The sequence below is a fragment of the Micromonospora sp. NPDC003197 genome (assembly GCF_053590565.1).
In genome coordinates this window covers 1-56235 of the sequence record NZ_JBSFTE010000025.1, presented here as the reverse complement: position 1 = coordinate 56235, position 56235 = coordinate 1, and the positions used below count along the sequence as shown (strand labels likewise).

Below are 56235 nucleotides of genomic sequence, written 5' to 3'. Positions count from 1 at the left end.
TGACCGCATCCCTCCTGGCTTGTGTGTTAGGAAGGGCCCCTTCCTATCGCTTTTTGTATAGGAAGGGGCCCTTCCTAACACACGCTGCGGCGGTAAGGGGTGCGGCGGCGTGCTTCACTGGCCGCGTGGAGCTGTCCATCGAAGCCGGCGACGTGTCCCTACCTGCCACCCTGGATGCGCCTCCGGTCGGGCCGACGCGCGGTGCGGTGGTCGTCCTGCACGGCTCCGCCAGACCACAGCGTTCGTACTTTCTTTATGAGCACCTGGCCCGGGAGCTTCCGCGAGCCGGCGTTGCGGTGCTGCGGTTCGACCGCCGCCCGCGCGAACACGGCGACGTGCCGTTCGCCGTCCAGGCCGACGACGCCGTGGCGGCCATCGCCCAGTTGCGTCGCCTGATGGGTGACGTCCCGGTAGGCCTGTGGGGCTGGAGCCAGGGCAGTTGGCCCGCGTCGGAGGTCGCGGCCCGCCGGCCCGAACTGGTCGCCTTCCTGGTGCTGGTCGCCACCAGCGGCGTGAGCCCAGCGGCCCAGATGCGGTACGGGACGGCGCAGCAGTTGCTCCAGCGTGGCTACGGCGACACCGACCTTGCCGAGTTGGCCTGCCTACGTGAGGCGCTTGAAGGCGCTGTCCGCGGTCACATCGACCGCGCGACCGCCCAGGCGGTCATCGACCGGTACGTCGACAGGCCGTGGTTCCCGCTTTCGTACGTTCCGCGTGATCTGCGCGGCCACCCTGGTACATGGGAGGACATGGACTACGACCCGCAGCCGGTCATCGCGCAGGTGAACTGTCCGACGCTGCTGTTCTACGGCGAGTCTGACGAGTGGACCCCAGCAGAGGAGAGTATCGCCGTGTGGCGGCGGGTTGCCGGTACCAACGACTTGACCGTCCACCGCCTCACCGGCTGCACCCACAGCCCCACCCACAGCGGTGCCGGGACCCTAGAATCTGTCAGCCCCGACTACGCCAGCACGCTGCTCGACTGGCTGGGCCGGCGAATCAGCCAGGGACGCGAATAACGCGACCTGCTGTATTGGGAATCCGGCCAGTACCAGGGGATATCCTCCCGCGATCAGCCACGGTCAACATTGCGCGCGCGGTGAAAATCTCGTCCCACCAGCAAGATCAATTGCTGTGCCGGTCGAACCTGTCCAGCCCGCAAAGCCCTTCATCGACCGCCTTTCTTGGAGGCGGGTAATTTGCGACACTCGTGACAGCTCTACATCAGACTGTTTGAAGGGGAACCGTGCAGCCCTCATCACCGACTGATCCGCCCCCGACACCGCCGGCAGGTCCGACTGATCCGCCCCTGACGCCGCCGACTGATCCGCCCCCGACCTCACCAGCAGATCCGACGCCGATGTCGCCGCCAAGCGCTCGGCATGGGGGCCTGAAGTGGTACTACTTCGTCATTGCCGGCGTCCTCGCAGTGTGCTTGATCTGCTCATGTGCAGGTGGCGTCGCCTACTTCGTGTTCGGCGACCGTTCGGGGGGTGGGGTCGGGCTGGACCTGCCCGGGGTAGGAGACAGCTCAGACCCGACCGCCGGCTGCGATGAGGCACTCCGGGGAGGCCCATCCGACAACTCTGGCGAGGCTGGCGACCCGGCGAACCATCGCAAGTGGGCAGCTCACTACCGGGAGGCTGCGGAAAAGGCCAACAACGCCGACATTCGATCGGCGATCCTCGAAGAGGCAGCGGCCTTTGACAAGTACGCGAACGCCGTGGAAGAGATCAACGCCAAGAAGGCCGCGGGAACCGACGACGTGGACGACGTCCTCGCTCTTACCAGGGGACTGCGGGAGAGGATCGCCGCTCACCGGAAGGTGATGCTCGCCTGTCAGGCCGCCGGATACAACTAGCTCCAGCGGGCGTAGGTCTTCTGTGCAGTGACCTGTGAGGTTGGTGGCGCAGCGGGGTCCTGCTGCATTGACCACCTTTCGAGCGAGCTGACGGAGCTTGCGATACTCGTTGACACCTGTTACGGCGACAGTCCGAAGGGGAATCTGTGCAGCCGATACCACCAGCTTCGCCGCCACCGCCAAGCTCTCGTAGCGGGGGGATGACGTGGGTTTTCATCGTCATTGCCGGCATCATCGCCTTATGCCTGTTCTGCTCCTGTGTCGGGGGCGTCGCTTACTTTATGTTCGGCGATCGTCTGGGGGGAGCGCTCGGGCTGCGTGCAGATCCGACCGCTGGCTGTGAAGAGGCGCTCCTGGGTGCCCCAAAATATGACGCTGAGCAGGCCGGAGACCCCGCGACTCACCGCGCGCAGGCAGCTCACTACCGCGAAGCCGCGAACAAGGCCACGGACCCTGTCATTGAATCGGCGATCCGCGAATTGGCAAGGGTTGTCGACATGTACGCCCTTGCTGTAGCGGCATACAACACCAAGAAGAGTGCGGGGACCGTGACCACTGCCGACCTTGATGTCCTCTCCGGGGAAGTCGATAAGAAGGCAGAGGCTTACGGGAAGGTGCTGAACCTCTGCCGGGAAGCCGGATTCAAATAGCAGCAGGGTCTCGCCGTCGTCGGTATACCGCTACTTTGGCATCAAGGAAGGCATGGGAGCCGTTACGCATGATCCGGTAGCCGCACCGTCCACGGTAGGAGCTTGTTGGGATTGCGTACCGCCCAGATGTGCCTGATCCGGTTCCCCGCGACCTCGAACGCGTACACCGACACGGTGACGCCGTCCTGCTGAGCGATCAGGCCGCGAAGCCCGCAAGCCGGGTTCCGCTGTCTGGTTCAAGGGCGGTACGCGCCCCGTGGCTGCTTGACCTGGCGGCCGATGATGACCTGGTGAAGCTGCGGCAGGCGTACAGCGATCGCGTTTACTTCTTCTTCCTCGGGCTGCTGATGCTCTTCGGAGCGGTCGCTGCCGCGTACATGGCAGCGACCCGGCATCTCGACTGGTTCAACCTGCTCCTCCTCGGAGGGCTCGTGCTGGCTGGTCTGGCGATGGCACGCCCACTGATGCGACGCGCGATGCTGCCGTTTCGGGTTGATGTCGACTCGCGGGGCTGGTCGATTCGGACGCCGAAGCTCAACCAGGACCTGCGGTGGGACGAGATAGCTGCGGTTGTTCTCGCCGATGCCCCTGAAGAAGTGCAGCAACGACCAGTGCCACTGAGGTCGAGACTGCTGCTGGTGCCAGCCGCCGGGGTGAGTCTGGGGGTGCCGCTCACGGAGGAGAGCCCGGTGGACGGGCGGGCAGCGGTGGAGTTGTTCAGGCTCAGCGATGTGGACTACAGCGAGACTCGCCTGGTACGACAGTTGGCGGTGCTGGCCGGTGAGCGCTTCCACAACTCCTGTTCGTACCTGACCTGGCCAGGGGACGGGATTTCGCTGCGCCGATTCCCCGACGAGCCCGACCACGCCCGGCTGATGTTTTGGCTGGACTGGCGAGGGTTACTGCTGTTTGTCGGCTGGTATCTGTTCGTGCTCGTTCCTTCGTTGCTGCTCGTCGGCATAGCAGCGCAGCGCAATGAATTGCTGGGTGTGGGTGTCTTGATCGCGGGGGCGAGCCTGGTCGTCGCCGTCGCCCGTAGGGCCTGGCACTTTTTCGGCGACTGCCGGGTGCTGGCCGAGCAGGAAATAGCCGTGATCGATGGATCAGATCTAGTGACCGGCTTTGGCCTCGTGCAGCGCCGGACCAGCCTGCACGCCGGATCGGTCAACGTGCTGAGACCGGGCACGCTGAAGGGCCACGGCAAAGCGTGGCTACTTGCCGAACCAGGGGACGACGGGAGCGAGGTCCCGGAGCTGCTGCTCAGCGATCCGCGTACTGGCCAGCTCCGCACCGAGGAAGATCTTCGCGCGTTGGCAGCGGTGCTGGGTGCCTCCTCCCACGAGAGCGACCGCGCCGCAGGCCGGCAACTGGAAGAACTGGCGGCGCGGGCGCCGGTGGTGGAGACGTCGCCCAGCGCCGACGAGTGGAACGACCCACCCGCCGTCACTTATGTGTACGACCTGTGGAGTGCGGTGCAAGGGCTGGGTCGGGCGGTGGTGTTGTTGGGCCTGCCAGTTGCTGTCGCCACTGTGGGCGGCTGGGCGGAGGACGAGGGCGCTGCCTTTGTGGGGATCGTTTTGATCATTGCTGCTGTATGCCTGGGCGCTGTGTGGCTTATGTACGCTCTATATCGCATTCTCGAATTTCTCGGTGCACTACTTGGAGTGGCGAGCCGGGCCACGAGGCTGTCGTCTTGACCGGACGGTAGATCATGTTTCGATGAAGTTGCGCCGGTCGTACTCTGATCGAGTTTCGTTCCTGATGTTCGGGATGCTGATGCTTTCCGGGGCGGTTGCTGCTGCATACAAGGCGGCGACCGAGAGCCGTGGCTGGTCTGGCTGGCTCTTCTACGGGGTGCTTGGGCTGCTTTGCCTGGCGATCGCCTACCCGCGGGTGCGACGCGCGATACTGCCCTTCCGAGTCGATGTCGACTCGCAGGGCTGGTCGATTCGGACGCCGAAGCTCAACCGCCATCTGCGGTGGGACGAGATAACCGCAGTTGTTCTTGTCGAGTCCCCCTCAGTGCCGCGTCAGCGCGTGGCGTTGGGGCCGAGGCTGCTGCTGGTGCCAGCCGCCGGGGTGAGCCTGGGGGTTCCGCTCACCGAGGAGAGCCCGGTGGACGGGCAGGCAGCCGTGGAGCTGTTCCGGCTCAACGAGGTGGACTGGGACGGGCCCCGGCTCGTACGACAGTTGACGGTGCTGGCCGGCGAGCGCTTCCATAACCTCGGCTCGCACTTGACCTGGCCGACGGGAGCGATTCCGCTGCGCCGATTCCCGGACGAGCCCGACCGCACCCGGCTGAAGCGCTGGCTGGACCGGCAAGAGTATCTGTTGTTCGTCGGGTGGTACCTGCTCGTTCTCGTACCGTCGTTGCTGCTTGTCGGCGTAGCCGCGCAGCGTCATGAATTGTTTGGCGTCGGCGTCTTGATAGCGGGTGCGGGAGCGGTCATCACCATCACCTGGAAGATTTGGCGTATCTTTGGCGACCGTCGAGGGCTAGCCGAGCGGGAAGCAGCGCTCGATGGGCCACATCTGGTGGTTGGTAATGGTTCCCCGCATTACCAGATTGGTTTGCAATACGGGACGGTCAACGTTCTGTCACCGGGGTCGCGTAGGGGCTACGGCAAAGCGTGGCTACTTACCCACCCCGGGCCCAAGGGGCGGGCAATCGCGGATCTGCTGCTCAGCGATCCGCGTACCGGACGGCTCCGGGACAGGGAAACTCTTCGTACGTTGGCGACTGTACTGGGTGCCTCCTCCCACGAGAGCGACCGCGCCGCAGGCCAGCAAGTGGAGGAACTGGCGGCACAGGCGGCACAGACACCGCTACCGGCACCGGCAACTGAGGCGTTGCCCAGTAGCACCATCGGATCAGATGAGCTGCCTGCCTCCGCTGCCGTACCTGACCTGTGGCAAGCGGTGGAAGGCATGGGCCGGGCGGTGGCCTTTCTGGCTGTGGTGGCGGCCGTCGAGATCGCGGGCGGCAGGTTCGGCGAGAGTGCGGCCCTCGTGGGGACTGTCTCGCGCCTCTTCGCAGTGTGCCTGTTCGGCGTGTGGATCGCGTACGCGTTTTACCGCACGGTTGGATTTCTCAGCGCGCTACTTGCGATTGCGGTACGGGCACGCCGCTGATCCAGTCGAGCCGCACCCGCAACTGTCCGAAATGTGCGGCTGGTGGGGCGGGCTGGTGCAAGATGCGGCATGCGCCGGGGCGAGGTATGCGAAATTGCGTTCAAAGATCTAAAGTTCTCGAGATGACCGACCCCAGTCTCAGTCCTGATCCAGCGCCGGCTCCTCATTCAGCGTCGGCACCTGATCCTGCACCGGTACCGGGCCCGGCTCCGGTGCCTGATCCGGGGCCGCGTACCTCCACTGCGGCCGTCGTGAGCCTGATCGCCGGCATTTTCAGCGCGGTAGGCGGCTGCCTGCTCTGTGGGCTTCCGCCGATCGTGGCCATCGTTACCGGGCATGTCGGCATCGCCCACACCCGTCGCGATCAGACCAGCGGATACGGGATGGCGCTCGCCGGAATGATCCTGGGGTACGTGTTGATACTCCCCACCCTCTTGATGCTCTTCACCGGCATGTTCACGATGGTCGACTCTGGGCCGCTGTACTTCATAGAGGACTTCTTCGACGACTTCTTCGACTTTTTCTGATCGTCGGATCTCGGCTCTCGCGGGTAGCCGAGATGGTCGTCAGCTATTCGCAGCGGTCTTCGGCACCCCGACCGAAGGGTTCGCAACAGTCGGGGCGGTGCTCGTACACTCGCAGGTCTTTGCCTCGAGCACTGCCCCAGTCGTTGGTCCGCTGATAGAGGCAGGCCCGCCACACCGCGGTTTCGCCGGTAGCGGACACGACCTGACCGCTACCGGGACCGCCGCGCAGGAGGACCTCCACGCAGCCGACGGTACGCCCGCACGAGCAGTGGAGCACCTGTTGGGCGCGATCGGTGGCGGCTCAGCAGCAGAAGGTACGGCGGGTCGTACTGCTCAGCCGTCAACGATCACGAATGAGAGGGCTACTCCGGGTGCGATTCGTTGCGGGTGATGTTGCGGTGCCGGCTGCGTAGCTTGAACGGCATCAGGGCACTTTCAATCTTGGTTGCCGTCGTCATCTTGGATTCGCCCTCGCGGCGCTCTTCGAACCGGATCGGCACCTCAAGGATGGTGTGTCCGAGTTTGGTGGCGAGGTAGTGCATCTCGACCTGGAAGCTGTAGCCGTTGGACTGCACCCGGTCCAGGCCGATGTCCCGTAGCGCGTCGGCCGACCAGATCTTGAAGCCGGCGGTCAGGTCCCGGATGCGTACCCGCAGCAGGGTGTGCACGTAGAGGTTGGCCCAGCCGCTGAGCATGCGGCGGTAGAGCGGCCACGCCTCGTCGAGTTGTCCGCCGGGCACGTAGCGAGAGCCAATCACCACGCTGGCCTGGGTGGAGAGCAGCGCGCCGAGCATGCCGGGCAGCGCCGCTGGCGGGTGGGACAGGTCGGCGTCCATCTGCGCCACGTACTCCGCGCCGCCTTCCAGGGCGCGGGTGATGCCGTCGACGTACGCCCGGCCGAGCCCTTCCTTGCCGGCCCGGTGTACGACCTGGATGCGCTCGGGGTGCTCGGCGGCGAGCTTGTCCGCCACGTCTCCGGTGCCGTCCGGCGAGTTGTCGTCGGCGATCAGGATGCTCAGGCCCGGCAGGGGGAGAGCGAGGAGGCGATCGACCAGCACAGGCAGGTTGTCAGCCTCGTTGTAGGTGGGTACGACGACGGTTAGGCGTGCGTCCCGCCACGGAGAGGGCAACTGTACGGGTTCGATCATCGGGGCATCCTCGGTTTGCCAATAGCGGTCAACGGCAAGGGTAGTCAATGCAGTGCGGGGCCCTTTACTGTGGTCGGCCAAGATCATGATGATTCGGCCGATATCACCTGATAATTCGGGACAAAATGCCGAAGTCGTACGGGTGGCGGCCTGACGCCGGGCGGGTGCAGCCCAGGTTTACCCCTCCTGCTCCTGGGAATTTGCCCGCGTGCAAAACGACCGGGTTGATCCTCGCGAGGGTAGGCCGGGTGCGGTAGGCGCCCGCCTCGGTGCGATGCGACCCGGCTCCGGTTCCGCCCCGTTCGAGGGGGTGGCCCGGTTCGTGTCTTCAGCACTGTTCGAGGCCGTTCTCTTCGACCGCGACGGGACTCTGATCCACGACGTCCCGTACAACGGAGACCCGGACCGGGTGCGACCGGTCTCCGGTGCCCGCGAAGCCCTCGACCGGCTCCGCGCCGCCGGCCTGCGGATCGGAGTGGTGACCAACCAGTCCGGTGTGGCCCGGGGGCGGTTCACCATCGAGGACCTGGCCCGAGTCAACGCCCGCGTCGAAGAACTACTCGGCCCGTTCGACACCTGGCAGGTCTGTCCACACGCCGCACCGGCCCCCGGAGAAGTCGGCTGTCGCTGCCGCAAACCCGCCCCGGGCCTGGTGCGGGCGGCAGCACGCGAGTTGGGCACGACGCCCGGCAGGTGCGTGGTCGTCGGGGACATCGGTGCCGACATGACCGCCGCCGGGGCAGCCGGTGCCGCCGGCATCCTGGTGCCCACCCCGGTCACCCGCACCGAGGAGGTGGCCGCCGCGCCGGCCGTCGCCGGTGACCTGGCCAGTGCGGTCGACCTGATCCTGCGCCGGCACCGATTGACCAGCGCTGCCCGCAGCGCGGGCACCGGCCGGAAACGACCGCGATGCGTCCTGGTGGCCCGCCCGGACTCGGCCGGTGACGTCCTGGTCACCGGCCCTGCCATCCGTGCCGTCGCGGCCGGAGCCGACCGGGTGGTGATGCTCTGCGGCCCCCGCGGGCGGGCCGCCGCCGAACTACTGCCCGGGGTGGACGAACTCATCGAGTGGCCGCTGCCCTGGATCGACCCGCAACCGGAGCCGATCGACCGGGCCATGGTGGACCGGATGGTCGATCAGCTCACCCAGGTCGGTGCCGAGGAGGCGGTGCTCTTCACCTCCTTCCACCAGTCCGCGTTGCCGCTCGCGCTGGTGCTGCGCCTGGCCGGGGTGGGGCGCATCGCCGCGATCAGCGACGACTATCCCGGCTCGCTGCTGGACGTACGGCATCGGGTGCCGCTGGGCATCCCGGAGGTCGAGCGGGCCCTCTCCCTAGCCGCCGCCGCTGGTTTCCCGCTGCCCCCCGACGACGAACCGGTGCTACGGCTGCGCGCCGACTGCCTCACCGTCGACTGCGTAGCCTCCCCACCAGGTAGCGATGAGGTGGCCGAACCCGGGTACGTCGTTGTGCATCCCGGATCATCGGTCGAGGCACGGGCCTGCCCACCGGAACTCTGCGAACAGATCGTCGCCGCGCTCACCGCCGCCGGCCATCGGGTCGTGGTCACCGGCGGGCCGGGCGAGGGCGAACTCGCCACCCGGGTCGCAGGCCGGCACGGTGTCGACCTCGGCGGGCAGACCTCGCTCACCGGACTCGCCGCGATCATCGCCCGCGCCGGCTGCCTGGTGGTCGGCAACACCGGCCCGGCCCACCTGGCCGCCGCCGTCGGCACCCCGGTGGTCAGCCTCTTCGCCCCCACCGTCTCGTACGGACAGTGGGGCCCCTACCGGGTCCCGGCGGTACGCCTCGGCGACGCCGCCGCCGCCTGCCGGCACACCCGGGCCACCACCTGCCCGGTGCCCGGACACCCGTGCCTGTCCACCGTCGAGCCGGACAGTGTCGTGGAGGCGGTTCGGCTGCTCGGGGAGAGGTCGCCATGAACATTCTGCTCTGGCACGTGCACGGCTCCTGGACCACCGCCTTCGTGCACGGCAAACACCGCTACCTCGTACCGGTCACCCCGGACCGGGGGCCGTACGGGTTGGGGCGAGCCCGCACCTACACCTGGCCGGACACCGTCGAGGAGGTGTCCGCAGAGGAACTGGCCGACCAGGAGGTGGACCTGGTCGTGCTGCAACGACCCGAGGAGTACGAGCTGGCCTGCGTCTGGCTGGGCCGCCGGATCGGGCGGGACGTGCCGGCGATCTACGTGGAGCACAACACACCGAAGGGAGACGTCCCCAACACCCGGCATCCGATGGCCGACCGGGACGACCTGCTCATCGCCCACGTCACCCACTTCAACTCGCTGTGCTGGGACACCGGCGGCACCCGTACGACGGTTGTCGAGCACGGCATCGTCGCGCCCTCGGTGCAGTACACCGGCGAACTGGACCGGCTCGCGGTCGTGGTCAACGAACCGGTACGCCGCTGGCGGGTCACCGGCACCGACCTACTGCCCCAGTTCGCCGAGATCGCCCCACTGGATGTCTTCGGCATGGGCGTCACCGGACTGGGCGAACACCTGGGTCTCCCCCCGGACCGGATGACCACCTACGACGACCTGCCGCAGGCCCGGATGCAGGCCGAACTCGGCCGGCGGCGGGCGTACCTGCACCTGTGCCGCTGGACGTCCCTCGGGCTCAGCCTCATCGAGGCGATGACCATCGGCATGCCCGTGGTGGTACTCGCCGCCACCGAGGCGGTCGCGGCCGTACCGCCCCGGGCCGGGGTGCTCTCCACCCGGATGGACACCCTGCTGGACGCCGCCCGCCGGCTGATCGACGACCCGGCGGTCGCCCACCGGGTCGGGGCCGGCGCCCGCGAGGTCGCCCGTACCCGGTACGGCCTGGATCGGTTCCTGGCGGACTGGGACCGGCTGCTGGAGGAGGAGCTATGCGCCTAGCGATGATCTCGGAGCACGCCAGCCCGCTCGCCGTACTCGGCGGGGAGGACGCCGGTGGCCAGAACACGCACGTCGCCGAGCTGTCCACCGCGCTGGCCGCCGCCGGCCACGACGTACGGGTCTACACCCGACGCGACAGCGCCGACCTGCCCGGCACGGTGCGCATGCTCGACGGGGTCTCCGTGGTGCACGTACCGGCCGGGCCAGCGGAGCCGATCGCCAAGGACGAACTGCTGCCGTACATGGACGAGTTCGGCCGATGGCTGGCCGCACAGTGGCAGGGCGACAACTGGGTACCGGAGGTGGCACACGCCCACTTCTGGATGAGCGGGCTCGCCGCCCTGACCGCCAGCGAACTGACCGGGGTGCCGGTGGTGCAGACGTACCACGCCCTGGGCACGGTCAAGCGGCGGCACCAGGGCGCGATGGACACCAGCCCGGCGAATCGGGTCAGCTACGAACGCGACCTGGGTCGTGCCGTCGACCGGGTCGTCGCGCAGAGCCAGGACGAGGTACGCGAGCTGATCCGGATGGGGGTGCCCTGGTCCCGGATGACGGTGATCCCCTCCGGGGTCAACGAACAGAACTTCTCGCCCGTCGGGGCGGTGGCCTACCGGGGCGACCGGCCCCGGATCCTCTCCGTCGGCCGGCTGGTCGAACGCAAGGGATTCCAGGACCTGATCAGCGCGATGCGGCTGGTGCCGGAGGCCGAGTGCGTGATCGTCGGCGGTCCGCCTCCCGAGCAGCTCGCTGTCGATCCACAGGCCCGCCGACTGCGGGCACTGGCCGAGACGTACCGGGTGGCCGACCGGGTGTGCCTCGTCGGTGCGGTACCCCGCGAGGAGATGGCGCAGTGGTACCGCTCGGCCGATGTACTGGTCGCCGCCCCCTGGTACGAGCCGTTTGGCCTGACCCCACTGGAGGCGATGGCGTGCGGCGTACCGGTGGTCGGCACCGCCGTCGGCGGACTCATCGACACGATCGTCGACGGGCTTACCGGTGACCTGGTGCCGCCCCGGGATTCCCGGGCGCTCGGTCTGGCACTGCGGAACCTCCTCGACGACCAGGTACGCCGGCTCGGCTATGGCACCGCCGCCCTGGACCGGATTCGGGAGCACTACTCCTGGCGACGCGCCGCCGACCAGCTCACCGCCGTCTACACCGCGGTCAGTGGCGTACGCCGGCCGAGTCGGGTGGTGGCCTGATGACCGAAGCCATCGGCAGGGACGTGCTGGCCGGGGACACCGGCCGGGAGCCGGTCGCCCCAGTGCTGCCGCAGACCGTGGGGGACGCGTTGCGGCCAGGCGATGCGGTGCGACCGGGGGATACGTTGCGACCGGGCGATGCGCTGCGACCGGGCGATGCGCTGCGACCGGGCGATGCGCTGCGGGCCGGTGCCGCCGGCATCCTGGACAGTCACCTTGCCGGCCTGGCGGCGGCGTTGCTGCCGTACCGCGAGGCGGCGGACAAGCTGGGCCGGTGGGGCGACGTGCTGACCCGGCGGCTGGTCGCCGGGGGGCGGCTGCTGGTCGCCGGCAACGGTGGCAGCGCGGCCGAGGCCCAGCACCTGGTCACCGAACTCGTCGGGAAGCTGCGCGACGACCGTCAGCCGCTGTCGGCGATCGCCCTCTGCGCCGACACCTCGGCGGTCACCGCGATCAGCAACGACTACGGGTACGAGAACATGTTCGCTCGGCAGGTACGCGCCCACGGCCGCCCGGACGACATCCTGCTGCTGCTCTCCACCAGCGGCCGCAGCGCCAACCTGGTGCGCGCCGCGCACGCTGGCCGGGAGGCGGGACTGCGCTGCTGGGCGCTGACCGGTCCCGGGCCCAACCCGTTGGCCGAGGCCTGCGCCGAGGTGGTGGCCGTACCCTCGTCCGACCCGCAGGTGGTGCAGGAACTGCACCTGGTCTCCGCACACGTGCTGTGCGAGTACGTCGACGCCGCCCTACCGGGTGTCCTCGCCGATCAAGCCGAAGCGGATCGGGCCGAGGCGGCTCGTGTCGAGTCGGGCCGTGTCGAGTCAGCTCGTGTCGAGCCGGGCCGTGTTGAGCCGGGCCGTGTCGAGTCAGCGGAGGTCGAACCGGCCCGGGGAGCTGTCTGGTGACCGCCCGGCTGGTCGTCCTCGGTGACACGCTGCTCGACCGGGACGTCGAGGGCATGGTCAATCGGCTCTGCCCGGACTCGCCGGTACCGGTCCTGGACGAGAGCAACCACGTCGACCGCCCCGGCGGTGCCGGCCTGGCCGCGCTCTTCGCCGTCGACCAGGGATTCGAGGTGGTCCTGGTCACCGCGCTCGCCGACGATGCCGGTGGGGCCCGGCTCAGCGCCCTGCTCACCGCCGCCGGGGTGCAGGTCTACGCGTTGCCCCTGCCCGGCTCCACCCCGGAGAAGATCCGGCTGCGGACCCAGGGCCGAATGCTGCTGCGCTACGACCGGGGCGGCCCGGCCGGATCGCCCGGCGAACCCACCGACGCGGTACTGGAGGTGCTGGCCGAGGCGGCGGCGATCCTGGTCAGCGACTACGGCCGGGGCGTGGCACGGCAGCCGAGCCTGCGGTCCGCGCTGGCCGCGACCCGGGCCCCGGTGGTGTGGGACCCGCACCCGCGCGGCCCGGGGGCGGTGCCGGGCGTGTGGCTCGCCACGCCGAACGAGACCGAGGCCCGGGAACTGTCCGGCACCGCCACCAGCGGACCCCGACTGGACGTCGCCGCTCGCGGCGCACAGGGACTACGGCAGCGCTGGCGGGCCCGCGCGGTCGCGGTGACCCTGGGCGGCGAGGGCGCACTGCTCTGCCATGCCGGCGAGACACCGCTGGTGGTGCCCGCCCCCGCCAGCGCCGACGGTGACACCTGCGGGGCCGGTGACCGGTTCGCCGCCGCCGCGACCGTTGCGCTGGCCCGGGGCGCGCTGGTCTCCGAGGCGGTGCAGCACGGGGTGGCCGAGGCGTCCCGCTACGTGGCCGGCGGGGGAGTGGCGGCGGCCGTACCGGCCCCGGTGGCGGTGACCCCGCCGGCCCCGGAGGTGGCGGTGGCGGTACCGGTCAGCGGGCGCGGGGAGCGGATCGGGGTGGCGGCAGCCGGTGCGATGGTCGCCCGGGTACGGGCAGCCGGCGGAACGGTGGTGGCGACCGGCGGTTGCTTCGACCTGCTGCACGCCGGGCACGTGGCCACCCTGGAGGCCGCCCGCCGACTGGGCGACTGCCTGATCGTCTGCCTCAACTCCGACGCCAGCGTGGCGAACCTCAAGGGACCGGACCGGCCGCTGGTCCGGCAGGCCGACCGAAGTCGGCTGCTGGCCGCGCTCGGCTGTGTCGACGCGGTCGTGGTCTTCGACGAGTCCACCCCGCACGCCGCCCTCTCCTGGCTGCGACCCGACATCTGGGTCAAGGGCGGCGACTACGACACCGGTGGTGGGGACGAACCCCGGCTGCCGGAGGCGGAACTCCTGCATCGTTGGGGCGGACAGACCGTGGTGGTGCCCTACCTGGACGGCCGGTCCACCACCAGCATGATCGACGCGGCCCGGTCGGCCGGCCGCCAGCCGGTGGGGGAGAGCCGATGACGAACGACGGACTGGGCACCGGCCCGGCCGGGGCGGAACCGGGCACCGGCCCGGCCGTCCTGGTCACCGGCGGATCGAGTGGACTGGGCGCGGCCGTGGTCGCCGGAGTCGTCAAGGCCGGCGGACGGCCGTACGTGCTGGATCGGCAGGCCCCCGAGGACGGAGCGTCCTGGGTGGAGTGCGACCTGGCCGACACCCGGGCCGCCGAGGCGGCCACCCGGGAACTCGCCGAGCGGGCCGGTGGGCTGGACGCCGTGGTCACCGCCGCCGGCATGGACGTACCGGGGCGGCTGGTGGACGTACCGGCCGAAACCTGGGAACGGGTGGTGACCGTGGACCTGCTGGCCACCGCCGCAGTCATCCGAGCGGCCCTGCCCTACCTGGAACGCTCACACGGCCGGATCGTCACCGTCGCCTCGACGCTGGGCGTGAAGGCCGTCGGCGACGCGACCGCGTACTGCGCCGCGAAGTTCGGGGTGGTCGGCTTCACCCGGGCACTCGCCGCCGAACTCGCCGGCTCCGTCGGGGTCACGCTGCTGGTGCCGGGAGGCATGCGTACGGCGTTCTTCGACGAACGTGAGGAGAAGTACCGCCCCGGTGCCGATGCTTCACTCAACGACCCGGCCCACGTCGCCTCGGCGGTGCTGTTCGCGCTCGGCCAGCCGGCCGGCTGCGCCGTACGGGAGATGGTCGTCTGCGCCGAGACGGAGACCTCGTACCCGTGATCCTGGTGCTGCGGGCGCTCGGCGTCGGTGACCTCGCCACGGCGGTGCCGGCGCTGCGCGGGCTGCGCGCCGCGTTCCCTGACCGGACCTTGGCGTTGGCCGCCCCGGACTGGCTGGCCCCGCTGGTCGAGCTGATCGGCGGTATCGACCAGGTCGTTCCGACCGATGGCCTGACCAGCCGCGAGTGGGGGCTCGAGCCGCCGCACTGGGCGGTGAACCTGCATGGGCAGGGGCCGCAGTCGCACGAGCTGCTGCTGACCGCGCGTCCGCAGCGAATGGTCGCCTTCGCCTGCGCCCCGGCCGAACACCACGACGGTCCGGCGTGGGACACCGACGAGCACGAGGTACATCGCTGGTGCCGCCTGCTGGCCTGGTACGACATCGCCGCCGACCCGACCGACCTGGGGTTGCGTAGACCCCGCCCGGATCGGGTACCGGTGGGGGTGACGGTCGTGCATCCAGGGGCCAAGGTGATGGGTAAACGGTGGGCACCGGGCCGGTTCGCGACGGTGGCCCGGGAGCTGACCCGACTGGGGCATCGGGTGGTGGTGACCGGGTCGGCGGCCGAACGGGACCTGGCCGAGCGGGTCGCCCGCCAGGCCGGCCTGCCCGGGGCCAGTGTGCTCGCCGGGCGGGGCGACCTGGGAGAGCTGGCCGCCCTGGTGGCGCACGGCCGGCTCGTGGTCAGCGCCGACACCGGGGTGGCACACCTGGCCACCGCGTACGGGACGCCCTCGGTGGTGCTCTTCGGCCCGGTCTCGCCCCGCCAGTGGGGGCCGCCGCCGGACCGCCCGTGGCACCGCACACTGTGGAGCGAAGAACTGACCGGGTCAGTCGATCTCGGCTCGGTCGCGGATCGGCGTGCGGATCGGCGTGCAGATCAGCGTGCAGATCGGCGTGCAGATCAGCGTGCGGACTGGCAGCGGATACGGCCGGCGTTGGCCGCGATCAACATCGACCAGGTGCTGGCGGCGGTGGACGAAGCCGATCGGGCGGGGCAGGCACGCGGTGCGGTTACGGCGAAGTGACCTCGGCAAACCCGGCTACGGGCGGCGACGGCGAGGCCGTGGCACGACCTACTTCGACCAGGCCGGGCAGCCGATCCGTGACCGAGCCGAGATCGACCGACTGAACGCGCTGGCCATCCCGCCGGCCTGGCGAGACGTCTGGATTTCGCCGCAACCGGGTGGGCACATCCAGGCCACCGGCACCGACGCCGCCGGACGCAAACAGTACCTCTACCACCCGCTGTGGCGACGCAAACAGGACGAGGCCAAGTTCGACCACGTGCTGGAGGTCGCCACCCGACTGCCGAAGCTACGCGACCGGGTGGAGAACGATCTGGCCGGTCGAGGGCTGAGTCAGCAGCGGGTGCTGGCCACGGTGACGAAGCTGCTGGACATGGGGACCTTCCGGGTCGGCAGTGACCAGTACGCGGCCGGCGACGACGCCACCTTTGGCGTGGCCACGCTACGCCCCGAGCACGCCCGGTCCCGCCGAGGGCGGATGGTGTTCGAGTTTCCGGCCAAGGGCGGCATCGAACAGGTCTGCGAAGTGGTCGACCCGGACCTGTGCGCTGTCCTGCGTGACCTGCGCTCCCGTCGTCGTACGGCGGAACGGCTCTTCGGCTACTGGGACGGGCGAGCCTGGCACGACGTACGCAGTGACGACGTCAACGACTACCTGCGGGCGGCCAGCGGGGGCGAGATGACGGCCAAGGATTTCCGTACCTGGCATGCCACCGTGCTGGCCAGCACGCAGCTCGCCGTAGCCGGACCGCAGCCGTCGGCGACCCGGCGTAAACGGGTCGTGGCCGGGGTGATGCGGGAGGTGGCCGAGCTGCTGGGCAACACCCCGACCGTGGCCCGGACCTCCTATGTCGACCCTCGGGTGGTCGACCTCTACCACGATGGCGTGCTGGCCCGGGTCGACGCGGACGCACCCCGGGAGGTGGCGGAGAACGCCGTTCTTGACCTGATCGCGCCGGAGAAGGAGTGACCTTTCCGGCGAGGTGTCGGCTCGGTCAGGTCAGGGCGCTTGTACGGGATACGGTCCCGGAGCGTACGGCATGGAACTGGCCTGGACCGGCGCGGCGTCCCGCCGCTCGACCTGGGCGAACCCGGCCGCGTAGCGGTTCTCCTGCGGCCAACCGCCCGCCTCGTGGAACACACGCATCGCGGTGGCCACCACCTGATCCAGTGGCTCGTGCGCCTCGATCTCCACGGTGACTCCGGGGGTGTCCACCCTGACCTTCGTCGCGGTCTGCGGAGTGGTGATGGCCACCGTGGCGGTCGGCTCGGTCACGGCGCTGGTCTCAGCTGCGGCGCTGGTTCCGGTCGCGGCGCTGGTCTCAGACGTAGCGCTGGTTTCGGTCGCGGCAGCGTCGGTGCTCTCAGAGGGGGTGGTCTCGGCGGAGGTCGATTCGGCGGAGGTCGATTCGGGGGCAGGGGTCTGGCTCGTCACGGCGACCATTGTCGGCGCACGCTGCCACCCCTGCCTACCCGGTTAGGCGACCCGTCCGGCTAGTCGTTGAGCACGCTGGACAGTTCGTCCCGGAACCGCCGCTCCGACTCGGTGACGATGTCACCGCCGAGGCCGAGTATCCCGCCGGTGCTGGCGGCGGTGACCACCTGTTCGGCGATCTCGACGAGCCAGTGCTTGTACGCCCCGGCATCACCCTCGTCGACCTTCTTGGCCAGCAGGGCCGAGGCGGCGCGGGCGCGCTCCAGCACGTCCGTGATCACCGCCTCCGGGTTGATCGGTTCGATCACCGGTAGTTCCTCGCCCGCCTCCGGGTCGCCCACCCGGGACACCAGCTCCCCGGCGATGGCAGCGACCAGCGGGCTGGCCGACTCCCGGCCCCCGGCCATCGCCTCCAGGCCCACGGCGTTCTCCGCCCTGGTGCGTCGAGTGCCGTCCGACTCGGCGGCGCTGGCCGCGGTGAGCACCGCGTGCGGCAGGCCGACCAGCAGCCCCCACTCGTCATCGGAGAATCCGAACGTGCTGGACACCGGTTGGGTGGTCACGGCAATGCCCTCCCGCTTTCATGGCAGCGCGTGTCGCGCCAGGACGTTTTGTCACAGTAACCCTAGTGCGGTAGGGCCAAACGTCCCCACTCGCCGATCAGCCATGGCTCGTGTCGGCAGACCCTCTCCGGCACTTCTTCGGGGACCTCGCGAATTTGCTCGGGAACCTCCCGTACCCGTCCGGGCAACAACAGGCAGGGCGGCACCTACGCCCTGCCGGCCGGCCCCGCAGGCGAGCTGCCTTCGGTGGGAGCCAGCCGGCCCCGCGACGTGAGGATAAGGATGAGAAGACGGAGCAGACGTTCCCCGCTGGCGAGCAGGTCCGCCGCGTTGGCTGCGGTGCTCGTCGCCGCTGGTCTCGTGATCGCGCCCGCCGGTGCCGGGTCGGCCACGGCACCGGCGACGCAGATCGCCAACGGGGGTGGGGGAACGTGGGTGACCCTGATCACCGGCGATCGGGTGTTGGTGCGCAACGCCGGTGGTCGGACCAACCTGATGATCGACGCAGCCCCCCGGCTTGGCCTGACCCAGTTCCATGAGTTCACCCAGCATGGCGACCGGTACGTCCTACCCCATGACGCCGCCGGCCTGGTCCAGGACGGGGTGCTGGATCGGGAGTTGTTCAACGTCGCCGGGTTGATCCGGCAGGGCTACGACGATGCCCGCGCGACGGAGATCCCGCTGCTGGTGCAGTACGCCAAGACCACGAACGTCGCGCGGGCCGCCGCGCCGGCCGGTACGGAGCTACGGCGGTCGTTGCCGGGTGTGGCGATGGCGGCCCTCGACGAGAAGAAGGCCACCGCGCCCCGGTTCTGGGGCCAGGTGCGTTCGGGTGAACGTGGGTTCACCGGGGGCATCCAGCGGGTGTGGCTCAACGGCAAGGTCCAGGCGAACCTGGATCAGAGCGTGCCGAAGATCGGGGCTCCGGTCGCCTGGGGCCGTGGCCAGACGGGTACCGGGGTGACGGTGGCGGTGCTGGACAGCGGCATCGACCTGGACCACCCGGATTTCGCCGGGAAGGTCGCCACCTCGAAGGATTTCTCCGGCACGGGCAGCGTCGAGGACGGGAATGGCCACGGCACGCACGTCGCGTCGATCATCGCTGGTTCGGGTGCGGCCGCTGACGGTAGCTACCAGGGGGTGGCACCCGGTGCCGGACTCGCAGTAGGGAAGGTGCTCGACGACTCCGGATCGGGAAATTTCGATGCCGTTCTCGCTGGGATGCAGTGGGCGGCGGTGGAGGTCGGTGCCCGGGTCGTCAACATGAGTCTGGGCAACAGACCCAGCGACGGCACGGACCCGATGTCCGTGGCGCTCAACGAGCTGACCCGCGACCACGGAACGTTGTTCGTCGTTGCCGCCGGCAACTTCGGTGGCGACGAGACGGTGTCCACACCGGCGTCGGCCGATGCCGCGCTAGCGGTGGGCAGTGTGAGCACCAGTGACGTGCCCAGTCGTTTCTCAAGTCGGGGTCCGCGCTATGGGGACGGGGCGGTAAAGCCGGATCTGGCCGCGCCCGGTGAGGACATCGCTGCTGCCCGTCCGGCGGGAGTTCCTGCGGCTGGTGACCCGGTGGGGGACGCGTACCAGCGGATGAGCGGGACCTCGATGGCCGCGCCGCACGTGGCGGGTTCGGCCGCGCTGCTGGCACAGCAGCATCCCAACTGGAAGGCGGCGGAACTCAAGGCGGCGCTGATGAGCACCGCCGCCGAAGTTCCGGGCGCTGATCCGTACGCGGTCGGCACGGGCCGGGTGGACGTGGCCCGGGCTACCGGTCAGCCCGTCACCGCGACCGGCAGCGCATCGGCGTTCTTTGCCTGGTCGCAGCAGGGCACGTCGAAGCGGCAGACGATCATGTGGCGCAACTCCGGTACGACGCCGGTGACGCTGACCCTGTCCACAGCCTTGACCGGGCGGGACGGGCAGCCGGCTCCGGCCGGGCTGGTGACGTTGCCGGTCGACACCGTGACCGTTCCGGCCGGCGGCGAAGCGCCGGTGGAGATCACGATGACCGGGCAGAACGGTGTGACGGGCCATTACAGCGGCATACTCACCGGTCGCAGTGCGGACGGGACGGTGACGACGCGTACGGCGTTGTCGGTCTACCTGGAGGAGGAGCGGTACGACCTGACGGTCAACCTCGTCGCTCGCGACGGCGCCCAGGCGCCACAGGTCGACTATGAGAACGTGATAGTCATCGACCTGGACGACCCCCGAAACGCCTTCATGGGCCGCGCTGGGGAGACGTTCCGGGTGACGCGTGGCCGGTACACGATTCGCGGCACGATCGAAACCCCCCGCGCCGGCCAAGAGCCATCGTTCAGCAACATCACTCACCCTGAGTTGACCGTCGATCGTGACATCGTGCAGACCCTGGACGCCAGGGACGGCAAGCCGGTGGCCATCACCTCCGATGACCCGGCTGCTCGCGGCGGCACGCAGAACATCAGCGCCATCAGTGCCATCAGCGGCTGCGACGGGTGCACGTGGACCACCTCCATGAGCGGCGATCCACGGTTCCACGAGTGGTACGCGGCGACCGTGCCGGGCACCAGTTCGGCGAGCTTCAGCTTCGGACTGTCGCGCCGCGCACACGAGCCCATCGTGGAACTGTCTGCCGGTACCGACCAGCCGTTCGAGATCCCGGTCGACTGGCTGGACGGTCTGACGCAGCCGGCAGCGCAGGAGACGCTCGCCGCGGTGCACGGTGGCAGCGGTACACCGGAGGAACTGGCCAGAATCGACGCCAAGGGCAAGCTGGTGCTGGTCGAAGTGTCAGGCGACACCACCTTTGCGGAGATCTGGGCGAGAATCACCGCCATCAGGGCGGCCGGCGCGAAGCTGGTACTGGTCGTCCTCGCGCAGGTGCTGTCCGAAAAACCGCCGGCCACCCCGCCGGCACTACCGACGCTGTACGGCACGGGACCCACGGCGGCGCGCTTCGCCGCGCTGGTCAAGGCGGGCCAGGTGCAGACGTCGTACGCCAGCCGGCCGTTCCCGAAGCAGCGCTACGAACTGGTGTATCGGGTGCCGGCGAAGCTGGACACGGCCCAGGTGCACCGACCGCGGACCCAGGATCTGGTGGCGGTGCGGACGGCATACCACGACAACGGAAGCAACGTCGGGCACTCGGTAGCGGCGTACGAGAACTCTCTGGGCTCGGCCGGCTCCGGGCGATCGCTGCCGGTACAGGCCGGGCAGGAGCGCACCGAGTACTTCACTCCCGGCACCTGGGAATTCAACTGGTCGGTGCAGGACCTGCAAGCGTCCGAGGTACGGGTACTGAAGGCCGGGGAGAGCCAACGAATCGTCTGGAACAAGGCCGTGGCCGGCCCGGCGTTCCCTGCCCGAGAGCGGCAACCGTGGGCGTGGCGGGAGGGGAACGCGTTCGACATGATGCTGCCGATGTACGGCGACTCGGCCGGGCGACCGCGGCTGCCGATACCCGATGTCGACACCGGCTCGATCAGCCTCTACCGAGATGGGCAACTGGTCGACACCAGTCCGTCGCCGGACTACGCGCGCTTCGACGTGCCCGACTCGTCAGGGGCGTACCGGCTGACGGCCGAGGCCAGCCGGACGGCCGAGTGGTGGAAGTTGTGGACGAAGGTGACTGCGGCGTGGACGTTCAAGTCCTCCGCTGCTGACGACGCGAAAGCCCTGCCCCTGCTCACGGTGCGGCTCGACCCCACCGTGGACCTGTGCAACCGGGCCCCGGGTGGGTTGTTCACCTTCCCCGCCTACGTGACCCGGCAGGGCGCCGACCAGGTGAAGGTCACCTCACTCACCGTGGACGTCTCCTACGACGACGGGAGTACCTGGCGGTCGGCCATCGTCACGCGGGCCGGAAACCACTGGATCGTGGGCGTCGTGCATCCCAGCACCGGATATGCCTCACTGCGCATCAAGGCAGCCGACGCGGACGGTAACACCGTCGAGCAGAGCGTGCTTCGGGCGTACGCCATCGGCCAGGGCCAGTAGCGAATGCGGGGCACGACAGAGATGAACCTCGCAACAGACAACAGGGGCCCGGTGACCACGTCCGTGACGGACTGCTCAGCCGCGAATCTATTGACGGACCGCTCGAACGGGACTCTGTTGACGGACCGCTCAGACGCGACTCTGGTGACAGGGCCGCCCGAGCGGTTCGGCGAACTGTTCGAGCGGTACTCGGATCAGCTGTTCGACTACTGCGCCCGCCGCGTCGGTCGGCAGCTGGCCGAGGATCTCGTCGCCGAGACGTTCGTGGTGGCATTCGCCCACCGCGACCGGTACGACGTCACCGTCCCGAACGCGCGCCCGTGGCTGCTCGGCATCCTGACCAACCTGCTCCGCAAACACCATCGGAGCGAGGCCAGAGGCTGGCGGGCGTTCGCCCGTGCCGGACAGGATCCGCTTGATGGCGCGCGGCAGGTCGCCGAGTCGTTCGCCGATCAGGTCGGCGACCGGGTGGACGCACTCGCGGCCACCCAGTCGTTGGCGAAGGCGCTCGCGGCCATGCCCCGCGCGCAGCGGGACGTACTCCTGCTGCACGTGTGGGCCGGCTTGGACTACCCGGACCTCGCGGCCGCGCTGGCGCTGTCGCCGGGCACCGTCCGATCCCGGCTGCACCGCGCCAAGGCCAAGCTCCGGTCAGCCCTACCCAGCCACTACGTCCCCTCCACCTGAGCATCCGCCGGGTGCTCGTACCGTGATGGAGAAAATCATGAACAGACAAAAGTCGACCGATCCGGATGACTCCGGACTGCGGTTGCTCGCTGGCCTTCGAGAAGGCCAGACCGGGGCTTCCCCGGATGCCAGGGATCGCATGCGGCACGCCGTACTCAATGGGACGCTGCACCGTGACGCTACTGCCCGGCCGGTCGCGGTCGTCCGTGGCCGTCGGCCCCTGGTGCACCTGGCAGCGACGCTGGCACTGACCGGCCTGGCCGGTGGTGTCGTGGTGGTGACGGGTGTGCTCGACCTGGGCGACGCGCGCCCGGCAGCGACCTCGCCCGGGGGCGGCTCGAACAATTCCCGCATCGGCCCGGACACCAGCGCGGTCCTGGTGTTGGAACTCGTCGCGCAACAGGCGGCCCTCGCCCCGGCCGTTGCCATCCGTTCGGGGCAGTACGTCTACCTGCGAACCGAGTCGAGTAACACCGGCAGCTACAGCGGCGGACCGTGGGGCAGCATGGCAGAGGTGCGGCTGCGCTACGAGGGGTGGAGCGAGAGCTGGCTGGATCCGCAGGGCATGTACCTGGTGAAACTGCGCGGAGAGCACACCACCGTCCGGCCGCTCACCCCGCAGGACCGGGCGATTGCCGAGCAGGCGGGACTGCTCAAGGGCCAGCCGGAGCGGTACGAGCGGGCCAACAAGGAGTACGCCGCCGGGAAGGCCGAACTGAAGGCGAAGGGGCCGAGCCTCGCCGAGCGGCGGTTGACCTCCGAGTACCTTGCCAGCCTGCCCACCAATCCCGATGAACTGCTGGCAGTGCTGCGCTCGGCAGCCACGAGTCGGGCCGAAAAGGACCCGGCCGGTGAGCCGTCGGTGGACGCCTACGCCTTCGGCCTGGTCGCCGACCTGTTCCAGAACTACGACCCGATCATTCCGCCCCAACTCAAGGCCGCGCTCTACCGGGCCGTCGCCAAACTGCCCGGCATCGAACGCGTCGAGGGCGAGGTGAAGCTCGGTGCCTACTCAGGTATCGCCCTCACGTATCCGATGAAGGGGAAGGAGCGGACGGAAATCGTTCTCGACCCGGTCAGCTTCCGGTTCGTCGGCACCCGTTCCAACGTCGGGCAGGTCGACGAGACCTGGACCCGGGTCATCGAGTCCCGCCCCGTCGATGCGGTCGGTAAGGCGTGAGTACCGCCTGTTGAGTGTTAGGAAGGGCCCCTTGTTATCGCTTTCTGCATAGGAAGGGGCCCTTCCTGACAGCGCCCGAGGTGGGTTCCACGATTACCGGCACCGACCATTTGCCGCCGAGTCGATCCGGCACTCCCGGATCCCGCAGTGCCGGCCAGAAATCCCTTGTTCGCCGCAGAAAGAATTGACGCAACATGGCCGGCTCTAACGGCAGCAGGTCGGCAGTCGGCAGTGATTATCTTTTTCCTGCCGAGCGAGTCTCGGGACGCGTTACGAACTTCTGTCGATGTGACGAGCGGACGGATCGTTGGCTGAATCTGCAACAACGATTGTCTGTCGGCGTCTGCTATCTGGTGGAGTATTCGCTGGGTAGTCGACGCGACGGCATCGGTCGACTCCTTCCGGGGTGACCGATCTTGGGGTGATTTGACCTCTCCTGTTGAGTGATCCTATGACTTTTGTTGATTAACTCTCATTGGTTCGAAGCGGACATGGAATGCTGAGAAATGACGGCGTACCCACTCGCGTTCGCCCCGGTCGCCGTGTGCTGACCAGATCGGTGGCGGTGCGTAATGAATCCGCTGACTGTGCGAGTGCGTCAACGAACAGTCTTCATATTTCCCTTGATCGGGTTTACGCTCTGGGCCAGTCCGGAGATGGATCACAATGGAGGTGCTTCATGAAGAAGATGACCATCCGTCGTAAGAGCGCACTACGTCTGGTGTCCGGTGCCCGTCGGCTCTGGATCGAGTGGTGCTGGTAACTCCCGGCACGGCGGGCGTCCCCGGGCGCCCGCCCCTGGGGCGTACGGCCCGTCGGTGCGGCGATCGGGCTCGGACGTGACCGGCGAGCCGTCCACCTACGACTGTCACCGCGACCATGGCCCGTACGCCGGGGTCGCCGCCTTTCTCGGCCAGCTCGCCGCCGACCGTCCCCGCCTGGCATCCCGCCACCAGGTCGAGCTGTACGCCATCGCACCCTGGCTGGACCCGTCCTCCCGCCCCGCTGCCGAGGAGGAGCCGATCCGGTTCCACCCGGCCCGGCGCACCGCCTACCTGGCCTACGGCGCAGCCGAGTTCGTGGCGGTCTGGGCAGAGACGCTTCGGCAGCCGGTCACGGTACGGTTCGACCACGTCGACAGCGCTGACGAGACCACCAGCGAGCTGCTGGCGACACTGACCCGGCGGATCGAGTCGCCGCTGGTGCGCCTGGAGCTGCGCGACGGTGGCCCCGACCCGTCGACACCGGTCGACCCGACGCTGGAGACACTGCGTACGGCGTTGGGCGACAGCCTGGCCCGGGGTTTCTACCACCACGCCGCCCGGACCGGCCGGCGCGGGCGCGGCATGGTGAGCCCGGACGGCGACCTGCGGCACTGGTGGGCGTTCACCACTGGCCTGGCCACCGCCCTGGTGGCGCTGGAGCACGCTGCCGAAGCGCTGGCCCTCTACGACGAGACGCGTACCGTCACCGACGATCCGAAGATCACCATGTCGGCCGCGTACGCCACGGCCATGCTCTACGCCCGGCACCTGCCGCCAGCCGAGCAGGACCCGGCGCAGGCGCGGCACTGGCTGGAACAGGCGGTCGCGCTCGCCACCGGACTGGCCGATCCGCGACAGCGGACACTCTCCACGGTCTTCTACGAGCAGGGTCTGGCGCTGCTGGACAGCCGTGCGGAGGAGCCCGGTCGCGCGCTACGGCTGATCGACGACGGGCTGGCCCGGCTGACGGCGGTGCTCGCTCCCGGTGAGCGTCGGCAGGACCTGGCCCGGCTGCGCCACAACCGGGCCCAGGTGTACCTGGCGCTGGGAGATCCAGCGCAGGCCCTGGCCGAACTCGACACCGTCATAGCCGACGATCCGGACAACTGTGAGTACTACGTGGATCGGGCCGCCCTGTATCGGGCAGCGGGCCGGACCCAGGCTGCGATCCGGGACTACGACACGGCCATCCGGCTGGGACCGCACCTGCCCGAGGCGTACTACAACCGGGCCGTACTCCAGCAGGAGCGGGGCCGGGTCGCACGGGCGCAGGAGGATCTGGAGCGCGTACTCGCCATCGATCCGGGGCACCTCGACGCCCGGATCGCACTGGTCAACCTGCACCTGGAACGTGGTGCGCTGGACGCGGCCGAGGCTGGTGCGCGGGCCGGGCTGGAGCAGACTCCGCAAGAACCGGCGCTGCTGTGCACCCTCGGACTGATCCGCTCCGAGCGCGGCGGCCTCGCCGAAGCCGACGAGTTGCTGACCCGGGCCCTGGCCCAGGATGCAGAGCTGGTCGAGGCCTGGACGAATAGGGCCGCGGTCCGGTTCGACCGGGGGGACGCGGCCGCCGCTGTGGCCGACCTCGACCGGGCGATCGCGCTGTCGCCGGCACCCGAGCCTCGCTACAACCGGGGTACGGCGTTGATGCGGTTGGGACGGTGGGACGAGGCGGCCCGCGACTTCACCGATGCACTCGCCCAGCCCGGCCTGGACCGGGCGCTGCGTCGCGACCTGCGTACGGAACTGGCCCGCTGCCGCCGCGCCACGACCATTTGACGTTAGGAAGGGCCCCTTCTTATCGCTTTTTGCCTAAGAAGGGGCCCTTCCTAACAAGCAAGCAGATCAGGGGTGCTGCGAAGGCGTACCGTGGCCCAGCGCGCGGGTGCGGAGGAACGCGCCGAGTCCGGCTACCGCCGCCGTGCCGGCCAGCGTGCCGAGCGCGACCAGGATCGCGCCGATGATCCACAGTCCGTCGGCGTCCGGGCCGGTGGCGGCGTCGACGGCGAAGCAGACGGTGAACACCACCGGTAGCGCGATGGTGGCCACCCAGGGGCGACCCCGGCGGCCGGCGACGAACGCGAGCAGGCCGAGCAGGAGTACGGCGACAATGACCTGCCACGCCTCATACGGGCCGGACTCGGACATGGTCTTTGGGTCGAGGTCCTTGTGCTGGTCCCAGGCGAAGAGCGCGCCGTAGACGACCGCCGTGCCCACCGCGACGAGAGCCCCCCAGAGCAGGGCGGAGTCTGGCTTCTGGTGGGCGTTGTGTTCTTCAGTCACACCCACGACCCTCTCCCGACCGGCTCCCACAGGCAATGAGTACCCCTACCCAGTCCGTAGTGGAGCAGAGCGGTGGCGGTGCGGCGGTCAGCGTAGCCGGGGCAGGACCTCCCGAGCGTAGAGATCGAACAGGCCCTGGTAGTGCGGGCCGATGTTGGCGACGTAGATTTCGTCGAAGCCCGCCCTGGCGTACTGGTCGATCATTTCCAGGTGGCCGGCCGGATCCTTGCCGCAGACGAAGACCTCTTCCATCGTTTCTGGCTTGACCAGCTGCGACGCCTGCTCGAAATGGCGCGGGGAGGGCAGCACCTGGGACAGTTCCCCCGGCACTCCGCCGTTGGGCCAGCGCTTGTACGCGATCCGCACCCCCTCGTCCACGCTGTCGGCGTACGCGGCCTTGAACCCGGCCTGGCACGGCTTGTCGCCGCCCCCGCCGTCGCGGAACCGCTTCACCAGATCGGCGTCCGGAATGGTGCAGAGGTAGCCGTCGCCGATGCGGGCGGCCAGATCCGTCGACTTGGGGCCGAAGCCGGAGACGTAGATCGGGGGCGGAGTCTCTGGTCGGGTGTAGATCCGGGCCTGTTCGACCGTGTAGTGCCGGCCCCGGTGGTTGACGAAGCGGCCCTTCCACAGTGTGCGGATCACCTCGACGGCCTCTTCGAGCATCTCGAGCCGTACGTTGGTGTTGGGCCAGGCGTCGCCGAGGATGTGCTCGTTGAGTGCCTCCCCGGTACCGATGCCGAGGACGAACCGCCCCTCGTGCAGTACGGCGCTGGTGGCCGCCGCCTGGGCGATGATCGCCGGGTGGATCCGCGTCGTCGGACAGGTGACCGCAGTGGTGACCGGGAGCCGGCACACCTGACTGAGCGCGCCGATCATCGACCAGACGAACGGGCTCTGTCCCTGGCTGTCGGTCCACGGGTGGTAGTGGTCGGAGATCCACAGCGCCTGGAAACCGGCCTTCTCGGCACCGCGTGCTTGTTCCAGCAACTCGGCGGGGGTGAATTCCTCGCTGGACAGGAAATAGCCGATCCGCATCTGGTCCTCCTCGCAGGCGCGGGGCGCGATGTTGTGTGCCCGGGCGCGGTGTCCGATACCGGACGTGATACCCGGATCGGGGCCGCTGATGCCTTACCTGGGAGGCTGGTGCGCGTGGCCTGGGAGCTGGTTGCGGAGTCAGCGACCTCCTCGGCCGAACATGGAACGGATCGCCGCGAGCAGGAGCAGTGTTCCGAGTACGGCCCCGAGCAGTTGTACGCCGGGCACGTCGTACCAGCTGACTTCCTCGGCGGCCAGGACGATCTGTCGCATCCTGGCACTCTCGCACGGGTCCCCAGCGCGGCGCGAGGGTGCCGGTGCGGCGAAGTTGAGGGCGGTAGCCCGGCTGGGCCGCGATGTGACGATTTGTTCCGGTGGGAGCGCGCCAACAGTAATAGGAAAGTTTATTGACTATTGTTGGTGTCGATGTGACCATGGCACCAGCCCGCCTCGACCGTGGTGGGGGAGAGATCCTGCGGATCACGGGGGAACGACACCGGATGAGTACTTCGTTGGACGCCCTGAGGAGCCTGGCCGGCACGGTTCTACAGCCCGGGTTCGAAGGCACGACCCCGCCAGCCTGGGTACGGCGCTGGCTCGGGGAAGGGCTGGGCGGAGTCGTACTCTTCGCCCGCAACGTGGACTCTCCGGAGCAGGTCACCGCCCTCACTACGGCGCTGCGGGCGGAACGCCCCGATCTTCTCATCGCGATCGACGAGGAGGCGGGCGACGTCACCCGGTTCGAGTCTCGGCACGGCAGCTCCCGGCCAGGCAACCTGGCCCTCGGTGCCATCGACGATCCGGAGCTCACCGAGGAGGTCGCCCGGGACCTCGGTGCCGAACTGGCCGAGGCGGGGATCACCCTCAACTACGCCCCGGACGCCGACGTCAACTCCAACCCCGACAACCCGGTCATCGGTGTCCGGTCCTTCGGTGCCGACCCACAGTTGGTGGCCCGGCACACCGCCGCGTGGATCCGGGGGCTCCAGGCCGCCGGGGTCGCCGCGTGCGCCAAACACTTCCCCGGGCACGGGGACACCAACGTCGACTCGCATGCGGACGTGCCGCACATCGATGCCACCTGGGAACAACTCGTGGCCTGCGAGCTGGCCCCGTTTCGGGCCGCGATCGCGGCGGGGGTGCAGGCCGTGATGACCGGCCACCTGTTGGTGCCCGCCCTCGATCCCCGTCGCCCAGCGACCCTGAGCCGGCGCATCCTGACCGGACTGCTCCGCGACGAACTGGGCTTCCAGGGGGCGGTGATCACCGACGGCATCGAGATGCGGGCGATCACCCACCGGTACGGCTTCGAGGCGGCAGCCGTACACGCGCTCGCCGCCGGTGCCGACGCCATCTGCGTCGGTGGGGAACACTCCGACGAGGGTTCCGCCCAGCGGCTACGCGACGCGATCGTGGCGGCGGTGGTCAACGGCACGCTGCCCGAGGAGCGGCTCGCCGAGGCCGCCAAACGCATCGAGCAGCTGGCCGCCTGGACCATGCAGGCCCGCTCTGCCCGCCCGAAGTGGACCGGTGCCGGCCCGAACGGCTCGGCGATCGGCGCGGCGGCCGCCAGTCGGGCCATACAGGTGACCGTCTCGCCGCAGCGCAACGGCGTCCTGCCGCAGCTCGACGGCGTCCTGCCGCTGACCGGGCCGGCACACGTGGTGGAGTTCTCGCCCCCGACCAACATCGCCATGGGGGCCGAGACGCCGTGGGGAGTGGGTGCCCCGCTCGCCGTACTGCTGCCGGGCACCACGACCGTCCGGTTCGCCGCCGATGACCTGCCACCGGGCGGCGAGCCGCCTGCCGGCCTGGTCGCCGACGCAGGGGACCGGCCGCTCGTACTGGTGGTTCGCGACCTGCACCGGCACGACTGGATGGCGGCAGCGGTGAGCCGGGCGCTGGCCGCCCGGCCGGACGCGGTCGTGGTCGAACTCGGCGTTCCCGCACGCATCGTCGGTGACGTGCATCTGGCCACCTACGGTGCAACCCGGGCCAGCGGCTGGGCCGCGGCAAACATCCTCGCCGGCCGCCCCTGACCGGCTGCTTCTGACCGGCTGCCCACAGCCTCGCCCAGTTGGTGACGGCCAGCTGTCAGTGGGTGGCGAGCAGGTCGGCGTACTCCGGGTGTCGGTCGATGAAGGCCGCCACGAACGGGCAGCGGGCCACCACCTGGTCACCCCGGGCCCTGGTCTGGTCGAGGGCCTCCCGAACCAGCCGGCTGCCCACCCCCTGGCCGCTGACCGACGCGTCGACCTGGGTGTGGGTGAAGACAACCAGGCCGGGACGCTGCTCGTAGCCGATGAACCCGGCCAACGCGTCATCGACCAGGATCTCGTAGCGGTGTCGGGCGGGATTGTCCTCGACCAGGAGATTCACCGCGTCATTGTCCCTCCGGCGGGACCCGGTCACGGGGCTTCCGGACAGAACTCGGGGCAGCCGTGGTGGGCCGGACGTGCATTCGCCTCGTACCCTTGGCCGGGTGATGACTCGACGAACGTCCCCCTCGGCGTCCGCCCTCCGTCGTACTGCCGGTCTCTTCGCTGGCCTTGCCCTCGGTCTGGCCGTCCTGACCGGCTGCAGTTCCGAAGGTGCCAGCACCGACTGCGGGGTCGACGCCTGCACCGTCACCTTCGACCGGGGCGTCGACGCTCGGGCGAGCGTGCTCGGCGTCGAGGCCAAGCTGATCGGTGTCGACAACGACAGAGCGACCATCGAGGTCGCGGGCGAACAGTTGATTCTGACCGTCGGGCAGCAGGCGGCCGAGGTGGGCGGCCTGTCGGTGGTGCTGGAGAGCGTCACGGAGGACACGATCGCGGTGCGGATCGCCCGGAACTGAGCCGGTCGGGCGGTCTGGTTACGTTTGGAAAATACGCCGACTGGTGATTTGAGACGCCATGTCGTTGACCCGTGACGCCCAGGCCGCCGCCACCCGTACTGCGGACAATGGCCTGCTCGAAACCCTCGCCCGAGCCGGTTTCATCGGTTACGGGCTTGTCCACCTACTCTTTGCCTGGCTGGCCCTGCAGATTGCCTTCGACCGGCCCACGGAGGAGGGTGACCAGTCCGGTGCACTGCGTACCCTGGCCGCTCAGCCGCTGGGGAAGTTCCTGGTCGTCGCCATCTGCGTCGGTCTCGTCGCGATGGCGGTGTGGCAGGCGCTGGAAGCCGCCGTCGGCCATCGTGACGAGCAAGGCCGGCAGCGGCTGCTGGAGCGGATCACCTCCGCCGGCCGCGCCCTCGTCTACCTCTACTTCGCCTGGACCGCCGTCAAGGTGGTACGGAACGCTGCTTCCTCCAGCGCCGACAAGCAGCAGGCCCTGACCGAGCAACTGATGGCCTCCACCGGTGGTCGGTGGCTGGTTGGCCTGGCCGGGTTGGGCCTGGCCGCCCTCGGGGTCGGCCTGGTCTACTACGGCGCGGTCAAGCGCTTCGAGCGGCACCTGAAGACCGAGCAGATGAGTGCCCAGGTACGGAAGGTGAGCCGCCGCCTTGGCATGGCCGGCTACGCGGCCAAGGGCGTCGCGTACGGCATCGCCGGGCTGCTCGTACTGGTCGCCGCCGTGCGCTACGACCCCGAGAAGGCTCGGGGCTTGGATGGTGCGTTGCACACGCTGCGGGAGCAACCGTACGGGGCGGTGCTGCTCGTTCTCGTCGCACTGGGGATCGCGTGCTTCGCGACTTTCTGCCTGGTGCAGTCGAAGTATCGCAAGGTCTAACTCGGGTTTAGTCAGGGGTAAAAGGGCTAAATTGCCCGTTATCCCATTTCGTCGAAGACCGCCAGTCGCCGGCCGACGGGCGGTCTTCGACTGCGTACCGGTTCATGGGGAAGGAGCTGCCCGGTGCAGACCTATCTAGGGACGATCGTCGGTGTGCTGGCCGCCGCCGCGATCGCCCTCATCGTGGTGGCGTTGATCCACCGGCTCGTCCAGCCGCTCGGCCGCCGGTCCCTGTTGATGCGGGAACTGTCCGACCACTCCTACCGCCCGTTCCGGGTGGCGGTCACCGCGCTCGCCGTGCAGTTCGCCGTACGGGCCACCACCGGCTACGCCGCCCGGGAGTCCTGGCGGCAGGTGCTGCTGCACATCCTGGTCCTGATCGTCATCGCCACCACCGCGTGGCTGGTCGCCTCCCTGCTCCTGGTGACCGAGGACACCGCGTTGGCCCGGTTCCGTACCGATGTGCCGGACAACCGGCAGGCTCGGCGGATCAAGACCCAGGTACGGATCCTGCGCCGGGTCACCGTCGCGGCCATCGTGGTGTTGACCATCGGCGTCGCGCTGATGACCTTCCCCAGTGTGCGAGGGGTCGGCGCGAGTGTGCTCGCCTCCGCCGGTGTGATCGGTGCGGTAGCGGCCCTGGCGGCGCAGAGCCTCCTGTCCAACGTCTTCGCCGGGGTGCAACTGGCGTTCAGCGACGCGGTACGCCTCGACGACGTGGTGGTGGTCGAGGGAGAGTGGGGGCGGATCGAGGAGATGACCCTCAGCTATGTCGTGGTGCAGATCTGGGACGACCGCCGGTTGATCCTGCCCACCTCGTACTTCACCACCAAGCCGTTCCAGAACTGGACCCGGACCCAGGCCGCCGTGCTCGGCACCGCCGAGTTCGAGGTGGACTGGTCGGTACCGGTGCAGACGATGCGGGAGGAGCTACGGCGCGCCGTCGAGGGCACCGAACTGTGGGACGGTCGGGTCTGCGTACTCCAGGTCACCGACGCCGTTGGCGGGGTGGTGCGGCTACGGGCGCTGGTCAGCGCCGCCGACAGCCCCAGTTTGTGGGACCTGCGTTGCCTCGTACGCGAGCACCTGGTCGGCTGGCTCCGGGACCAGCGGCCCACCGCCCTGCCTCGGACGCGTACCGAGATCGGCGACGCGAACAGCGACCTCGCCTGGCAGTGGGTCCAGCCGCGGCGGCCGAACCCGACCCCGGCTGAGCAGGGCGTACCGGATGACGCACGAGTGTTCGGCGGCAGTGACGACGGTGACGCTCGGAGCACCACCTTCGTCGGTCCAGAAGAACCGGTCGACGCGCCGCGTTGAACTGGGCGGATGAGCCCCTGGGCGGGCTGCCGACCGGGACAATCGGGCCAGGGCGGTGCCGATCTGTTGCACCCTGGTCGAGGCATCAGGTAGAGGATTGACCGCCACGACGGCGGGGCATACACCCCGGGCACGGGAAAACAGGACCTCGGGTACCAGGAAAGGAGGACACCATGGCCGATACTGCCAAGGGCACCACCCCCCGACCGGTCGGCGAACAGACGACGGCCGAACTGGTGCAACAGGCGACTGAGCAGCTCTCCCGACTGGTGCGCGACGAGCTGGCGCTGGCCCGCGTCGAACTCGTCGAGAAGGGGAAACACGCTGGGTTGGGCATAGGGCTGTTCGGTGCGGGCGGGGTCCTCGCCCTGTTCGGAGCCGCGACCCTCGTTACCACGATCATCCTGGCGTTGGCGGTGGCGATGCCCGCCTGGCTCGCCGCGCTGATCGTGACGGTGGCGCTGTTCGCCCTGGCCGCGATCCTGGCGTTGATCGGTAGGAAACAGGTCCAGCGGGCGGTGCCGCCGACGCCGACGGCGGCGGTCGAGAGCGTACGCGCCGATCTGGCAACGATCAGCTCAGCCTTGCGGGATCGGGGGCGGGCAGAATGACGATCGACAACGGGACAGGTGACCGGGAAGCGTTGCAGGCCGAGATTCGGCGTACCCGCGCGGAGTTGGGCGAGACCATCGAGGCGTTGGCCGCGAAGGCGGACGTGAAGGCACGGCTGCGGAGTACCGCCGCGCAGACCAAGCAGCGGGTACGGCTTCAGGCTGACCGGGCGGCCGGGGTGGTCCGGCGACCGGTACGGGACGCTGGGCAACTCGCCCGTCGCAACGTCGTTCCGGTCGGTGTCGTCGGCGCGGCAGCGGTGGGGGCAGTGACTATCGTGATCTTGATAATGGTGATGCGCGGGAGGCACAGGTGAGCAAGGCCATCAACCGGGCGGTCTACAAGCCGGTGGGCATGTTGCTGGGGATCGGCGCGGGTGTGCTCGCGGGCGCACTCTTCAAGCAGGTATGGAAGCTGACGGCGGGCGATGGCGAAGCGCCGCAGGCCACCGACGAGGACCACGGTTGGGGCGAGATCCTGGCCGCGGCAGCGCTACAGGGTGCGATCTTCGCCGTGGTCAAGGCAGCCGTCGACCGGGGCGGTGCGGTGGGGGTACGTCGACTCACCGGCAGGTGGCCCGACTGAGGTGTTAGGAAGGGCCCCTTTCTATCGTTTTTTGTATAGGAAGGGGCCCTTCCTAACGTCTGGCAGGGCGGGGTGGTGGCTCAGCGGGGTGACGGTTCGGCGAGGTGATGGTTCGACTGTCGCCGGGAGCGTGGGAAGTGATGAAGTTCGTCGGTCCTCAGGTCACATGTCGGAGAATTTCGTCGGGTAGGCTGTGCGAAGTTTTTGCGTACGTGGTTTGCTGTTCCACGCTGTTGAGAGATGGCGTGGGTTGAGGGAAGTCCTCCTTCGTGGGGGCCGACTCAGGCGCCGCTGCTCGAAAACGGCCAATCGGCCGCACGGCGTGCTCGGCCGCCAGTTTTAGAAGGAGATTCACATGGCGCAGGGAACCGTGAAGTGGTTCAACGCAGACAAGGGCTTCGGCTTCATCACCGTCGATGGCGGGGGTGCTGACGTGTTCGTCCACTTCTCGGCCATCCAGACCAGCGGCTACCGCACGCTGGAGGAGAACCAGCGGGTGGAGTTCGAGATCGCTCAGGGTCAGAAGGGCCCGCAGGCGGAGCAGGTCCGCCCCCTCTGATCCGGTGCCGGCCGCCTGCCGGCCGGCTACGGGATGATCCGGCCACGGATCGACGACCGAGCCCCGCACTGCAAGTCGAGTGCGGGGCTCGACACTGTCTGGCCTCGCCTCTGTGGCGGTGTGTCGGGCGGTGCGAACAAGGTCGCGGCGGCGCGACCGTACGACTTCGATGGCTGAGGCCGTCAGGCGGAGGCCGGGCCAGCGCCTGGGCGGCGGTCGGGCCGATGTGCGACTTCGACGGCTGAGGCCGTCAGGCGGCGGGCGTACGACCTCGGCGGGCGCGTAGGCCGACGATCAGGGAACCGACCCCGGCCAGCCCGACGAGCGGGCCGAGCACCGCCCAGAGGGTCACGCCGGTCATCCTGCTGCCCTCGACGTGGCCCAGCCCCTGCACCGTCCACATCGCGCCCATGACGACCGCCAGCAGGCCGAGTGTGAGCGGTAGCCAAGCCTTCATTGTCTTCCTTCCGACGCTTACGGCCAGGGATTCGGTCCTGGCCAGCGCTCCGAGCCTAGCTTGTACCCGGCGTGATCTCCGGACTATGGCCGATGCCGGCTCGGCGGTGGACGGCTGGGAAACTACCTACGTCTTCTTCGTCGCCCGGACCCGCATCTGACCGGACCCGCATCTGACCGGATCCGCATCTGGCCAGAGGAAGAAGACCCGCACCTGACCAGAGGGAGAAGCTGTGACCGACCTGTCGGCCTTCATCGCCGGGCTGCCCAAGGCAGAGCTACACGTGCACCACGTCGGCTCCGCCTCCCCACGTATCGTGGCCGAGTTGGCCGCCCGGCACGAGGGACAGACCCCGGTGCCGGCCGACCCCGATGCGCTCGCCGACTACTTCGCGTTCCGCGACTTCGCCCACTTCATTGAGGTCTACCTGAGCGTCGTCGACCTGATCCGGGACCAGACCGACGTCTGGATTCTCACCCACGAGGTGGCTCGGGAGTTGGCCCGGCAGCAGGTCCGGTACGCCGAGTTGACCATCACTCCCTACTCGCATGTCCGGCGGGGCATCCCCGCCGAGGCGTTCTGTGAGGCGATCGAGGACGCCCGGGTCCGGGCCGAGGCGGACTTCGGTATCGCCCTGCGCTGGTGCTTCGACATTCCCGGCGAGTCGGGCCTGATGTCGGCCGAGGAGACGTTGCGCATCGCGTTGGAGCAGCGGCCGGACGGACTGATCAGCTTCGGCCTGGGCGGGCCGGAGATCGGGGTGCCCAGGCCGCAGTTCAAGCCGGTCTTCGACCAGGCGCGGGCGGCTGGGCTGCGCTCCGTACCGCACGCCGGGGAGACCACCGGCCCGGAGACCATCTGGGACGCGCTCCGGGAGTTGGGTGCGGAGCGGATCGGGCACGGCACCTCCGCCGTACGGGATCCCCGGCTGTTGGAGCACCTGGCGCAGCAGCGCATCCCCCTGGAGGTCTGCCCGACCTCCAACGTGCGTACCCGGGCGGTGCCGACGATCGAGGAACATCCGCTGCGGACCATGGTCGACGCCGGTGTGCTGGTGACCATCAACTCGGACGATCCGCCGATGTTCGGCACCACTCTCAACGACGAGTACGCGGTCGCCGCCCGATTGCTCGGCTACGGTCCTGCCGGGGTGGCCGGATTGGCCCGCGACGCGGTCTCCGCCTCGTTCCTGTCCGCGCCCGAGCAGGCGCGACTGATCGGCGAGATCGACGACTACCTGGAGACCAGCGGGAAATGATCCGTTAGGCCGAGTTCATGTGGGCGCGCGGGGCGGGACCTGAGGGTGGGGGACCGCATCCCGCCACGCGCGCGCCGGGCTCTGCCGGATCTAAAGGGCGGTCGAGGTGAGTTCCGGCAGAACCATTCTTGGATCACCGGTGACGTTGCCATCGGTCGTGGCGCGGCGATACCGAGTTAATTCAGATATAAGGAAGATCTGAGCAACGCGAAAAGGTTTCACTCGATCGTTCCGCTTACCGTGTCGCCCGGCACCGGTGGTGACCGGGGTCAATTGTCCGACGAGCGGGCTCGCGGCCAGCGGCGGCCACTGGAGTCCCGTTCCCGGGCCAGTCGCCCCACCAGGCCGAACCGGCTGACCTGCCGGGGGGCGGCTTCGGCGTCGGCCAGCAGCATCACGACGCTGGCCCCGCCCAGGCGGGCCCGGTCGATGCTGACCGAGCCGTTGGCCTGTCGGGCGACCCGTCGGGCGATGTCGAGTCCGAGCCCGGTGGAGCCCTGATCGCTGCTGCCCCGGCGTAGTGCCCGGTCCGGGTCGGCGATGCCAGGCCCGGCGTCGTCGACCCGTACCGCGACGTAGCCGTCCCGCCGGGAGACCACCACCTCGAACGCGGTGCCCTGCGGCGTGTAGCGGAAGACGTTGCCGAGCACCGCGTCCAGCGCCGCGGCCAGCTCGGCCCGGGGGACCGGTACGGGGATGCGCAACTGCGCGCCGAGTACCTTGTGTGGCCGGTTCTGGTCGCCGGCCAGCGCGGACCAGAACACCATCCGGTCCCGGACCACCTCGCTGACGTCGCAGACCGCCGGTCCGGCCTCCTGGGTGATCGTCTTGCGGGTGGTGTTGATCAGTACGTCGACCTCGCCCTCCAGGGTGGCGATCGCCTGCCGGATTCGTCGGATGGTCCGGCGTCGGTCGAGTTCGGCGTCGCTGAACGAGCCGGTGCTGGTGTCGTCGGAGTCCAGCGCGTCGGCGTCCAGCCGCAGCACGGTCAGCGGGGTGCGTAACCGGTGGGACAGGTCGGCCACCAGTTCTCGTTCGTCGGTGCGGGAGGTGACCAGCCGGTCGGCCATCCGGTTGAAGGCGTACCCTGCCTCGGCCAGTTCTCGGGGGCCGCTGGGCTGGATGCGTACGTCGAGATCGCCGTCACCGACCGCGAGGGCCGCCTGGACCAGGTTGCGGGCCGACGCCACCGCTCGAGCGGCGATCCGGTCGACCACGATCACCGAGGCCACCACCAATCCGGCCGCGACCGCCACCAGGATGAGCCAGGTGGTGCGGGTGCCCTCGCGTAGCGTCGCCTGGGTGACGAAGACCTCGATCACCGCCACCTGACCGCCGACCAGGACCGGGTCCAGTCGGACCACCCCACCCGGCACCTCCGTCACCAGTGGCTCGCGCTGCGTGGCGGCCTTCGTGACATCCTCGGCGCGGGCCCGGGTCGGGGACTCACCCGTCAACCCGTGTACGACCGGCCGAGTCGCCGGGTCGCCGCCGCTCGCGGCGATCGCCCGCTGCACCGCCGCCGGTTCGGCGTCGATCAGCAGTGCACCGGCCACCAGCGCGCTACGCCGGGCCGCGTCGGCCACCGCCTCCTCGTACGCCTCGCGTTGCAGCACGACTCCCAGCGGAATGAGGAAGGCCAGGGCCACGATGCTGCTCATGCCGGCACCGAGATAGGCCAGCGCCCGCCTCAGTCCGGGGCCACCAGCCGAAATCCGACCCCCCGCACGGTGCGCAGGTAGCGGGGTTTCGCTGCGGATTCGCCCAGTTTGCGACGAAGCCAATACAGATGTACGTCGATTGTCTGATCCTCGCCGACCGACGGCTGCCGCCATACCTCCTCCAACAACTCCCGGCGGGAGACTACCCGGCCGGGCCGCGCGGCGAGATAGGCCAGCAGGTCAAACTCCTTCCGGGTCAGCGCCAGGGGGGTCCCGTCGAGGTGGGCGCTGCGTTCGCCCACGTCGATCCGCAGCCCGCCCACCTCATGTACGGCGGGGGGTGCCTCCCGGCTGGATCGTCCGGCCCGGCGGAGCACGCTCATGATCCGGGCGTCGAGGTGGGCGCCGGTGAACGGTTTGACCATGTAGTCGTCCGCCCCGGCGCGCAGCAGCCGGACGATCGCCTGCTCGTCGTCCCGGGCGGTGGCGATGATGATCGGGACGTCGGTGATGCCGCGCAGCATCCGTAACGCGTCCGCGCCGTCGAGGTCGGGCAGGCCGAGGTCGAGCACCACCAGGTCCGGCACCTCGGCGGCGACCCGGCGCAGGGCCTCCAGGGCCGTACCGACCGCGTGTACGGCGTGCCCCCGGTCCGCCAGGGAGCGCAGCATCGCACCGCGTACGACATGGTCGTCCTCGACCAGGAGCACCGTGGCCACGTAGAGACGGTACTGCCCGGGGCGGGTGCGGCGCGTCACCGCCCCGGGGACGAGTGGCGCGCTGTCCCGGGTTCAGACCGGATAGGTCGTGTGGTGGTGCGCGTCGGGCTTGCCGACCTGTCCGCGACCGAACGCATCGATGCGTCCCCACCGGCCGGGAATGTTGAGCAGTTCGATCCGCCCCATTCTCTCGGGGAGTGCGGGGACGACGACCAGGTGCTCGCCGCACGGTTGGAGGCCGAGCATGGTCCAGAGCAGGGCCAGCGGCGTGCCGGCCGACCAGGCCTGCGGACTGCACGCGGTGGGGTACTGGACCGGGTACTTCGTCAGCTCTCGGTCATAGCCGGCGAACGCCTCCGGCAGCCGCCCGTGGAAGAACCGCGAGGCGTCGATCATGCTCTCGGCGATCAGCCCCGCCTCCTCGGCGAAGCCGTACCGGCGGAGACCGGCCGCGGCGATCGAGCTGTCGAAGGGCCACACCGTGCCGACGTGGTAGCCGACCGGGTTGTAGCGCCCCTCACCCGTGGCCAGCGTGCGTACCCCCCACCCGGAGAAGAGCCGCGGCCCGACCAGGTGTTCGGCGATCTTTCCAGCCCGGTCCTGGTCAACGATCCCACTCCACAGCAGGTGTCCCATGTTCGAGGAGAGCGCGTCCACCGGGCGGCCCTCGATGTCGAGGCCGAGCGCGAAGTACTCGCCGTCGGCCACCCAGAAGTCACGGTGAAACCGCTCCTTCAGGTCAGCCGCCTCCCGCTCCAGCCGGTCGCCGAGCGCCGGGTCGTTCCAGAATTCGCGGGCCAGCCGGGCGCACCGTAGCTTGGCGGCGTACGCGTAGCCCTGCAGTTCGCACGTGGCCCGAGGGAAGGGGGGCAACCTGCCGTCCCGGTAGGAGACCCCGTCCCAGGAGTCCTTCCAGCACTGGTTCTCCAAGCCGTTCTTGGTGTTGCGGCGTTCGTACCAGATGTAGCCATTGCCGAGGATGTCGCCGTACTCGTCGATCCAGTGCAGCGCGGCGCGTGCATCGGTCTCCAACTCCCGAACCAGGGCACCGTCGCCGGTCCAGCGCTCGTACTCATCGAGCAGGATCAGGAACAGTGGGGTGCTGTCGGCGCTGCCGTAGTACGGCGAATGGGGTTGTTCCTCGAAGGCCGCCGATTCCCCGTTACGCATCTCGTGCAGGATCTTGCCCGGCTCCTCGTCCCGGAAGTCGTCCAGGTGGGTGCCGATCAGCAACGCCAGCACCCGCAGTGTCGTGTGGGCGAGTTCCGGGGCGAACGGAAGCGCCTGGTAGCTGGTGATGATGCTGTCTCGGCCGAAGAGCGCCATGAACCAGGGCAGTCCGGCGGCGGGCATGGTCTGCCCGGTGGCACCCAGCGGCTGGTAGCGCAGCGCGGCAAGGTCGATCATGCTCCGCCGGTAGCACGTGGCCAGCGCCTCGGAGTCGCAGTTGAGTGTCGGGGCGCCCGCCAGCCAGTCGTCGAGCTTCTCCTGCATGGTCGCCTTGATCCACTCGGGTGAGTGGCTCATCCCTTCGCGGATGTCCCGTCCCCCGGCCGCCTCCACCCGGGTGTCGACCCGCAGTTCGGTCTCCCAGCTGTCGTGCGGTTCGATCCGTACCTGGAAGGTCAGCCCCGCCTCGTCGAACTGCGCCGACTCCGATGCCGAGATCAGCGTCTCGCGCCGGAAATTCTCCCGCTGGTAGCCGAGGCGAAGCAGGCCGTTCTCCACCCGGGCGTACGACCGCCCCTTCTTGTGCTGAATGTCCTTGATCTCGAAGAGGTCGGCGAAGTCACTGGCCGCCTCTATCCGGATGGTCAGCTCGATCGGCTCGTTCTTGTGGTTGAGCACCGTCAGGTGCTCGTTGAAACTTCCCCCGATGTTGCGTTGGCGGATGATCGACACCTTCGCGTCGACGTAGTGGGTCGGCTCGCCCGGCACCAGGAAGAACCGGGTCTCGAAGTACTGGACGTCGTCGACCGAGAGCGAGTTGAGCCGTTCGCCATCGACCGTCAGATGCCACTTGGACAGGAACCGGGTGTCGTACAGGAACATCCCGGTCGGCACGCTGGGGGAGGCGTCGATATCACCGCGCCGGTCGCTGACGACGAAGCTGCTGCCGTCGATGATGCTTACAAGATCATCTGTCGTCATCGCTGCCTCCGCTCCGCGTCGACCATCGCTCGGGGATGCCGGGCGTTGGGCGGCCCGGGAACGAGTCGCAGAAAGTGGATGAACAGGGGCAGGCGGCCCCGGGAGGAGACCTCGTTACGCAACACCGCCGACGCCGGCTGCGTCTCCCCGCTGATCATCCGGTCGAATGCCGCCTGATCCGCGTAGACCACGCAGTCGGCCTCCCGTTCTCCCTCGCGTGAGGCCCATACGTTCTGCTCGTTGAAGGTGACGAACCAGCGGTCCGTGCCCGCGTCCGTGGCAAGGTCGAACCGAAGCGTCCCGGTGACATCCGGGGGGAGTAGATCTATCCGGCGTTGATGGAGCCCGTTGAAGAACTCCTCGGTCGGACCTGCCATCGGGTAACCCTCCGTCGCCGAAGCCAGCCCAGCGTCTCCTCACGTCGATCACGCTGCTGCGGCGGTATAGCCGACCCGGGCACTCCTAAACGTCCGGCCCGACCTGGGGCGCCGGCAGGTCGGTGGCGAGCCGGCACCGGCAGGTCGATGGCGACCCGGCACCGGCAGGTCGATGGCGACCCGGCACCGGCAGGTCGATGGCGACCCGGCGGCGGCGACGGGATCAGGGCAGGCGGAGGGTCCAGCGGTAGGCCTGCACCAACCCGGTGTCGAAACCGGCGGCCGAACCCCACAGGAAGAGGCGGAAGCGTCGGTAGAGCGGCTCACCCCAGCGAGCCACGATCTCCTCCCGCGCGGCGTCCAGCCGGCGCGCCCACTCCCGGCAGGTCAGGTAGTAGTTGTGCCGGTCGTCGTCCAGACTGAGCAGTTCGAACGGCGAACGGGCCACCTGGCGCAGGTATTGGTGCAGGAGCAGTGGGGCGGAGGCCCCCGGATAGATGTACCGCTTCATGAACGTGGAAGCCGCGTGCTTGCGGCGCATCGCCAGCGCGTCCAGGTAGACCCGGCCGCCCGGCCGCAGGACCTCGGCGTACTTGCGTAGCGTGGTGCGGTAGTCGGGTAGGTGCTCGGTGACCCCCATGTTGACGATGGCGTCGAAGCGCCGGTCCGGGGTGTAGCCGAAGATGTGTTTGCGGATCACCCGTACCGGCAGCTGCTCCCGGTCGAAGAACTCGGTGAGGTAGCGCTCCGACTCCTTCGACAGCGTCGTCGTGGTGACGTTGACCCCCCGTCGGGCGGCGTGCTCGGCGAAGGCACCCCACCCACCACCAACCTCCAGGACGTGGTCGCCCGGCTGTACCCCGATCGCGTCCAGGGCGAGGTCCATCTTGCGGGTCATCGCGTCTTCGAGAGGCTCGTCGTCCGAGGCGAAGACGCCTTCGGTGTAGCAGCGGTGCCGGGTGTCGAGGAAGGTGAGGAAGAACTCCGAGTCCTCGTCGTAGTGGTGGGAGATGGTCCGGCGATCATCCTCCTGCCGGCCGCCGCGTACGACCGCGGGCAGAAAGCGACCCAGCCAGGCCATCGGATGGAAGTCGGAGAAGAACGCGCGCATCTTCAGGGCCGAGGCGAGATCACCCTCGACGTCGAGCCAGCCCTGTAGGTAGGCGACTGCCACGCCGAACTGGTCCAGATCGGCGAGCGCCTTCGCGCCACGCGGGTCGGCGACGCTGATGGTGAAGAGCGGATCGCCACTGCCGAACCGGTGCGCCGGTCCGCCGTTGGTCGTTACGGCGAACGGGAGCGCCGGTCGTGCGGCGAAGTACCGCACGTACCTGCGTTGCAGCGAGTCGACCAGGTCGGATGTTCCCACGGCGTCAATGTAGCGCTGCAGTCGCGTCCGCGGAGGGCGTTGAAAACACGACCGATAACATCGCAGGTGCCGAACCAGGGCGTCGTCCTTTTCGTCCCGATTGAAGGAGTCATCGTGTCCGCACCCCGTACCCCTGTCGTGGTCGACCCCGTCGTCGTCGCGGCCGGGACGACGGCGGCCGACGCGGTGGCCGCGGCGGGCTTGCCCACCAGCGGCCCGACCGCGATCGTGGTGGTCCGCGACCCCGACGGCGGGCTGCGTGACCTGGACTGGACACCGGAGGCCGACACCCCGGTCGAACCGGTCGCCATCGACTCGCCGGACGGGCTCAACGTGCTGCGGCACTCCACCGCCCACGTGCTCGCCCAGGCCGTGCAGGACATCTTCCCCGAGGCCAAGCTCGGCATCGGCCCGCCGATCGACAACGGCTTCTACTACGACTTCGCCGTCGACAAGCCGTTCCAGCCCGAGGACCTGGCCAAGCTCGAAAAGCGGATGCAGGAGATCATCAAGTCCGGGCAGCGGTTCCGCCGGCGGCGCTTCGAGAGCCTGGCGGAGGCAGCAGCCGAGCTGGCCACCGAGCCCTACAAGCTGGAGCTGATCGAGGTCAAGGGGGCCGAGGCGGGCGTCGGGGCCGGGCTCGACGCCGGTGAGGTGATGGAGGTCGGCGCCGGTGAGCTGACCATCTACGACAACCTCGCCGCCAACGAGGACAAGGTCTGCTGGTCCGACCTGTGCCGAGGGCCGCACCTGCCGAACACCCGGCTGATCGGGGCGTTCAAGCTGATGCGCTCGGCCGCCGCCTACTGGCGCGGCTCGGAGAAGAACCCGCAGCTACAGCGGGTGTACGGCACCGCGTGGCCGACCCGGGACGCGCTCAAGGCGTACCTGAAGCTGCTGGAGGAGGCGGCCCGCCGCGACCACCGCAAGCTCGGCCGCGACCTGGACCTGTTCAGCTTCCCCGACGAGCTCGGCTCGGGCCTGCCGGTCTTCCACCCCAAGGGCGGGGTGATCAAGCGGGAGATGGAGGACTACGTCCGTCGCCGGCACATCGAGGAGGGCTTCGAGTACGTCGGCACCCCGCACGTCTCCAAGCAGGGGCTCTTCGAGACCTCCGGCCACCTGCCGTACTACGCCGACACGATGTTCCCGCCGATGGAGCTGGAGGGCAGCGCCTACTACCTCAAGGCGATGAACTGCCCGATGCACAACCTGATCTACCGCTCGCGCGGGCGGTCGTACCGGGACCTGCCGCTGCGGCTGTTCGAGTTCGGCTCGGTCTACCGCTTCGAGAAGTCCGGCGTGGTGCACGGCCTGACCCGGGTGCGGGGTTTCGCCCAGGACGACTCGCACTCCTACGTCACCCCGGAGCAGGCCCCGGGCGAGATCCGGCACCTGCTGAACTTCATCCTCGGGCTGCTGCGCGACTTCGGCCTGGACGACTTCTACATCGAGCTCTCCACCCGAGACCCGAAGTCGGACAAGTTCATCGGCTCGGACGAGGAGTGGGAGAACGCGACCCGGGTGCTGGAGGAGGTTGCCCTGGAGACCGGCCTGGAGCTGGTCCCGGATCCGGGTGGCGCGGCCTACTACGGCCCGAAGATCTCCGTACAGGCCCGCGACGCCATCGGCCGGACCTGGCAGATGTCGACCATCCAGTACGACTTCAACCAGCCGGCCCGCTTCGGGCTGGAGTACCAGGCGGCGGATGGCACCCGGCAACAGCCGGTGATGATCCACTCAGCGAAGTTCGGCTCGATCGAGCGCTTCCTCGGGGTGCTCACCGAGCACTACGCCGGGGCGTTCCCGGCCTGGCTGGCACCGGTGCAGGTGGTCGGCATCCCGATCCGCGAGGAGCACACCGGCTACCTGGACGAGTTCGTGGCGGCGCTGCGGGCCGAGGGCATCCGGGCCGACGTGGACGCCTCCGACGACCGGATGCAGAAGAAGATCCGCAACGCCCAGCAGCAGAAGATCCCGTTCATGGCGATCGCCGGTGACGCCGACGTCGAGGCCGGTACGGTGTCGTTCCGCTACCGGGATGGCTCGCAGCGCAACGGCGTACCGCTGGCCGAGGCGGTGGCCCACGTCGTCGAGGTGGTTCGCTCCCGTACCAACGCGGGCCCGTCCGCTGAGTAGTTTGCTGTTAGGTGTTTCGAGTTAGGAAGGGCCCCTTCTTATCGCTTTCTGCATAGGAAGGGGCCCTTCCTAACGTCCGGTCAGGTCAGATGCCGCAGGTGGGGGCGGACCAGAACCGGGACGGAGAGTCGGCCACGTGTACGTGGTCGTTGTGTCCGACGTAACCCGGACCGAGGATCTGCGTGAAACCGTGGTAGCGGGCCTGCTGAGCGAGGCGACACAGCGAGTGCGGCCCGACACCGAGGTCGACCCCGTCGCCGTAGAGGTGACGGCTGTTTGAGGCCCCACCGACCGCGCTGTTGCAGGAATAGCTGCGGAACCCGCTGGTGACCCGGATCGACTGGTCGCCGAGGGCGTGCCGCAGTGCCTGGAGCTTCCACATCGACACCAGCGCGTTGGACCGGGCCGTGCCTGCCGCCACCGCCCCGCCGGACCAGGTGCTGTTGCAGCCGTTCAGTTCCGCGTAGCTGAAGTTGATCGGGGTGCAGTCGTTGTCCTGCAACGCGTAGAGCTTGCTGAACGTCTGCGGCCCGGCCGCGCCGTCGGCGGTGAGGCCGTACGCCTGCTGGAACCGGATCAGGGCGGACCGGGTTGCCGGACCGAAGGATCCGTCGAGCGCCAGCTCCGAGTTGTAGCCGGGGTAGCCGGAGATGCGGATCTGGAGTTGTCTGACGTCCTCGCCGGTCATTCCCGAGACGAGGGCACGTCCCCAGGTGTAGCAGCCGTCCGCCTGTGCGGCGGTGCCGGTCACGACGACGCCGACCAGGGTGGTGGCGGCGGCGAGGGCACAGGCCGCGAGCAGTCTGCCCAGCCGCCGGACCATCGAAGCGGTACGTAGAGCCATGAGACCTCCATCGATGAATATCAGGATTATTGGATGAAAGTTTCATGATGTTGGCGTTGGAGGTCAAGAGCCTTCATTCGTTGACATTGTTTCGAACTACCGATCTGCTCCGGTACCTGGTGAGGGGGCGGCGACGGCATGGCCACCCCGATCGCGCCGAACCGTAGGATCGGCGGTGTGACAGGGGTGGATTGGCGCGCGGGCACCGCGATGGCAGACGGGTTGGAGCGGCTCTGGACGCCGCATCGGATGACCTACATCTCCGGCGGTGACCGACCGGCCGGGGGCTACGAGGAACCGGCCGGCTGCCCGTTCTGTCGGGCACCCGGGCAGGAGCCGGGGGAGAGCCTGGTGGTCGCCCGGGGGCGGCACGTCTTCGTGGTGCTCAACCTCTACCCGTACAACCCGGGGCACCTGCTGGTCTGCCCCTACCGGCACGTCGCCGACTACACCGACCTGAACGAGGCGGAGACCGTTGAACTCGGTGTCTTCACCCAGACCGCGATGCGGGTGATCCGTCAGGTCAGCAACGCCCACGGGTTCAACCTGGGCATGAACCAGGGCGGCGTGGCAGGTGCCGGCATCGCCGCCCACCTGCACCAGCACGTGGTGCCACGCTGGGGCGGCGATGCCAACTTCATGCCGGTCATCGGCCAGACCAAGGTGCTGCCGCAGTTGCTCGCCGACACCCGGGACATGCTCGCCGAAGCCTGGCCGGCCTGAGCGGACCCGCCGGTAGCTACTCAGGCCGGCCGACGTGAACCGACCCGGCCGGCCGGTAGCTACTCAGGCCGGCCGGCCTGAGCGGACCCGCCGGCCTGAGCCTGAGCGGGCATCGGCCGCTAGCTACTCCCCGGCTAGGGCGCTCTTGCGGGTCTGCTCGGCGAGGTGGGCGGGCATCGGGTCGTACCGGGCGAAGGACCGTCGGAAGGTGCCGGTACCCGAGGTCATCGACCGGAGTTCGACGGCGTACCGGATCAGTTCGGTGGCGGGCACCTCGGCTCGGACCAGGGTCCGCTCGCCGCTCTCGTCGGGTTCGGTGCCCAGCACCCGGCCACGCCGGCCGGAGAGGTCGCTCATCACCGCGCCGACGAACGAGTCGGGAACCCGGACGACCACATCGTCGACCGGTTCCAGGAGGAGGATCTGCCCCTTCTCGGCGGCGTCGCGCAGGGCCAGGGCCCCGGCGGTCTGGAAGGCGGCGTCCGAGGAGTCGACGCTGTGCGCCTTACCGTCGAACAGGGTCACCCGTACGTCCACCACCGGATGACCGGCGACGATGCCCCGATCCATCTGGGTGCGTACCCCCTTCTCCACGGAGGGGATGTAGTTGTGCGGCACGGCACCACCGACCACCCGGTCCACGAATTCGAAACCGCCGCCCCGGGGCAGCGGCTCCACCTCGATGTCGCAGACCGCGTACTGGCCGTGGCCGCCGGACTGCTTGACGTGCCGGCCATGCCCCTTCGAGTTGGCCGCGAAGGTCTCCCGCAGGGCGACCCGCACCGGTTCGGTGTCCAGGTCGACCCCACCGGCCCGCAGCCGGTCGAGCACCACGTCGGCGTGCGCCTCGCCCATGCACCACAGCACCAACTGGTGGGTCTCCGGGTTGCGCTCCAGCCGCATCGTCGGATCGCCGGCCACCAGCCGGGCCAGGTTCTTGGCCAGCGCGTCCTCGTCGGACCGGGTCTTGGCGACGATCGCCACCGGCAGCAGTGGTTCGGGCATCTCCCACGGGGCGATGAGCAGCGGATCGTCCTTGGCGGAGATGGTGTCGCCGGTCTCCGCCGTACCCGATTTGGTGATCGCGCAGATGTCGCCTGCCCGGCATTCCGGCACCTCGCGCAGGGTCGCGCCGAGCGGCGAGTAGATGTGGGCGACCCGCTCGTCCGCGTCGTGGTCGGGGTGCCCCCGTTCGGCCATGCCGTGTCCGGAGATGTGCAGGGTCTGCTCCGGCCGTAGCGTGCCGGAGAAGACCCGGACCAGGGACACCCGGCCGACGTGCCGGTCGATGGTGGTCTTGACCACCTCGGCGACCAGGGGGCCGTCCGGGTCACAGGTCAGCGGCGGCCGGGGCGAGCCATCGGTCCCGACGACGGCGGGCAACTCGTGTTCCAGCGGCGACGGGAACCCGGCGGTCAGCACCTCCAGCAGGCCGTCGAGGCCCACTCCGGTCTCCGCGCACACCGGCACCACCGGGTAGAAGTGTCCCCGGGCCACGGCCCGCTCCAGGTCCTCGATGAGCAGCGAGACCTCGATCTCCTCACCGCCGAGGTAGCGGTCCATGAGGGTCTCGTCCTCGCTCTCGGCGATGATGCCCTCGATCAGCTCGTCCCGAGATTCGGCGATGGCGGGCAGGTGTTCCGGATCCGGGTCCCGGACGACCGCCGGCAGGCCAGCGGTGTAGTCGAAGACCCGCCGGGTGATCAGCCCCAGCAGACCGGCGATCGAGACACCGTCGTCACCGAGCATCGGCAGGTAGAGCGGCATGACGTTGTCGCCGAAGACGCGCTGGCACAGCGCCACCGTCTCGTCGAAGTCGGCCCGGGGGTGGTCCAGTCGGGCGACGGCGACGGCCCGGGGCATGTCGACCGCCGCGCACTCCTCCCACAGGGCGGCGGTGGCGGCGTCCATGCCGTCCACGGCGGAGACGACGAACAGGGCGGCGTCGGCGGCCCGCAGTCCGGCGCGCAGCTCACCGACGAAGTCGGCGTACCCGGGGGTGTCCAGCAGGTTGATCTTTACGCCGTCGTGGACGAGCGGCGCGCAGGCCAGACTCACCGAACGCTGTTGGCGGATCGCGGCGGGATCGTGGTCGCAGACGGTGGTGCCGTCGGTGACGGTACCCGCCCGGCTGACCGTGCCGGTCGCGGAGAGCAACGCCTCGATCAGGGTGGTCTTACCGGCCCCGGAGTGACCGACGAGCACCACGTTGCGAACCCTGCCGGGCTCGGTCACCACCGGCGTCGCGCCGGTGACTCCCTTCTCCTGATTCCTCTGCGCCATTCGGGCGCACCTCCCTAGGCCGATGGATGGTGGCGACCGCCGCGCGCGACGGGGGAGCTGCCCGGGCGATTCCTGCGGCGATATCCTCGGGTGGCGTGTTGCGTGCTGGGAACCTGCCAGGCAGTCGGGTGACCTACCTCACGTTCCTCTACCGATCCCACACCCGTATCGGTCCGTACACAACCCCGCGACGCGAAGTAGGCGCCACCGTGCGTACCGCTGCGGCCCGGCGACCGATATCGTGAGACCGCCATGGCGAAGATCTTCCAAGTGTCGGCCCGGGCGGGTATGGCCCGCGTTGTCGAACCAATCGCACGTACCCTCCTGCGTCGCGGGGTGTCCCCGAACGCGGTCACGGTCGCGGGCACTGTCGGCGTACTCATCGGCGCGATCGGATTCGGTGCCCGTGGGCACCTGGTCGCGGGCGCCCTCATCGTCACCGTGTTCGCGCTCACCGACCTGCTCGACGGGACGATGGCCCGAATGCGGGGCGGCTCCAGCAAATTCGGCGCCTTCCTGGATTCGAGCATGGACCGGATCGCCGACGGCGCCATCTTCGGCGCGGTGACCTACTGGCTGGCCAGCCAGGGTGACTCCTGGGGGGTCGCGGCGGCGCTCATCTGCCTGGTCGCCGGACAGATCGTCTCCTACGTCAAGGCCCGCGCCGAAGGGCTGGGCATGACCTGCAACGTGGGGCTCGCCGAGCGCACCGAACGACTGATCATCGTCGGGGTCGGCGGGCTGCTCAGCGCGGTCGTCGACTGGGGGCTGACCGCAGCGCTCTGGGTGCTGGCGGTCCTGTCGCTGATCACCGTGGGACAGCGGATCGCCCACGTGTACCGCCAGGCGCAGCGGGCCGAGCTGGACGTGGACGCGTGAATCTGGCCGAACTCGGTTATCTTGCCGGCTGGCGCGTCGTACGGGCGCTGCCTCGGCCGCTGGCCGAGGCGGTCTTCCGCGCGGGTGCCGACCATGCCCACCGCAAGGGCGGCCGGGGTACGGCGAGACTCGCCGCCAACCTCCGCCGGGTGGTCGGTCCGGAGCTGCCGGAGGCGGAACTCGACGCGTTGACCCGTCGCGGCCTGCGCTCCTACGCCCGGTACTGGATGGAGGTGTTCCGGCTGCCCTCCCTGTCCCAGGAGCAGGTACGTCGCGGGTTCCGGCTGGAGCGGCACGAGTTGCTGGCCGAGGACGTGGCCGCCGGTCGGGGCGCGGTGGTGGCGTTGCCACACGGCGGCAACTGGGACGCCGCCGGGGCCTGGGTGGCGGCGATGGGTTGGCCGTTGACCACGGTTGCCGAGCGGCTCAAGCCGGAGGCGGTCGCCGAGCGGTTCCTCGCCTTCCGGGAAGGGCTCGGGATGGAGATCATCCCGAGCCACGGCGGGCCGCGGCCACCGTTTGACATCCTGGTCGAGCGGCTACGCGCCGGACATGTCGTACCGCTACTCGCCGACCGGGACCTCTCCGCGCGGGGTGTGGAGGTGACCTTCTTCGGCGGCCGTACCCGGATGCCGGCTGGGCCGGCGCTGCTCGCCATCCGGACCGGCGCGCCACTCTACGTCGCCTCGATGTGGTACGAACCGGACATGGCGTGCGCCCGGCTGGAGGGCCCACTGGAGGTGCCCGACCCGGAGAGCGGCTCACTGGACCAGCGGGTTCGGGCGCTCACCCAACAGGTGGCCGACCGCCTGGCGGCGGGCATCGCCGCGCACCCGGAGGACTGGCACATGCTGCAACGCATCTGGCTTGACGACCCGTCGGACGCCGTCACCACCGCCCCGGCGGAGCCGGTCGGGGTCAGCCCGACGACGGGCGACCCGTCGGTGTCCGCACCGTTGGCCGGTGACCCCGCTGGGGCGAGTCCGTCGACGGGGGAGTCCGCCAGAATGCGCCCCCCGTCCACGTCCGGGCCGGTCTGAGAGGCGGCGCCAGTGCGGATCGGCATCGTGTGCCCGTACTCGTTTGACGTTCCGGGCGGGGTGCAGAACCACATCATGGACCTTGCCGAGGCGTTGATCAGCCTCGGTCACGAGGTCAGCGTGTTGGCCCCCGCAGACGAGGACGCGCCGCTGCCGCCGTACGTGGTGCCGGCCGGGCGCTCGGTGCCGTTCCCCTACAACGGCTCGGTCGCCCGGATCACCTTCGGCCCGGTTTCCACCGCCCGGGTACGCCGCTGGCTGGCCCGGGGCGACTTCGACGTGCTGCACGTTCACGAGCCGTTCGTACTCAGCCTGTCGCTGTTGGCCGTGTTGTCCTCCCGGGGACCGGTGGTGGCGACCTTCCACACCGCGATGACCAGGTCGAAGGCGATGGCCGCCGCGCAGGGCATCCTGCAACTCGTGCTGGAGCGGATCACCGCTCGCATCGCGGTCAGCGCGTTGGCCCGAAAGGTGCAGGTGGAACACCTCGACGGGGGCGCGGTGGAGATCCCCAACGGGGTCGCGGTGGCGAAGTTCGCCGACGCTGAGCCGCTGCCGGGCTGGCCCGGCGAGTGTCGCCCGGGTGAGGGCGGAGCACTGGGCTTCCTGGGCCGGTTCACCGAGCCGCGCAAGGGCTTCCCGGTGCTGCGCGAGGCGTTCGTGGCCCTGGCCGAGCAGCGGCCCGGACTGCGGCTGCTGGTGGCCGGGCCGGGCGACGTGGCCGACCTGCACGAGGGGGTGCCACCTCACCTGCGGGACCGGATCACCTTCCTCGGCATGGTTCCCGAGGAGGAGAAGGCGCGGATGTTGCGCAGCGTCGACCTCTACGTGGCCCCCAACATCGGCGGCGAGTCGTTCGGGATGATCCTGACCGAGGCGATGGCGGCCGGGACGACGGTTGTGGCCAGCGACCTGGACGCGTTCCGTCGGGTGCTGGACGGCGGCCGCGCTGGGCAGCTCTTCCCCACGGGTGATTCGGTGGCGTTGCGTCAGGCGCTCGCCGAACTCCTGGACGACCCGGACCGGCGCACGGAGTTGTCGGAGTGCGCTACGCAGGTGGTGTCATCCTTCGACTGGCCGGTGGTTGCTCGTCGAGTTCTTGAGGTATACGAGACAGCGATCGAGGCCACCCACGGTCGGGTGATCGACGAGGAGTGGATTGAACCGCGCTGACCGGTATCGGATGTGGTATCGGATGTGGCGTGGGTTCGCAGAAGCGCCGTGGGCGTCGGATGCGCCGTCGCCGGACTGAATGGGAGCGACACTACGATGCCGGGCATGTGGTGGGTGGTGGGCATCGTCGTGGTGGTTGTCCTGACGTCGGCGTACCTGGCGTGGACGGCGGCCCGGGTCGATCGGCTCCACCGGCGGGTCGAGGCGGCCGCACGGGGGTTGGACGCGCACCTGTTGCGTCGGGCCGCGGCCGCCGCGGTGCTGGCTGAGGAGTGTTACGCCGTTGAGTTGTACGCGGCCGCCCGGATCGCCCTAGATGCCGGACCCGACGAGCGGGAGGCCGCCGAGAACGACCTGACCCGCCAGTTGCGCAGTACTCCACTGGGACCGGACGATCAGGCGGCGGAGGCCGTGATCGGGGCCAGCCGGCGGTTGGTGCTGGCTCGTCAGGTGCACACCGACCTGGTCCGGGACGCCCTGTCCGTACGGCGACGTCCGGTCGTACGGTTGTTGCGTATGTCCCGCAAGCATGAGCGTCCCCGCTACTTCGACGTGGACGACCCGACCCTCACCCCGGAGCCCTTGTCGGTGGCGTGAGCCCCCGGTGATCGGGTCCGGCCGTTGGGGTGATCGGTGCCCCCAGCGCAGGGCGTGAGCGGTGCCACAGGGCAGGCCACCAGTGGGTCGATTGGCTGTCGGTCCGGGGCCGAGCCCGCAGTAGCATCGGGGCTGAGTCGCATTTCACCACCTCTGAGGAGCGAAAACGCCGTGTCCGAAGCCGCTACGCAGTCTGCTGCCACCACGCCCGTAACCGGCACCGCCCGCGTGAAGCGGGGAATGGCCGAGATGCTCAAGGGCGGTGTGATCATGGACGTGGTCAACGCCGAGCAGGCGAAGATCGCCGAGGATGCGGGTGCCGTCGCGGTGATGGCGCTGGAGCGGGTGCCGGCCGACATCCGGGCCCAGGGCGGCGTCTCCCGGATGAGCGACCCCGACATGATCGACGGGATCATCAACGCCGTCTCGATTCCGGTGATGGCCAAGGCCCGGATTGGGCACTTCGTCGAGGCGCAGGTGCTTCAGGCGCTCGGCGTCGACTACGTCGACGAGTCCGAGGTGCTCACCCCCGCCGACTACGCCAACCACATCGACAAGTGGGCTTTCACCGTGCCGTTCGTGTGCGGGGCGACCAACCTGGGCGAGGCGCTGCGTCGGATCACCGAGGGTGCCGCGATGATCCGTTCCAAGGGCGAAGCGGGCACCGGTGACGTCTCCAACGCCACCACCCACATGCGCAAGATCCGGGACGAGATCCGCCGGCTGACCTCGCTGCCGACCGACGAGCTGTACGTCGCGGCGAAGGAGCTGCAGGCACCGTACGAACTGGTCAAGGAGGTCGCCGAGACCGGCAAGCTGCCGGTGGTGCTCTTCACCGCCGGGGGTATCGCCACCCCGGCCGACGCGGCGATGATGATGCAGCTCGGTGCCGAGGGCGTCTTCGTCGGCTCCGGCATCTTCAAGTCCGGCAACCCGGAGCAGCGGGCCGCCGCGATCGTCAAGGCGACCACCTTCTACGACGACCCGGACGTGCTGGCCAAGGTGTCCCGTGGCCTGGGCGAGGCGATGGTCGGCATCAACGTCGACGACATCCCCGTCCCACACCGGCTTGCCGAGCGCGGCTGGTGATGGCGCGCCCCACCATCGGTGTGCTCGCCCTGCAGGGCGACGTACGCGAACACGCGAACGCGTTGGTCGAGAGCGGTGTCGCCGCCCGGCCGGTGCGTCGCCCCGACGAGCTTGACGAGGTCGACGGCCTGGTGATTCCGGGCGGCGAGTCGACCACGATGAGCAAGCTGGCCGACGTGTTCGGGCTGGCCGACCCGATCCGGAAGCGGATCGCTGACGGCATGCCGGTCTACGGCTCCTGCGCCGGGATGATCATGCTCGCCACCGAGGTGCTCGACGGCCGGCCCGACCAGCGCGGCTTCGACGGGATCGAGATGACCGTACGGCGTAACGCGTTCGGTCGGCAGGTCGACTCGTTCGAGGCACCGGTGGAGATCAGCGGCGTTCCCGGGCCGGCCTTTCACGCGATCTTCATCCGGGCACCCTGGGTCGAGCGGGTCGCCGACGGGGTGGAGGTGTTGGGCCGGGTGACCGACGGTCCGGCCGCCGGCCGGGTGGTGGCGGTCCGGCAGGGCAACCTGCTTGCCACCGCCTTCCACCCGGAACTGACGGGTGATCTGCGCGTACACCGCTATTTCGTGGACATGGTCCGGGCCACGGTCTGAGGCAGCGCTAGACGATCCATTCCAAGGGGTGCGGGGCTACGCAAGGAAGCGAGGGTTAGCGCGGAAACTTTTTCGGCCTCTGACCCGAAAAAGTTTCCGCGTTGTTCCGATCATGGCCATGCCCTCGCTTCTTCACGCAGATGCACCCCTGGAACAGATCGTCTAGATCTTGGCGCGGGTGGCCGCCCCGGTAGCTAGGGGCGGTAAGCCACCAAGAACTGTCAGCGGAGCGCCGCCGGTGGTGGTGTGGTTACGGCGCGGCGGGCCGCCGGTAAGATTGGCCCGTTTCAGGAGCCGAGCCTGGCCGCGGCTGCCTTCGCGCATCATGACCACCGGGTTGTGCATCGATCACGGTGGAAATTGGGCGGAATGTGGAGATCGTGGAGGGTGACGCCGAGTCGGGGTAGCTACGGAGGTCATCCATGTCCGGCCACTCAAAGTGGGCGACGACCAAGCACAAGAAGGCGGTCATCGACGCCAAGCGCGGCAAGATGTTCGCCAAGCTGATCAAGAACGTCGAGGTGGCGGCACGTACTGGCGGTGGTGACCCGGCGGGGAACCCGACCCTGTTCGACGCCATCCAGAAGGCCAAGAAGAGCTCGGTCCCCAACGACAACATCGATCGTGCGGTCAAGCGCGGCTCCGGCCTGGAGGCCGGCGGCGCGGACTGGCAGACCGTGATGTACGAGGGCTACGGCCCGAATGGTGTGGCGCTGCTCATCGAGTGCCTGACCGACAACCGCAACCGGGCCGCGACCGAGGTACGCACCGCGCTGACCCGTAACGGCGGTTCGCTCGCCGACGCCGGCTCGGTGTCGTACATGTTCTCCCGCAAGGGTGTGGTGATTGTCCCCAAGGCTGGTCTCTCCGAGGACGACGTGCTGATGGCGGTGCTTGACGCCGGTGCCGAGGAGGTCAACGACCTGGGCGAGGCGTACGAGGTGGTCTCCGAGCCGGGTGACCTCATCCCGGTCCGCACCGCACTGCAGGACGCCGGCATCGAGTACGAGTCGGCCGAGTCCTCCCTCATCCCCAGCGTCAACGTGCCGCTGGACGAGGAGGGCGCGCGCAAGGTCTTCAAGCTGATCGACGTGCTGGAGGACTGCGACGACGTGCAGAACGTCTACGGCAACTTCGACGTCTCCGACGAGGTCATGGAGGCCGTCGGCTGACGGTCCTGACCGGTGACGCCACCGGGCGGTAGTCCGGCCTGGAGTTCGATAATCCGGCCCGGAGTCCGATTGTTGTTCGGCCTGGAGTCGAGGGTGAGGGGGTGGCGGATGACCACGACTGGGACTACCGAACCGGAGAGCCGGTTCGCCCCCGGTGATGTCGTGGTACGGCGGGAGATCCTGCTCGACGAGGTGTGGTTCGCCTTCCCGACGATCTGCGTCGAGGATTCCGACGATCTCCTCGCCCTCTACGTGCCCACCGGCACGGTCTTCGGTTTCCCGGAGACCGGCCGGTTTCCCACCGGTAGGCACCCCTGGCAGGCTGAACGCAGCCAATGGTCCGGGCACGGGAAACTGATGCTGCACCGGCCGGGGGAAGCGCACTCGATCGACGTCTTCTGGACCGGTCCGGAACGGTCCTTCGCGGGTTGGTACTTCAATCTGCAGGACCCGTTTCGGCGTACCCGGATCGGCATCGACACCCTCGATCACGAGTTGGACCTGTGGTGGGCGGCGGACGCCGACCGCTACGCCTGGAAGGACGTCGAGGAGTTCGAGCAGCGTCTGGTGGCGGGACGCTATCCGGGCCGAGCGGCGGCGATTCGGGCCGAAGGACACCGAATCGCCGCTCTCCTCGATGCGGGGCATCGGTGGTGGGACGAGGGCTGGGCCAGGTGGCAGCCGGATCCCGCCTGGCTGCCCCCGTCCCTACCATCGAACTGGACGGACCTGCCGGTCACCGCTCACCGGGACAGCCCGCCGTTGCCGGTCAGCTCCTGACCACCGCGATCTGGAGTTCGGTCACTCCCTTCTCAGCGGCGTCCGGGTGGTAGTCGAGGTAGATCTCCCGGTGCAGGCCGACCGGTCGGTAGCCGTTGGCGTCGATCCATCGGGCGAGGATCTGGTCACTACGCTGCACGTCGGTCATCGGTCCATGGTGGATGATCGAGGCGGCGAGGTCGACCGCCGGCAGGTCCACGACCGCGAAGTCGTAACCGGGCCGAGGGCCGACCGTCACGGGCAGCGCGGCGTGTACGACGACCGCATCATCGCCGGCCTCGTCCGGTGCCGCCTCGTAGTAGGCGAACGACGGCCCGGTCGGGGTTACCCCGGCGGCCTCGGTCCGTCGGTACAGCTCCGGGTAGAGCGGGCCGATGGCCGGCCCGATGTGCTCCGGGCCGTAGCTCGCGGCGATGGCCGTCAACTCGGCGACCCGGATCGGGCTGAGCTTCTTGAGTACGACTTCCTCGGTGTCCATGTGGCCTTCCTCTTCGATCATCCGGAGCCTCGCCTCCACCGTGGAGAGCCGGACCGCGTCCGCCGCCATCTGGGCGGCTAAGGCGTGTTTCATAAGCTGGTCAGAGCCACTCGGTGATGATGGTGATGGTCAGGACGGCTTGGAAGCGGACCGCCAGCTTGTCGTATCGA

Annotated in this window: 54 protein-coding genes and 1 pseudogene (1 of these 55 only partly in view); 38 read left to right on the top strand and 17 right to left on the bottom strand. The window is 69.1% G+C overall.

Annotated elements, in window-relative coordinates; translation table 11 throughout:
• The 7 genes from ACWDV4_RS23900 to ACWDV4_RS23870 all read left to right on the top strand — a co-directional run.
• Nucleotides 1-3 carry the end of a VOC family protein gene (locus ACWDV4_RS23900; protein ID WP_449982553.1) on the top strand. 423 nt of this gene lie to the left of the window's left edge, so only the last 3 of its 426 coding nucleotides appear in the window; its start codon lies off the left edge, out of view; the stop codon is at nt 1-3.
• A 122-nt stretch (nt 4-125) separates the two neighbouring features.
• Nucleotides 126-1019, top strand: a complete 894-nt coding sequence (locus tag ACWDV4_RS23895; protein WP_449982551.1) for an alpha/beta hydrolase — start codon at nt 126-128, stop codon at nt 1017-1019.
• 341 nt (nt 1020-1360) lie between these two features.
• Nucleotides 1361-1861: a hypothetical protein gene (locus tag ACWDV4_RS23890; protein WP_449982549.1), complete on the top strand. Its 501-nt coding sequence runs from the start codon at nt 1361-1363 to the stop codon at nt 1859-1861.
• A gap of 200 nt (nt 1862-2061) precedes the next feature.
• Nucleotides 2062-2511, top strand: a complete 450-nt coding sequence (locus ACWDV4_RS23885; protein ID WP_449982546.1) for a hypothetical protein — start codon at nt 2062-2064, stop codon at nt 2509-2511.
• A 290-nt stretch (nt 2512-2801) separates the two neighbouring features.
• On the top strand, nt 2802-4208 hold the full coding sequence (locus ACWDV4_RS23880) for a hypothetical protein (RefSeq protein ID WP_449982544.1): 1407 nt from the start codon (nt 2802-2804) through the stop codon (nt 4206-4208).
• A complete protein-coding gene (locus ACWDV4_RS23875) occupies nt 4096-5643 on the top strand; it encodes a hypothetical protein (protein ID WP_449982542.1) in 1548 nt (515 codons plus the stop codon). Before ACWDV4_RS23880 ends, ACWDV4_RS23875 begins: the two co-directional genes overlap by 113 nt.
• A 251-nt stretch (nt 5644-5894) precedes the next feature.
• On the top strand, nt 5895-6170 hold the full coding sequence (locus tag ACWDV4_RS23870) for a DUF4190 domain-containing protein (RefSeq protein WP_449982540.1): 276 nt from the start codon (nt 5895-5897) through the stop codon (nt 6168-6170).
• 43 nt (nt 6171-6213) lie between these two features.
• Here ACWDV4_RS23870 and ACWDV4_RS23865 read toward each other — a convergent pair whose 3' ends face one another.
• Both ACWDV4_RS23865 and ACWDV4_RS23860 read right to left on the bottom strand, forming a co-directional pair.
• A complete protein-coding gene (locus ACWDV4_RS23865; RefSeq protein ID WP_449982537.1) occupies nt 6214-6411 on the bottom strand; it encodes a hypothetical protein in 198 nt (65 codons plus the stop codon).
• A 121-nt stretch (nt 6412-6532) separates the two neighbouring features.
• Nucleotides 6533-7318 carry a polyprenol monophosphomannose synthase gene (locus ACWDV4_RS23860; RefSeq protein ID WP_449982535.1) on the bottom strand — a complete coding sequence of 262 codons (786 nt, stop codon included), beginning with the start codon at nt 7316-7318 and terminating at the stop codon, nt 6533-6535.
• Nucleotides 7319-7592: 274 nt separating this feature from the next.
• On the opposite strand from ACWDV4_RS23860, the gene ACWDV4_RS23855 reads away from it, so the two are divergent.
• Genes ACWDV4_RS23855 through ACWDV4_RS23820 form a run of 8 tightly spaced genes read left to right on the top strand, consistent with a single transcriptional unit; the run spans nt 7593 to nt 16515 of the window.
• Nucleotides 7593-9260 (top strand): HAD-IIIA family hydrolase, encoded by a 1668-nt coding sequence (locus tag ACWDV4_RS23855; RefSeq protein ID WP_449982533.1) that lies wholly within the window; start codon nt 7593-7595, stop codon nt 9258-9260.
• A complete protein-coding gene (locus tag ACWDV4_RS23850) occupies nt 9257-10225 on the top strand; it encodes a glycosyltransferase (protein WP_449982530.1) in 969 nt (322 codons plus the stop codon). Before ACWDV4_RS23855 ends, ACWDV4_RS23850 begins: the two co-directional genes overlap by 4 nt.
• Nucleotides 10216-11430 (top strand): glycosyltransferase, encoded by a 1215-nt coding sequence (locus ACWDV4_RS23845; protein ID WP_449982528.1) that lies wholly within the window; start codon nt 10216-10218, stop codon nt 11428-11430. Before ACWDV4_RS23850 ends, ACWDV4_RS23845 begins: the two co-directional genes overlap by 10 nt.
• Nucleotides 11430-12335: a D-sedoheptulose-7-phosphate isomerase gene (locus tag ACWDV4_RS23840; protein WP_449982525.1), complete on the top strand. Its 906-nt coding sequence runs from the start codon at nt 11430-11432 to the stop codon at nt 12333-12335. Before ACWDV4_RS23845 ends, ACWDV4_RS23840 begins: the two co-directional genes overlap by 1 nt.
• A complete protein-coding gene (locus tag ACWDV4_RS23835; RefSeq protein WP_449982522.1) occupies nt 12332-13792 on the top strand; it encodes a PfkB family carbohydrate kinase in 1461 nt (486 codons plus the stop codon). The genes ACWDV4_RS23840 and ACWDV4_RS23835 overlap by 4 nt, the downstream gene beginning before the upstream one ends.
• Nucleotides 13789-14517, top strand: a complete 729-nt coding sequence (locus ACWDV4_RS23830) for an SDR family oxidoreductase (protein ID WP_449982519.1) — start codon at nt 13789-13791, stop codon at nt 14515-14517. Before ACWDV4_RS23835 ends, ACWDV4_RS23830 begins: the two co-directional genes overlap by 4 nt.
• A complete protein-coding gene (locus ACWDV4_RS23825) occupies nt 14514-15545 on the top strand; it encodes a glycosyltransferase family 9 protein (RefSeq protein ID WP_449982516.1) in 1032 nt (343 codons plus the stop codon). Before ACWDV4_RS23830 ends, ACWDV4_RS23825 begins: the two co-directional genes overlap by 4 nt.
• On the top strand, nt 15526-16515 hold the full coding sequence (locus ACWDV4_RS23820; RefSeq protein WP_449982513.1) for a DNA topoisomerase IB: 990 nt from the start codon (nt 15526-15528) through the stop codon (nt 16513-16515). Before ACWDV4_RS23825 ends, ACWDV4_RS23820 begins: the two co-directional genes overlap by 20 nt.
• Nucleotides 16516-16545: 30 nt before the next feature.
• Here the strand turns inward: ACWDV4_RS23820 and ACWDV4_RS23815 are convergent, their stop codons facing one another.
• Together ACWDV4_RS23815 and ACWDV4_RS23810 are read right to left on the bottom strand one after the other, a co-directional pair.
• Entirely contained in the window at nt 16546-16980 is a 435-nt protein-coding gene (locus tag ACWDV4_RS23815) for a hypothetical protein (protein ID WP_449982510.1), read from the bottom strand.
• Nucleotides 16981-17039: 59 nt separating this feature from the next.
• Complete coding sequence (locus ACWDV4_RS23810; protein ID WP_449982508.1) at nt 17040-17543, bottom strand: hypothetical protein; 504 nt, start codon at nt 17541-17543, stop codon at nt 17040-17042.
• A gap of 282 nt (nt 17544-17825) precedes the next feature.
• Between ACWDV4_RS23810 and ACWDV4_RS23805 the strand changes: the two genes are divergently transcribed.
• The 4 genes from ACWDV4_RS23805 to ACWDV4_RS23790 all read left to right on the top strand — a co-directional run bounded on the left by ACWDV4_RS23805 (nt 17826) and on the right by ACWDV4_RS23790 (nt 25934).
• Complete coding sequence (locus tag ACWDV4_RS23805) at nt 17826-21524, top strand: S8 family serine peptidase (RefSeq protein WP_449982505.1); 3699 nt, start codon at nt 17826-17828, stop codon at nt 21522-21524.
• A gap of 144 nt (nt 21525-21668) precedes the next feature.
• Nucleotides 21669-22211 (top strand): RNA polymerase sigma factor, encoded by a 543-nt coding sequence (locus tag ACWDV4_RS23800; RefSeq protein ID WP_449982503.1) that lies wholly within the window; start codon nt 21669-21671, stop codon nt 22209-22211.
• A 37-nt stretch (nt 22212-22248) separates the two neighbouring features.
• On the top strand, nt 22249-23391 hold the full coding sequence (locus ACWDV4_RS23795) for a CU044_5270 family protein (protein ID WP_449982500.1): 1143 nt from the start codon (nt 22249-22251) through the stop codon (nt 23389-23391).
• Between the two features lie 818 nt (nt 23392-24209).
• The gene (locus tag ACWDV4_RS23790) at nt 24210-25934 is read left to right on the top strand and encodes a tetratricopeptide repeat protein (RefSeq protein WP_449982498.1); all 1725 of its coding nucleotides are present in this window, start codon (nt 24210-24212) and stop codon (nt 25932-25934) included.
• Nucleotides 25935-26000: 66 nt separating this feature from the next.
• Here the strand turns inward: ACWDV4_RS23790 and ACWDV4_RS23785 are convergent, their stop codons facing one another.
• The 3 genes from ACWDV4_RS23785 to ACWDV4_RS23775 form a co-directional block, all read right to left on the bottom strand.
• A complete protein-coding gene (locus ACWDV4_RS23785) occupies nt 26001-26444 on the bottom strand; it encodes a hypothetical protein (protein WP_449982495.1) in 444 nt (147 codons plus the stop codon).
• Nucleotides 26445-26525: 81 nt separating this feature from the next.
• Nucleotides 26526-27476, bottom strand: a complete 951-nt coding sequence (locus ACWDV4_RS23780) for a TIGR03557 family F420-dependent LLM class oxidoreductase (protein WP_449982492.1) — start codon at nt 27474-27476, stop codon at nt 26526-26528.
• Nucleotides 27477-27614: 138 nt separating this feature from the next.
• On the bottom strand, nt 27615-27749 hold the full coding sequence (locus ACWDV4_RS23775) for a hypothetical protein (RefSeq protein WP_449982489.1): 135 nt from the start codon (nt 27747-27749) through the stop codon (nt 27615-27617).
• Nucleotides 27750-27976: 227 nt separating this feature from the next.
• Here ACWDV4_RS23775 and ACWDV4_RS23770 point away from each other — a divergent pair, with 227 nt between their 5' ends.
• Nucleotides 27977-29515, top strand: coding sequence for a glycoside hydrolase family 3 protein (locus ACWDV4_RS23770; protein WP_449982669.1), 1539 nt, complete (start codon nt 27977-27979; stop codon nt 29513-29515).
• A gap of 55 nt (nt 29516-29570) precedes the next feature.
• Here ACWDV4_RS23770 and ACWDV4_RS23765 read toward each other — a convergent pair whose 3' ends face one another.
• A complete protein-coding gene (locus ACWDV4_RS23765; RefSeq protein ID WP_449982486.1) occupies nt 29571-29855 on the bottom strand; it encodes a GNAT family N-acetyltransferase in 285 nt (94 codons plus the stop codon).
• A 106-nt stretch (nt 29856-29961) separates the two neighbouring features.
• Between ACWDV4_RS23765 and ACWDV4_RS23760 the strand changes: the two genes are divergently transcribed.
• The 7 genes from ACWDV4_RS23760 to ACWDV4_RS23730 all read left to right on the top strand — a co-directional run bounded on the left by ACWDV4_RS23760 (nt 29962) and on the right by ACWDV4_RS23730 (nt 34271).
• On the top strand, nt 29962-30315 hold the full coding sequence (locus ACWDV4_RS23760) for a hypothetical protein (RefSeq protein ID WP_449982484.1): 354 nt from the start codon (nt 29962-29964) through the stop codon (nt 30313-30315).
• 58 nt (nt 30316-30373) lie between these two features.
• Nucleotides 30374-31195: a DUF1206 domain-containing protein gene (locus ACWDV4_RS23755; protein ID WP_449982481.1), complete on the top strand. Its 822-nt coding sequence runs from the start codon at nt 30374-30376 to the stop codon at nt 31193-31195.
• A gap of 123 nt (nt 31196-31318) precedes the next feature.
• Entirely contained in the window at nt 31319-32515 is a 1197-nt protein-coding gene (locus tag ACWDV4_RS23750) for a mechanosensitive ion channel family protein (RefSeq protein ID WP_449982478.1), read from the top strand.
• A 173-nt stretch (nt 32516-32688) separates the two neighbouring features.
• The gene (locus ACWDV4_RS23745; RefSeq protein WP_449982475.1) at nt 32689-33126 is read left to right on the top strand and encodes a phage holin family protein; all 438 of its coding nucleotides are present in this window, start codon (nt 32689-32691) and stop codon (nt 33124-33126) included.
• Nucleotides 33123-33443 (top strand): DUF3618 domain-containing protein, encoded by a 321-nt coding sequence (locus ACWDV4_RS23740; RefSeq protein WP_449982472.1) that lies wholly within the window; start codon nt 33123-33125, stop codon nt 33441-33443. Before ACWDV4_RS23745 ends, ACWDV4_RS23740 begins: the two co-directional genes overlap by 4 nt.
• 8 nt (nt 33444-33451) lie before the next feature.
• Nucleotides 33452-33712, top strand: coding sequence for a DUF4235 domain-containing protein (locus ACWDV4_RS23735; RefSeq protein ID WP_449982666.1), 261 nt, complete (start codon nt 33452-33454; stop codon nt 33710-33712).
• 355 nt (nt 33713-34067) lie between these two features.
• Nucleotides 34068-34271: a cold-shock protein gene (locus ACWDV4_RS23730; protein WP_011905669.1), complete on the top strand. Its 204-nt coding sequence runs from the start codon at nt 34068-34070 to the stop codon at nt 34269-34271.
• 250 nt (nt 34272-34521) lie between these two features.
• Here the strand turns inward: ACWDV4_RS23730 and ACWDV4_RS23725 are convergent, their stop codons facing one another.
• Nucleotides 34522-34728: a hypothetical protein gene (locus ACWDV4_RS23725; RefSeq protein WP_449982468.1), complete on the bottom strand. Its 207-nt coding sequence runs from the start codon at nt 34726-34728 to the stop codon at nt 34522-34524.
• Nucleotides 34729-34960: 232 nt separating this feature from the next.
• On the opposite strand from ACWDV4_RS23725, the gene ACWDV4_RS23720 reads away from it, so the two are divergent.
• Nucleotides 34961-35986, top strand: a complete 1026-nt coding sequence (locus tag ACWDV4_RS23720) for an adenosine deaminase (protein ID WP_449982465.1) — start codon at nt 34961-34963, stop codon at nt 35984-35986.
• A gap of 269 nt (nt 35987-36255) precedes the next feature.
• Here the strand turns inward: ACWDV4_RS23720 and ACWDV4_RS23715 are convergent, their stop codons facing one another.
• The 5 genes from ACWDV4_RS23715 to ACWDV4_RS23695 all read right to left on the bottom strand — a co-directional run bounded on the left by ACWDV4_RS23715 (nt 36256) and on the right by ACWDV4_RS23695 (nt 42263).
• Nucleotides 36256-37647 (bottom strand): ATP-binding protein, encoded by a 1392-nt coding sequence (locus tag ACWDV4_RS23715; protein ID WP_449982463.1) that lies wholly within the window; start codon nt 37645-37647, stop codon nt 36256-36258.
• A gap of 29 nt (nt 37648-37676) precedes the next feature.
• A complete protein-coding gene (locus ACWDV4_RS23710) occupies nt 37677-38366 on the bottom strand; it encodes a response regulator transcription factor (protein WP_449982460.1) in 690 nt (229 codons plus the stop codon).
• A 72-nt stretch (nt 38367-38438) separates the two neighbouring features.
• Nucleotides 38439-40517 (bottom strand): amylo-alpha-1,6-glucosidase, encoded by a 2079-nt coding sequence (locus ACWDV4_RS23705; RefSeq protein WP_449982458.1) that lies wholly within the window; start codon nt 40515-40517, stop codon nt 38439-38441.
• Nucleotides 40514-40894 (bottom strand): SCP2 sterol-binding domain-containing protein, encoded by a 381-nt coding sequence (locus tag ACWDV4_RS23700; RefSeq protein WP_449982455.1) that lies wholly within the window; start codon nt 40892-40894, stop codon nt 40514-40516. Before ACWDV4_RS23700 ends, ACWDV4_RS23705 begins: the two co-directional genes overlap by 4 nt.
• 223 nt (nt 40895-41117) lie before the next feature.
• Entirely contained in the window at nt 41118-42263 is a 1146-nt protein-coding gene (locus ACWDV4_RS23695; protein WP_449982452.1) for a class I SAM-dependent methyltransferase, read from the bottom strand.
• A 114-nt stretch (nt 42264-42377) separates the two neighbouring features.
• Between ACWDV4_RS23695 and thrS the strand changes: the two genes are divergently transcribed.
• Complete coding sequence (gene thrS / locus ACWDV4_RS23690; protein WP_449982449.1) at nt 42378-44402, top strand: threonine--tRNA ligase; 2025 nt, start codon at nt 42378-42380, stop codon at nt 44400-44402.
• A gap of 85 nt (nt 44403-44487) precedes the next feature.
• On the opposite strand, the gene ACWDV4_RS23685 is transcribed toward thrS, so the two are convergent.
• A complete protein-coding gene (locus ACWDV4_RS23685; protein ID WP_449982447.1) occupies nt 44488-45246 on the bottom strand; it encodes a D-Ala-D-Ala carboxypeptidase family metallohydrolase in 759 nt (252 codons plus the stop codon).
• Between the two features lie 210 nt (nt 45247-45456).
• Here ACWDV4_RS23685 and ACWDV4_RS23680 point away from each other — a divergent pair, with 210 nt between their 5' ends.
• Nucleotides 45457-45969 carry an HIT family protein gene (locus ACWDV4_RS23680; RefSeq protein WP_449982664.1) on the top strand — a complete coding sequence of 171 codons (513 nt, stop codon included), beginning with the start codon at nt 45457-45459 and terminating at the stop codon, nt 45967-45969.
• Nucleotides 45970-46092: 123 nt separating this feature from the next.
• Here ACWDV4_RS23680 and ACWDV4_RS23675 read toward each other — a convergent pair whose 3' ends face one another.
• Entirely contained in the window at nt 46093-48252 is a 2160-nt protein-coding gene (locus tag ACWDV4_RS23675; protein WP_449982444.1) for an elongation factor G-like protein EF-G2, read from the bottom strand.
• 252 nt (nt 48253-48504) lie between these two features.
• Between ACWDV4_RS23675 and pgsA the strand changes: the two genes are divergently transcribed.
• The 8 genes and pseudogenes from pgsA to ACWDV4_RS23635 all read left to right on the top strand — a co-directional run bounded on the left by pgsA (nt 48505) and on the right by ACWDV4_RS23635 (nt 55587).
• Nucleotides 48505-49131: a phosphatidylinositol phosphate synthase gene (gene pgsA, locus ACWDV4_RS23670; protein ID WP_449982441.1), complete on the top strand. Its 627-nt coding sequence runs from the start codon at nt 48505-48507 to the stop codon at nt 49129-49131.
• Nucleotides 49128-50066: pseudogene (locus tag ACWDV4_RS23665) on the top strand (phosphatidylinositol mannoside acyltransferase); the annotation flags it as partial. The gene pgsA and the pseudogene ACWDV4_RS23665, both read left to right, overlap by 4 nt.
• A gap of 117 nt (nt 50067-50183) precedes the next feature.
• Entirely contained in the window at nt 50184-51344 is a 1161-nt protein-coding gene (locus ACWDV4_RS23660) for a glycosyltransferase family 4 protein (protein WP_449982439.1), read from the top strand.
• A 96-nt stretch (nt 51345-51440) separates the two neighbouring features.
• A complete protein-coding gene (locus ACWDV4_RS23655) occupies nt 51441-51941 on the top strand; it encodes a hypothetical protein (RefSeq protein ID WP_449982437.1) in 501 nt (166 codons plus the stop codon).
• Between the two features lie 171 nt (nt 51942-52112).
• Complete coding sequence (gene pdxS / locus ACWDV4_RS23650; RefSeq protein ID WP_449982434.1) at nt 52113-53030, top strand: pyridoxal 5'-phosphate synthase lyase subunit PdxS; 918 nt, start codon at nt 52113-52115, stop codon at nt 53028-53030.
• Entirely contained in the window at nt 53030-53635 is a 606-nt protein-coding gene (gene pdxT, locus ACWDV4_RS23645) for a pyridoxal 5'-phosphate synthase glutaminase subunit PdxT (protein WP_449982431.1), read from the top strand. The genes pdxS and pdxT overlap by 1 nt, the downstream gene beginning before the upstream one ends.
• Nucleotides 53636-54057: 422 nt before the next feature.
• A complete protein-coding gene (locus ACWDV4_RS23640) occupies nt 54058-54807 on the top strand; it encodes a YebC/PmpR family DNA-binding transcriptional regulator (RefSeq protein WP_449982429.1) in 750 nt (249 codons plus the stop codon).
• Nucleotides 54808-54915: 108 nt separating this feature from the next.
• A complete protein-coding gene (locus tag ACWDV4_RS23635) occupies nt 54916-55587 on the top strand; it encodes a DUF402 domain-containing protein (protein WP_449982426.1) in 672 nt (223 codons plus the stop codon).
• Here the strand turns inward: ACWDV4_RS23635 and ACWDV4_RS23630 are convergent.
• Nucleotides 55577-56158: a GyrI-like domain-containing protein gene (locus tag ACWDV4_RS23630; RefSeq protein ID WP_449982423.1), complete on the bottom strand. Its 582-nt coding sequence runs from the start codon at nt 56156-56158 to the stop codon at nt 55577-55579. The genes ACWDV4_RS23635 and ACWDV4_RS23630 overlap by 11 nt on opposite strands.
• Between the last annotated feature and the right edge of the window lie 77 nt (nt 56159-56235).

What these genes read in the sequence shown, in the direction of transcription:
- ACWDV4_RS23890 (WP_449982549.1), top strand. Translation starts at nt 1,361, where the DNA reads ATGTCGCCGCCAAGCGCTCGGCATGGGGGCCTGAAGTGGTACTACTTC.
- ACWDV4_RS23885 (WP_449982546.1), top strand. Translation starts at nt 2,062, where the DNA reads ATGACGTGGGTTTTCATCGTCATTGCCGGCATCATCGCCTTATGCCTG.
- ACWDV4_RS23860 (WP_449982535.1), bottom strand. Translation starts at nt 7,318, where the DNA reads ATGATCGAACCCGTACAGTTGCCCTCTCCGTGGCGGGACGCACGCCTA.
- ACWDV4_RS23855 (WP_449982533.1), top strand. Translation starts at nt 7,593, where the DNA reads ATGCGACCCGGCTCCGGTTCCGCCCCGTTCGAGGGGGTGGCCCGGTTC.
- ACWDV4_RS23850 (WP_449982530.1), top strand. Translation starts at nt 9,257, where the DNA reads ATGAACATTCTGCTCTGGCACGTGCACGGCTCCTGGACCACCGCCTTC.
- ACWDV4_RS23845 (WP_449982528.1), top strand. Translation starts at nt 10,216, where the DNA reads ATGCGCCTAGCGATGATCTCGGAGCACGCCAGCCCGCTCGCCGTACTC.
- ACWDV4_RS23840 (WP_449982525.1), top strand. Translation starts at nt 11,430, where the DNA reads ATGACCGAAGCCATCGGCAGGGACGTGCTGGCCGGGGACACCGGCCGG.
- ACWDV4_RS23830 (WP_449982519.1), top strand. Translation starts at nt 13,789, where the DNA reads ATGACGAACGACGGACTGGGCACCGGCCCGGCCGGGGCGGAACCGGGC.
- ACWDV4_RS23805 (WP_449982505.1), top strand. Translation starts at nt 17,826, where the DNA reads ATGAGAAGACGGAGCAGACGTTCCCCGCTGGCGAGCAGGTCCGCCGCG.
- ACWDV4_RS23795 (WP_449982500.1), top strand. Translation starts at nt 22,249, where the DNA reads ATGAACAGACAAAAGTCGACCGATCCGGATGACTCCGGACTGCGGTTG.
- ACWDV4_RS23780 (WP_449982492.1), bottom strand. Translation starts at nt 27,476, where the DNA reads ATGCGGATCGGCTATTTCCTGTCCAGCGAGGAATTCACCCCCGCCGAG.
- ACWDV4_RS23775 (WP_449982489.1), bottom strand. Translation starts at nt 27,749, where the DNA reads ATGCGACAGATCGTCCTGGCCGCCGAGGAAGTCAGCTGGTACGACGTG.
- ACWDV4_RS23770 (WP_449982669.1), top strand. Translation starts at nt 27,977, where the DNA reads ATGAGTACTTCGTTGGACGCCCTGAGGAGCCTGGCCGGCACGGTTCTA.
- ACWDV4_RS23760 (WP_449982484.1), top strand. Translation starts at nt 29,962, where the DNA reads ATGACTCGACGAACGTCCCCCTCGGCGTCCGCCCTCCGTCGTACTGCC.
- ACWDV4_RS23755 (WP_449982481.1), top strand. Translation starts at nt 30,374, where the DNA reads ATGTCGTTGACCCGTGACGCCCAGGCCGCCGCCACCCGTACTGCGGAC.
- ACWDV4_RS23745 (WP_449982475.1), top strand. Translation starts at nt 32,689, where the DNA reads ATGGCCGATACTGCCAAGGGCACCACCCCCCGACCGGTCGGCGAACAG.
- ACWDV4_RS23740 (WP_449982472.1), top strand. Translation starts at nt 33,123, where the DNA reads ATGACGATCGACAACGGGACAGGTGACCGGGAAGCGTTGCAGGCCGAG.
- ACWDV4_RS23730 (WP_011905669.1), top strand. Translation starts at nt 34,068, where the DNA reads ATGGCGCAGGGAACCGTGAAGTGGTTCAACGCAGACAAGGGCTTCGGC.
- ACWDV4_RS23725 (WP_449982468.1), bottom strand. Translation starts at nt 34,728, where the DNA reads ATGAAGGCTTGGCTACCGCTCACACTCGGCCTGCTGGCGGTCGTCATG.
- ACWDV4_RS23715 (WP_449982463.1), bottom strand. Translation starts at nt 37,647, where the DNA reads ATGAGCAGCATCGTGGCCCTGGCCTTCCTCATTCCGCTGGGAGTCGTG.
- ACWDV4_RS23705 (WP_449982458.1), bottom strand. Translation starts at nt 40,517, where the DNA reads ATGACGACAGATGATCTTGTAAGCATCATCGACGGCAGCAGCTTCGTC.
- ACWDV4_RS23700 (WP_449982455.1), bottom strand. Translation starts at nt 40,894, where the DNA reads ATGGCAGGTCCGACCGAGGAGTTCTTCAACGGGCTCCATCAACGCCGG.
- ACWDV4_RS23685 (WP_449982447.1), bottom strand. Translation starts at nt 45,246, where the DNA reads ATGGCTCTACGTACCGCTTCGATGGTCCGGCGGCTGGGCAGACTGCTC.
- ACWDV4_RS23680 (WP_449982664.1), top strand. Translation starts at nt 45,457, where the DNA reads ATGGCAGACGGGTTGGAGCGGCTCTGGACGCCGCATCGGATGACCTAC.
- ACWDV4_RS23675 (WP_449982444.1), bottom strand. Translation starts at nt 48,252, where the DNA reads ATGGCGCAGAGGAATCAGGAGAAGGGAGTCACCGGCGCGACGCCGGTG.
- pgsA (WP_449982441.1), top strand. Translation starts at nt 48,505, where the DNA reads ATGGCGAAGATCTTCCAAGTGTCGGCCCGGGCGGGTATGGCCCGCGTT.
- ACWDV4_RS23655 (WP_449982437.1), top strand. Translation starts at nt 51,441, where the DNA reads ATGCCGGGCATGTGGTGGGTGGTGGGCATCGTCGTGGTGGTTGTCCTG.
- pdxT (WP_449982431.1), top strand. Translation starts at nt 53,030, where the DNA reads ATGGCGCGCCCCACCATCGGTGTGCTCGCCCTGCAGGGCGACGTACGC.
- ACWDV4_RS23640 (WP_449982429.1), top strand. Translation starts at nt 54,058, where the DNA reads ATGTCCGGCCACTCAAAGTGGGCGACGACCAAGCACAAGAAGGCGGTC.
- ACWDV4_RS23635 (WP_449982426.1), top strand. Translation starts at nt 54,916, where the DNA reads ATGACCACGACTGGGACTACCGAACCGGAGAGCCGGTTCGCCCCCGGT.
- ACWDV4_RS23630 (WP_449982423.1), bottom strand. Translation starts at nt 56,158, where the DNA reads ATGAAACACGCCTTAGCCGCCCAGATGGCGGCGGACGCGGTCCGGCTC.